The 54,438-nt window shown below is 71.6% G+C and carries 59 protein-coding genes and 4 tRNA genes (2 of these 63 running past the window's edge); 35 read left to right on the forward strand and 28 right to left on the reverse strand.

What is annotated here, in order from left to right; all coding sequences use genetic code 11:
• On the forward strand, positions 1-53 hold the end of the coding sequence (locus tag KAG51_RS05610) for a thymidine kinase (protein ID WP_290581495.1). 601 nt of this gene lie to the left of the window's left edge; only the last 53 of its 654 coding nucleotides appear in the window; the start codon falls outside the window, past its left edge; its stop codon occupies positions 51-53.
• Positions 54-56: 3 nt separating this feature from the next.
• On the opposite strand, the gene sepH is transcribed toward KAG51_RS05610, so the two are convergent.
• The 3 genes from sepH to KAG51_RS05625 all read right to left on the reverse strand — a co-directional run bounded on the left by sepH (position 57) and on the right by KAG51_RS05625 (position 5,864).
• Positions 57-1,106 carry a septation protein SepH gene (sepH, locus tag KAG51_RS05615; RefSeq protein WP_290581497.1) on the reverse strand — a complete coding sequence of 350 codons (1,050 nt, stop codon included), beginning with the start codon at positions 1,104-1,106 and terminating at the stop codon, positions 57-59.
• A gap of 138 nt (positions 1,107-1,244) precedes the next feature.
• Positions 1,245-4,643, reverse strand: coding sequence for a bifunctional proline dehydrogenase/L-glutamate gamma-semialdehyde dehydrogenase (locus KAG51_RS05620; protein ID WP_290581499.1), 3,399 nt, complete (start codon positions 4,641-4,643; stop codon positions 1,245-1,247).
• A gap of 12 nt (positions 4,644-4,655) precedes the next feature.
• On the reverse strand, positions 4,656-5,864 hold the full coding sequence (locus tag KAG51_RS05625) for an MFS transporter (RefSeq protein WP_290581501.1): 1,209 nt from the start codon (positions 5,862-5,864) through the stop codon (positions 4,656-4,658).
• A gap of 67 nt (positions 5,865-5,931) precedes the next feature.
• On the opposite strand from KAG51_RS05625, the gene KAG51_RS05630 reads away from it, so the two are divergent.
• The 3 genes from KAG51_RS05630 to KAG51_RS05640 all read left to right on the forward strand — a co-directional run bounded on the left by KAG51_RS05630 (position 5,932) and on the right by KAG51_RS05640 (position 8,244).
• Positions 5,932-6,975 carry a ferrochelatase gene (locus KAG51_RS05630; protein WP_290581503.1) on the forward strand — a complete coding sequence of 348 codons (1,044 nt, stop codon included), beginning with the start codon at positions 5,932-5,934 and terminating at the stop codon, positions 6,973-6,975.
• Between the two features lie 23 nt (positions 6,976-6,998).
• Positions 6,999-7,805, forward strand: a complete 807-nt coding sequence (locus KAG51_RS05635; protein WP_290581505.1) for an inositol monophosphatase family protein — start codon at positions 6,999-7,001, stop codon at positions 7,803-7,805.
• A 139-nt stretch (positions 7,806-7,944) separates the two neighbouring features.
• Positions 7,945-8,244, forward strand: coding sequence for a DUF4193 domain-containing protein (locus KAG51_RS05640; protein WP_290581507.1), 300 nt, complete (start codon positions 7,945-7,947; stop codon positions 8,242-8,244).
• Positions 8,245-8,316: 72 nt separating this feature from the next.
• Here the strand turns inward: KAG51_RS05640 and KAG51_RS05645 are convergent, their stop codons facing one another.
• The gene (locus tag KAG51_RS05645) at positions 8,317-8,754 is read right to left on the reverse strand and encodes a DUF4235 domain-containing protein (protein ID WP_290581510.1); all 438 of its coding nucleotides are present in this window, start codon (positions 8,752-8,754) and stop codon (positions 8,317-8,319) included.
• 2 nt (positions 8,755-8,756) lie between these two features.
• Positions 8,757-9,242: a DUF3093 domain-containing protein gene (locus KAG51_RS05650; protein ID WP_290581512.1), complete on the reverse strand. Its 486-nt coding sequence runs from the start codon at positions 9,240-9,242 to the stop codon at positions 8,757-8,759.
• 22 nt (positions 9,243-9,264) lie between these two features.
• Between KAG51_RS05650 and dut the strand changes: the two genes are divergently transcribed.
• The 5 genes from dut to KAG51_RS05675 are packed head-to-tail and all read left to right on the forward strand — an operon-like array spanning position 9,265 to position 11,992.
• Complete coding sequence (gene dut / locus KAG51_RS05655; RefSeq protein ID WP_290581514.1) at positions 9,265-9,726, forward strand: dUTP diphosphatase; 462 nt, start codon at positions 9,265-9,267, stop codon at positions 9,724-9,726.
• On the forward strand, positions 9,726-10,445 hold the full coding sequence (locus KAG51_RS05660; protein ID WP_290581516.1) for a DUF3710 domain-containing protein: 720 nt from the start codon (positions 9,726-9,728) through the stop codon (positions 10,443-10,445). Before dut ends, KAG51_RS05660 begins: the two co-directional genes overlap by 1 nt.
• Positions 10,446-10,454: 9 nt before the next feature.
• Positions 10,455-10,808 carry a DNA-binding protein gene (locus KAG51_RS05665; RefSeq protein ID WP_290581518.1) on the forward strand — a complete coding sequence of 118 codons (354 nt, stop codon included), beginning with the start codon at positions 10,455-10,457 and terminating at the stop codon, positions 10,806-10,808.
• Positions 10,801-11,487: a DUF3159 domain-containing protein gene (locus KAG51_RS05670; RefSeq protein WP_290581520.1), complete on the forward strand. Its 687-nt coding sequence runs from the start codon at positions 10,801-10,803 to the stop codon at positions 11,485-11,487. Before KAG51_RS05665 ends, KAG51_RS05670 begins: the two co-directional genes overlap by 8 nt.
• A gap of 28 nt (positions 11,488-11,515) precedes the next feature.
• On the forward strand, positions 11,516-11,992 hold the full coding sequence (locus KAG51_RS05675) for a general stress protein (RefSeq protein WP_290581522.1): 477 nt from the start codon (positions 11,516-11,518) through the stop codon (positions 11,990-11,992).
• A gap of 31 nt (positions 11,993-12,023) precedes the next feature.
• On the opposite strand, the gene KAG51_RS05680 is transcribed toward KAG51_RS05675, so the two are convergent.
• The 5 genes from KAG51_RS05680 to KAG51_RS05700 form a co-directional block, all read right to left on the reverse strand.
• Positions 12,024-12,686, reverse strand: a complete 663-nt coding sequence (locus tag KAG51_RS05680) for a TrkA family potassium uptake protein (RefSeq protein ID WP_290581524.1) — start codon at positions 12,684-12,686, stop codon at positions 12,024-12,026.
• Complete coding sequence (locus tag KAG51_RS05685) at positions 12,686-13,360, reverse strand: TrkA family potassium uptake protein (RefSeq protein WP_290581526.1); 675 nt, start codon at positions 13,358-13,360, stop codon at positions 12,686-12,688. The genes KAG51_RS05680 and KAG51_RS05685 overlap by 1 nt, the downstream gene beginning before the upstream one ends.
• A gap of 189 nt (positions 13,361-13,549) precedes the next feature.
• Complete coding sequence (locus tag KAG51_RS05690; RefSeq protein ID WP_290581528.1) at positions 13,550-14,140, reverse strand: hypothetical protein; 591 nt, start codon at positions 14,138-14,140, stop codon at positions 13,550-13,552.
• 18 nt (positions 14,141-14,158) lie between these two features.
• A complete protein-coding gene (locus KAG51_RS05695) occupies positions 14,159-15,538 on the reverse strand; it encodes an HRDC domain-containing protein (protein ID WP_363316144.1) in 1,380 nt (459 codons plus the stop codon).
• Positions 15,535-16,134, reverse strand: coding sequence for a DUF3000 domain-containing protein (locus KAG51_RS05700; protein WP_290581531.1), 600 nt, complete (start codon positions 16,132-16,134; stop codon positions 15,535-15,537). The genes KAG51_RS05695 and KAG51_RS05700 overlap by 4 nt, the downstream gene beginning before the upstream one ends.
• A gap of 175 nt (positions 16,135-16,309) precedes the next feature.
• Here KAG51_RS05700 and hemE point away from each other — a divergent pair, with 175 nt between their 5' ends.
• From hemE to hemQ, 3 genes are read left to right on the forward strand one after another with little or no spacing between them, the layout of a single operon-like run.
• The gene (hemE, locus tag KAG51_RS05705; protein WP_290581533.1) at positions 16,310-17,347 is read left to right on the forward strand and encodes a uroporphyrinogen decarboxylase; all 1,038 of its coding nucleotides are present in this window, start codon (positions 16,310-16,312) and stop codon (positions 17,345-17,347) included.
• Positions 17,347-18,678 carry a protoporphyrinogen oxidase gene (gene hemG, locus KAG51_RS05710; RefSeq protein WP_290581544.1) on the forward strand — a complete coding sequence of 444 codons (1,332 nt, stop codon included), beginning with the start codon at positions 17,347-17,349 and terminating at the stop codon, positions 18,676-18,678. The genes hemE and hemG overlap by 1 nt, the downstream gene beginning before the upstream one ends.
• A 4-nt stretch (positions 18,679-18,682) precedes the next feature.
• Positions 18,683-19,402, forward strand: a complete 720-nt coding sequence (gene hemQ, locus KAG51_RS05715) for a hydrogen peroxide-dependent heme synthase (RefSeq protein WP_290581546.1) — start codon at positions 18,683-18,685, stop codon at positions 19,400-19,402.
• Positions 19,403-19,439: 37 nt separating this feature from the next.
• Here hemQ and msrB read toward each other — a convergent pair whose 3' ends face one another.
• Genes msrB through KAG51_RS05730 form a run of 3 tightly spaced genes read right to left on the reverse strand, consistent with a single transcriptional unit; the run spans position 19,440 to position 21,126 of the window.
• Positions 19,440-19,868: a peptide-methionine (R)-S-oxide reductase MsrB gene (gene msrB, locus KAG51_RS05720; RefSeq protein WP_290581548.1), complete on the reverse strand. Its 429-nt coding sequence runs from the start codon at positions 19,866-19,868 to the stop codon at positions 19,440-19,442.
• A gap of 1 nt (position 19,869) precedes the next feature.
• A complete protein-coding gene (locus tag KAG51_RS05725; RefSeq protein ID WP_290581550.1) occupies positions 19,870-20,364 on the reverse strand; it encodes a hypothetical protein in 495 nt (164 codons plus the stop codon).
• Positions 20,365-20,373: 9 nt separating this feature from the next.
• A complete protein-coding gene (locus KAG51_RS05730; RefSeq protein ID WP_290581552.1) occupies positions 20,374-21,126 on the reverse strand; it encodes a dihydrofolate reductase family protein in 753 nt (250 codons plus the stop codon).
• Positions 21,127-21,135: 9 nt separating this feature from the next.
• Here KAG51_RS05730 and KAG51_RS05735 point away from each other — a divergent pair, with 9 nt between their 5' ends.
• Entirely contained in the window at positions 21,136-21,984 is an 849-nt protein-coding gene (locus KAG51_RS05735) for a PPK2 family polyphosphate kinase (RefSeq protein WP_290581554.1), read from the forward strand.
• A 42-nt stretch (positions 21,985-22,026) separates the two neighbouring features.
• Here the strand turns inward: KAG51_RS05735 and KAG51_RS05740 are convergent, their stop codons facing one another.
• The 4 genes from KAG51_RS05740 to KAG51_RS05755 all read right to left on the reverse strand — a co-directional run bounded on the left by KAG51_RS05740 (position 22,027) and on the right by KAG51_RS05755 (position 25,675).
• Positions 22,027-22,791 (reverse strand): CbiX/SirB N-terminal domain-containing protein, encoded by a 765-nt coding sequence (locus KAG51_RS05740; RefSeq protein ID WP_290581556.1) that lies wholly within the window; start codon positions 22,789-22,791, stop codon positions 22,027-22,029.
• Complete coding sequence (locus KAG51_RS05745; protein ID WP_290581558.1) at positions 22,788-23,006, reverse strand: hypothetical protein; 219 nt, start codon at positions 23,004-23,006, stop codon at positions 22,788-22,790. The genes KAG51_RS05740 and KAG51_RS05745 overlap by 4 nt, the downstream gene beginning before the upstream one ends.
• 52 nt (positions 23,007-23,058) lie before the next feature.
• A complete protein-coding gene (locus KAG51_RS05750) occupies positions 23,059-24,738 on the reverse strand; it encodes a nitrite/sulfite reductase (protein WP_290581560.1) in 1,680 nt (559 codons plus the stop codon).
• A 310-nt stretch (positions 24,739-25,048) separates the two neighbouring features.
• The gene (locus KAG51_RS05755) at positions 25,049-25,675 is read right to left on the reverse strand and encodes a hypothetical protein (RefSeq protein WP_290581562.1); all 627 of its coding nucleotides are present in this window, start codon (positions 25,673-25,675) and stop codon (positions 25,049-25,051) included.
• Positions 25,676-25,822: 147 nt separating this feature from the next.
• Here KAG51_RS05755 and KAG51_RS05760 point away from each other — a divergent pair, with 147 nt between their 5' ends.
• A complete protein-coding gene (locus tag KAG51_RS05760; RefSeq protein ID WP_290581564.1) occupies positions 25,823-26,767 on the forward strand; it encodes a YihY/virulence factor BrkB family protein in 945 nt (314 codons plus the stop codon).
• 3 nt (positions 26,768-26,770) lie between these two features.
• On the opposite strand, the gene KAG51_RS05765 is transcribed toward KAG51_RS05760, so the two are convergent.
• The 5 genes from KAG51_RS05765 to KAG51_RS05785 all read right to left on the reverse strand — a co-directional run bounded on the left by KAG51_RS05765 (position 26,771) and on the right by KAG51_RS05785 (position 27,935).
• Positions 26,771-27,238, reverse strand: a complete 468-nt coding sequence (locus KAG51_RS05765; RefSeq protein ID WP_290581566.1) for a YbaK/EbsC family protein — start codon at positions 27,236-27,238, stop codon at positions 26,771-26,773.
• 9 nt (positions 27,239-27,247) lie between these two features.
• Positions 27,248-27,610 carry a YchJ family metal-binding protein gene (locus KAG51_RS05770; RefSeq protein WP_290581568.1) on the reverse strand — a complete coding sequence of 121 codons (363 nt, stop codon included), beginning with the start codon at positions 27,608-27,610 and terminating at the stop codon, positions 27,248-27,250.
• A gap of 61 nt (positions 27,611-27,671) precedes the next feature.
• Positions 27,672-27,743 (reverse strand) — tRNA-Val (locus KAG51_RS05775).
• Positions 27,744-27,766: 23 nt separating this feature from the next.
• A tRNA-Cys gene (locus tag KAG51_RS05780) sits at positions 27,767-27,837 on the reverse strand.
• Between the two features lie 26 nt (positions 27,838-27,863).
• Positions 27,864-27,935, reverse strand: a tRNA-Gly gene (locus KAG51_RS05785).
• A gap of 81 nt (positions 27,936-28,016) precedes the next feature.
• Between KAG51_RS05785 and KAG51_RS05790 the strand changes: the two genes are divergently transcribed.
• Both KAG51_RS05790 and KAG51_RS05795 read left to right on the forward strand, forming a co-directional pair.
• Positions 28,017-28,865 carry an aminotransferase class IV gene (locus KAG51_RS05790; protein ID WP_290581570.1) on the forward strand — a complete coding sequence of 283 codons (849 nt, stop codon included), beginning with the start codon at positions 28,017-28,019 and terminating at the stop codon, positions 28,863-28,865.
• A gap of 79 nt (positions 28,866-28,944) precedes the next feature.
• Positions 28,945-29,016: transfer RNA gene (locus KAG51_RS05795), tRNA-Val, on the forward strand.
• 55 nt (positions 29,017-29,071) lie between these two features.
• Here KAG51_RS05795 and KAG51_RS05800 read toward each other — a convergent pair.
• Positions 29,072-29,575, reverse strand: coding sequence for a hypothetical protein (locus tag KAG51_RS05800; RefSeq protein WP_290581572.1), 504 nt, complete (start codon positions 29,573-29,575; stop codon positions 29,072-29,074).
• 79 nt (positions 29,576-29,654) lie between these two features.
• On the opposite strand from KAG51_RS05800, the gene KAG51_RS05805 reads away from it, so the two are divergent.
• Positions 29,655-30,029, forward strand: coding sequence for a hypothetical protein (locus KAG51_RS05805; RefSeq protein ID WP_290581574.1), 375 nt, complete (start codon positions 29,655-29,657; stop codon positions 30,027-30,029).
• Positions 30,030-30,186: 157 nt separating this feature from the next.
• On the opposite strand, the gene KAG51_RS05810 is transcribed toward KAG51_RS05805, so the two are convergent.
• Genes KAG51_RS05810 through KAG51_RS05820 form a run of 3 tightly spaced genes read right to left on the reverse strand, consistent with a single transcriptional unit; the run spans position 30,187 to position 32,830 of the window.
• Positions 30,187-30,822, reverse strand: a complete 636-nt coding sequence (locus KAG51_RS05810; protein WP_290581576.1) for an acetoacetate decarboxylase family protein — start codon at positions 30,820-30,822, stop codon at positions 30,187-30,189.
• The gene (locus KAG51_RS05815; protein WP_290581578.1) at positions 30,813-32,234 is read right to left on the reverse strand and encodes an NAD(P)/FAD-dependent oxidoreductase; all 1,422 of its coding nucleotides are present in this window, start codon (positions 32,232-32,234) and stop codon (positions 30,813-30,815) included. The genes KAG51_RS05810 and KAG51_RS05815 overlap by 10 nt, the downstream gene beginning before the upstream one ends.
• The gene (locus KAG51_RS05820; protein ID WP_290581580.1) at positions 32,231-32,830 is read right to left on the reverse strand and encodes a TetR/AcrR family transcriptional regulator; all 600 of its coding nucleotides are present in this window, start codon (positions 32,828-32,830) and stop codon (positions 32,231-32,233) included. Before KAG51_RS05820 ends, KAG51_RS05815 begins: the two co-directional genes overlap by 4 nt.
• A 59-nt stretch (positions 32,831-32,889) precedes the next feature.
• On the opposite strand from KAG51_RS05820, the gene KAG51_RS05825 reads away from it, so the two are divergent.
• The 18 genes from KAG51_RS05825 (at position 32,890) to KAG51_RS05910 (ending at position 52,386) form a co-directional block, all read left to right on the forward strand.
• Entirely contained in the window at positions 32,890-34,611 is a 1,722-nt protein-coding gene (locus KAG51_RS05825) for an FAD-dependent oxidoreductase (RefSeq protein ID WP_290581582.1), read from the forward strand.
• Positions 34,612-34,758: 147 nt separating this feature from the next.
• Positions 34,759-36,732 (forward strand): threonine--tRNA ligase, encoded by a 1,974-nt coding sequence (thrS, locus tag KAG51_RS05830; protein WP_290581584.1) that lies wholly within the window; start codon positions 34,759-34,761, stop codon positions 36,730-36,732.
• An 84-nt stretch (positions 36,733-36,816) separates the two neighbouring features.
• Positions 36,817-37,362 (forward strand): HIT domain-containing protein, encoded by a 546-nt coding sequence (locus tag KAG51_RS05835; RefSeq protein ID WP_290581586.1) that lies wholly within the window; start codon positions 36,817-36,819, stop codon positions 37,360-37,362.
• 33 nt (positions 37,363-37,395) lie between these two features.
• On the forward strand, positions 37,396-38,031 hold the full coding sequence (gene pgsA, locus KAG51_RS05840) for a phosphatidylinositol phosphate synthase (RefSeq protein WP_290581588.1): 636 nt from the start codon (positions 37,396-37,398) through the stop codon (positions 38,029-38,031).
• Between the two features lie 112 nt (positions 38,032-38,143).
• The gene (locus KAG51_RS05845) at positions 38,144-39,181 is read left to right on the forward strand and encodes a diiron oxygenase (protein ID WP_290581590.1); all 1,038 of its coding nucleotides are present in this window, start codon (positions 38,144-38,146) and stop codon (positions 39,179-39,181) included.
• A gap of 1 nt (position 39,182) precedes the next feature.
• Positions 39,183-40,832: an FAD-dependent oxidoreductase gene (locus KAG51_RS05850; RefSeq protein ID WP_290581592.1), complete on the forward strand. Its 1,650-nt coding sequence runs from the start codon at positions 39,183-39,185 to the stop codon at positions 40,830-40,832.
• A 9-nt stretch (positions 40,833-40,841) separates the two neighbouring features.
• Positions 40,842-41,753 carry a pyridoxal 5'-phosphate synthase lyase subunit PdxS gene (pdxS, locus tag KAG51_RS05855; RefSeq protein WP_290581593.1) on the forward strand — a complete coding sequence of 304 codons (912 nt, stop codon included), beginning with the start codon at positions 40,842-40,844 and terminating at the stop codon, positions 41,751-41,753.
• 157 nt (positions 41,754-41,910) lie between these two features.
• A complete protein-coding gene (pdxT, locus tag KAG51_RS05860; protein ID WP_290581595.1) occupies positions 41,911-42,507 on the forward strand; it encodes a pyridoxal 5'-phosphate synthase glutaminase subunit PdxT in 597 nt (198 codons plus the stop codon).
• Positions 42,508-42,526: 19 nt separating this feature from the next.
• Entirely contained in the window at positions 42,527-43,291 is a 765-nt protein-coding gene (locus KAG51_RS05865) for a YebC/PmpR family DNA-binding transcriptional regulator (protein ID WP_290581597.1), read from the forward strand.
• Positions 43,292-43,343: 52 nt separating this feature from the next.
• On the forward strand, positions 43,344-43,874 hold the full coding sequence (gene ruvC / locus KAG51_RS05870) for a crossover junction endodeoxyribonuclease RuvC (protein WP_290581599.1): 531 nt from the start codon (positions 43,344-43,346) through the stop codon (positions 43,872-43,874).
• Positions 43,871-44,464 carry a Holliday junction branch migration protein RuvA gene (gene ruvA / locus KAG51_RS05875; RefSeq protein WP_290581601.1) on the forward strand — a complete coding sequence of 198 codons (594 nt, stop codon included), beginning with the start codon at positions 43,871-43,873 and terminating at the stop codon, positions 44,462-44,464. The genes ruvC and ruvA overlap by 4 nt, the downstream gene beginning before the upstream one ends.
• A 10-nt stretch (positions 44,465-44,474) precedes the next feature.
• Complete coding sequence (gene ruvB / locus KAG51_RS05880; RefSeq protein ID WP_290581603.1) at positions 44,475-45,554, forward strand: Holliday junction branch migration DNA helicase RuvB; 1,080 nt, start codon at positions 44,475-44,477, stop codon at positions 45,552-45,554.
• Between the two features lie 133 nt (positions 45,555-45,687).
• Positions 45,688-45,984 (forward strand): preprotein translocase subunit YajC, encoded by a 297-nt coding sequence (gene yajC, locus KAG51_RS05885; protein ID WP_290581605.1) that lies wholly within the window; start codon positions 45,688-45,690, stop codon positions 45,982-45,984.
• On the forward strand, positions 45,984-47,609 hold the full coding sequence (secD, locus tag KAG51_RS05890) for a protein translocase subunit SecD (protein ID WP_290581607.1): 1,626 nt from the start codon (positions 45,984-45,986) through the stop codon (positions 47,607-47,609). The genes yajC and secD overlap by 1 nt, the downstream gene beginning before the upstream one ends.
• Positions 47,609-48,700, forward strand: a complete 1,092-nt coding sequence (gene secF / locus KAG51_RS05895) for a protein translocase subunit SecF (protein ID WP_290581609.1) — start codon at positions 47,609-47,611, stop codon at positions 48,698-48,700. Before secD ends, secF begins: the two co-directional genes overlap by 1 nt.
• Before the next feature lie 63 nt (positions 48,701-48,763).
• Entirely contained in the window at positions 48,764-49,330 is a 567-nt protein-coding gene (locus tag KAG51_RS05900; protein ID WP_290581611.1) for a hypothetical protein, read from the forward strand.
• A gap of 5 nt (positions 49,331-49,335) precedes the next feature.
• On the forward strand, positions 49,336-49,866 hold the full coding sequence (locus tag KAG51_RS05905; RefSeq protein WP_290581656.1) for an adenine phosphoribosyltransferase: 531 nt from the start codon (positions 49,336-49,338) through the stop codon (positions 49,864-49,866).
• A 282-nt stretch (positions 49,867-50,148) separates the two neighbouring features.
• Positions 50,149-52,386 (forward strand): bifunctional (p)ppGpp synthetase/guanosine-3',5'-bis(diphosphate) 3'-pyrophosphohydrolase, encoded by a 2,238-nt coding sequence (locus KAG51_RS05910; RefSeq protein WP_290581658.1) that lies wholly within the window; start codon positions 50,149-50,151, stop codon positions 52,384-52,386.
• Between the two features lie 54 nt (positions 52,387-52,440).
• Here the strand turns inward: KAG51_RS05910 and KAG51_RS05915 are convergent, their stop codons facing one another.
• Both KAG51_RS05915 and KAG51_RS05920 read right to left on the reverse strand, forming a co-directional pair.
• Positions 52,441-53,373, reverse strand: a complete 933-nt coding sequence (locus tag KAG51_RS05915; protein WP_290581613.1) for a hypothetical protein — start codon at positions 53,371-53,373, stop codon at positions 52,441-52,443.
• Positions 53,374-53,514: 141 nt separating this feature from the next.
• Positions 53,515-54,438, reverse strand: partial view of a DUF349 domain-containing protein gene (locus KAG51_RS05920; RefSeq protein ID WP_290581615.1) — the 3' portion only. It continues 315 nt past the right edge of the window; only the last 924 of its 1,239 coding nucleotides appear in the window; its start codon lies off the right edge, out of view; it ends in the stop codon at positions 53,515-53,517.

A 54,438-nucleotide genomic window follows, 5' to 3' on the forward strand; every position in this document is an offset into this window, starting at 1 on the left:
CGGCCGTCGCGCAGGCCGCCGCGATGTCGCCCGACGTGCTGCCGTTCGACTGACGCTCAGGCGTCGCGGCCGCCGAACATGATCTCGTCCCAGCTCGGGACGCGGCGTCGCTCGTGCTTGCGCCGGTCCTCGGACCTGACCGGCTCGCTCTGCGGCTCCGGCGCCCGCTCGGACGCCGGCTCAGGCGTGTCCTGGTCCTCCGTGCTCGCGGCCTGTGGCGCGGCGGACTCGGCCTCGCGCTGGGCCTCCTCGGCGTGCTCGTCCTCCAGGTCACTGAAGTCGAGCTGCTCGGTCGGGTGGTCGGCGCCCGGCGACGCGGGCCCGGACTGCGCCATCTGCTCCAGGGCTCGGCGGTCGCGCGCCTCCTTCAGCGACGCGACGGACGCGCTCGCGGCGTAGTCCTCGGCGACGACCTGGGCGGCCGTCACGAGGGGCTCCTCCCCGGAGCGCACCGCGTCGGCCAGGGCCATGTCGGAGGACTCGTCGGGGTGCGCGACGTCGCCGACCAGCCCGTGGGCGGCGTCGTCGGCGGGCAGCACGTACCGGCTCTTGACGTCGAAGACGAAGTGCGCGGCCGGCTCGCCGACCGGCGTGACCAGGACCGCCCACCGACCGTCCTCACGTCGCCAGGCGTCCCAGGCGGCATCGTCCGGCACGAATCCCGTCGTGGCCAGGCACCCGTCGACAAGCTCGCCGAGCGCGACGGGTGCACCGCCGACGTGCTTGCGACGCAGCGGGGTGGCGCGGGCCTGCTCGGCCATGTAGGCGCGCTCGGCGAGCACCGGCGTCGCGAAGCCCTCGATCTGGGCGACGGGGACCCCTGCCGCGTCGGCGACCTCGGACACGGTCTCACCGCGCCGGATCCTGGTCTGGATCTCGCGCGGACTCAGTGCGCTCTGCATCCGGGGTTCGTTCGCCATGGTGGTCTCCCTGGGCCTGATGGTCTCGCGGCCGGCCTGGCCCGACAGGCGGCGTTGCTCGGCGAGGGCGACCAGACGGTGCAGCCGGTCGTCGACCGGCACGCGGAACTCCTCGCCGGTGGCCGGGTCACGAGCGACGAGTGAGGTGCCGTCGTCGCTCGCGCGATCCGGTCCGAGCTCACGCATGTCGCCTCCTTGCTGTCCGGCCATTGTCGCCCCGCGTGGGCCAGATTCCGGGATGACTCGCCGGGCTTGAGGGCCGCCCGGGGCCCGGCACCCCCGCCGGGCTTGATGGCCGCCCGGGGCCCGGCACCCCCGCCGGGGTCACCGGCGCGGACCGCGGGGCAGCAGACCGTCGAGGGCGGGCACGGGATTGCCGAACCGGTGGTGCGTGATCGAGATCGACTGCTCGTGCAGGAACGTCAGCAGCTCGACGCGCCCGGACTGGGTCACCGGACCCTCCACGAACGCGACGTCCGGATCGCCCTCGACGGCGCGGGCCGCCTCGACGCGGGAGGAGCTGACGAGCCGCACCCGCTCGGGCCGGGTGCGGTCGAGCCGCTCCAACCACGCGTCGTGGTCCTCCACGTGGATCTCGGCCCCCGTGACGCTCATGCGCACGTCGGTGCTGACGACGAGCGGTGCGCCGGCGCGGACGGCCGCGAGCACCAGGCGCAGCACGTCGCGCCGGGAGCCCTCGACGCGCGCCACGACCGGCACGGGCCGGTATCGCAGCAGGTTGCGTTCGGCAGACAGGCGCGAGACGTCCTTGGTCAGGCCGAACTCGCGGCGCCACGCCAGCTCGTCGGAGCGGGCAGCGACGTCGAGCCAGGCGAGGTCCTCCGACGCGAGGTCGGTGAAGCCGTGCACCTGCAGCAGCTGCAGGACGTCGGCCGAGAGCTCGACGTCCGGCACCCGGCGGACCGGGCGGGGGGACCATCCGCCCAGACGCACGAGGTAGTTCGGTCCACCGGCCTTGGTGGTCGGACCGACGGTGGAGCGCTTCCAGCCACCGAAGGGCTGGCGCTGCACGATGGCGCCGGTCGTGCCGCGATTGACGTAGAGGTTGCCGGCCTCGACCGCGTCGACCCACGTCGCGATCTCGTCGGGGTCGAGCGAGTGGAGACCGGCGGTCAGGCCGTAGTCGGTGGCGTTCTGCCACGCGATCGCGGTCGCCAGATCGGGAGCGTGCATCAGGCCGAGCACCGGACCGAAGTACTCGGTGCGATGGAACTCGCTGCCGGGCGCCACGCCGTCGCGCACGCCGGGCGACCACAGCCGGCCCGTGTCGTCGAGCTGACGCGGCTCGGCGAGCCAGGTCTCGCCCTCGCCGAGCTGGGTGAGCCCGGCCTGCAGCTTCTCACCCGGCGGCTCGACCAGGGGGCCCATCTCGGCGGAGGGATCGGTGGGATGGGCGACGTGCAGCGAGCTGACGGCGTCGATCAGCTGGCGGCGGAAGCGGTCGGACTCTCCGACCGAGCCGACGAGGATCGCCAGGCTGGCGGCCGAGCACTTCTGGCCGGCGTGGCCGAACGCGCTCTGCACCAGGTCGGCGACCGCGAGGTCGAGGTCGGCGCTCGGGGTGACCACGAGCGCGTTCTTGCCGCTCGTCTCCGCGTGGAGCTGGAGCTCCGGGCGCCACGAGCGGAACAGTCGCGCGGTCTCCCAGCCTCCCGTGAGGATCACGCGGTCGACGTCGGAGTGCGCGACGAGCGCCTTGCTCAGCGGGCCCTCCGGGATCGCGACGAGACGCAGGACGTCACGGGGGACCCCGGCCTGCCACAGGGCCTCGACCACGACGGCGGAGGTGCGCGGGGTCTGCGGCGCAGGCTTGACGATGACGGCGCTGCCGGCCGCCAGGGACGCCAGCATCGACCCCGCCGGGATGGCCACGGGGAAGTTCCAGGGCGGAGCCACGACCGTGAGCGACGACGGTTCGAAACGGGCGCCGTCGACGGCCTCGAGCCGCACGAGCGCCTCGGCGTAGTAGTGCGCGAAGTCGATCGCCTCGCTGACCTCGACATCGGCCTGGGCGACGGTCTTGCCGGCCTCGGCGGCCATGACGGCCACCAGGTCGCCGCGGCGGTGGGCCAGCGCGTGCCCGGCCTGGTGCAGCAGCCAGCTGCGGACCTGGACGTCGCGCGCCTGCCACGTGCGCGCTGCCGCCCGGGTCTGGCGCACCAGCGTCTCGAGCCCGGCCGGGCCGTGGATGCGGGCCTCCTCGAGCGTTCCCACGCCCATCGTCGTGTACACGCTGCGCTCGAGCTGCTCCAGGGCCCACGCGCGGTTGCCCGCGACGGCCGGGTCGGTGTCAGGCGTGTTGGCGAACGTCGCGACGTCGGTCGAGAAGGTCTCGGTGCGCCGGTCCTGGACCCGATGCCTCGACGGGACCTCGCGCGGCATCAGGTCGACCGAGGCGAGGAACCGTTCGGCCTCGCGGGTGAAGGTCGCGGCGTCGTCCAGGCGGAACACCGAGGAGAGGAAGTTGTCGCTGCTCGCGTTCTCCTCGAGGCGCCGGACCAGGTACGCGATCGCGACGTCGAACTCGTCGGGGTGCACGACCGGCGTGTAGAGCAGGACGTTGCCGACGGTCTTGCGGACGGCTCGGACCGGACCGGCGTCCATGCCGAGCAGCATCTCGACGTCGATCGCCTCGGTGATGCCGCGCTGCTCGGCCAGCAGCCAGGCCCAGGCGATGTCGAACAGGTTCTGCCCGGCGACGCCGACGCGGATCGCGTCGACCCGATCGGGGTGCAGGGCGGTGTCGAGCAGCCGCTTGTAGGACGCGTCGGTCTCGACCTTCGACCCCCAGGTGGCCAGGGGCCAGCCGTGCAGCTCGGCGTCGACCCGCTCCATCGCGAGATTGGCCCCCTTGACGACCCGGACCTTGACGGCCGCTCCACCGCGCAGTCGACGCTCGTACGCCCAGCGGTGCAGTCGCTCGTACGCCTCGTGCGCGTCGGGCAGGTACGCCTGCAGCACGATGCCGGCGGTGAGGTCGGGGAAGGCGTCCAGGGCACGCGTGAAGACCGCGATCGTCAGGTCGAGGTCGCGGTACTCCTCCATGTCGAGGTTGACGAACTTGGGCTCGTCGGCCTGGGCGGCGGCCGCGTAGATCGGCTGGAGGTGGCCGACGACGCGCTCGACGGTGGCGTCGAAGCCCCACAGGGACAGGCGGCTCGCCACGGAGGAGACCTTGACCGAGACGTAGTCGACATCGGGACGGCCGAGCAGCGTGACGACGGCGTCGCGTCGACGTTCGGCCTCGGCCTCACCCAGCACGGCCTCGCCCAGCAGGTTCAGGTTGAGCCGGTTGCCGCCCTTGGTCAGGCGGCCGATCGTGGTGCCGAGCGGTTCGGGTCGGGCATCGACCACGAGGTGCCCGACGAGCCGGCGCAGCACCGTGGTGGCGGTGCGGACGACGAACCCGGGGGCCACCCGCGACACACGGGCGCCCCACCGCAGGGCCGACCTCTGGTGCCAGGGGAGGAAGGCCGGGGCGCGGCGGGCGAGCCGGCGCAGGTTGGCGGCGGCGACCTGGGCGTCCTCCGGGCGGATGACCCGGTCGACGAAGTCGATCGTGAACTGGAGTCCGTCGGCGTCGGAGAGCAGCTCGGCCAGGCGTCGGGCCGAGGGATCGACGCGGGCGCGGCGGGGCGTGGAGTCGACCCAGGAGCGCGCCAGGGCTACGGCGCGCGCGGGCAGGTGCTGAGCGTCGGTCATGGCGACCCCAGCCTAGTGCCGGAGGGCGTCGCTTCGCTCCGGCAGGCGGAAGCTGAGCGCCACGCCGGTCGCGACGACCCCGGCGACGAGGGGCACCAGGAAGCCGGCGGAGGCGTTCCAGGCGTGGTCGACGACCCATCCGGACAGGGCTGCGCCGGGGGCGACACCGACCGAGAGGCCCAGCGTGGTCCAGGACAGGGCCTCGGTCAGCCGCGCTGCCGGGACGTTCTCGCGCACCAGGTGCACGGCCGCGACGAGCGTCGGGGAGATCGCGGCGCCCCCCACGAACAGGCACACCGCGACCCACTCCAGCCGAGGCAGCAGGGTCAGGGGCACGAACGAGAGCGTCAGGGCGACCAAGGCCGCGCGCAGGCGCCGGACGACGTCCGGCGGTGCCGGGGTCAGACCGAGCACGACGCCGGCGCCGAGGCTGCCCGCCGCCCAGATCGCGAGCATGACACCGGCCAGGCCGGGGCGTCCCTGCTCCTGCGTCAGGGCCACCACGACGACCTCGGCGGCGCCGAAGATGACGCCGATCCCGATGCTCGCGACCACGACGGGCACGAGGACCCGTCGGTCCAGCGGCACCCGTGGACCAGCCGCACGGCGGACCACGGGCGGCGCCGTGGCGTGCTGCAGGGCGAGCACCAGGCTGCCGAACGTGCCGGCGACCCCTGCGAGCGCGATCCCGGCGAACTCGTGGACCTGGAGCGTGACCCACGTGGCCAGCACCGGGCCCACGATGAAGACGACCTCGTCGAGCACGGCCTCCAGGGCGAAGGCCGTGTTGAGCTCGCGGGGGTCGGTCGTGGACGGGTCGCCCAGCAGGTGCGACCACCGTGCGCGGACCATGTTGCCCGTCTGAGGCGTGGCGGCACCGGCGAGGACCGCCGCCAGGTGGGGCAGCGGCGGCGCGAGGTCGCCGGAGATCGCGGCCACGAGCAGAATCACGCCCGTGCCGAATCCGAGGGCCCACAGCGTCAGGACCCGCGCCTGGCCCCAGGTGTCGATGAGCCGCCCCTGCAGCGGCGCGGTCGCCGCTGCCGCCAGGACGTAGGCCGCCGACACCGTGCCGGCGAACGCGTAGGAGTCCGTGCGGCCGGCAACGACCACGACGATCGACAGGCCGAGCATCGACAAGGGAAGCCGCGAGACCAGCCCGGTCGCGCTGAACGCAAAAGCGCCCGGGCGTGAGAGCACGACGCGGTACGGCGAAGCCACGGTCGTCCTCCTGTCGATCGGGGGCCACTCTAGAGCGATGCAGGGTGGGGGGTGACACGATGGGGTCATGGGTGACACCGCACCGTTCGACGCGATCCTGCTGGTCTCGTTCGGAGGCCCCGAGCATGCCGACGAGGTCGTGCCGTTCCTCGAGAACGTGACCCGCGGGAAGCAGATCCCGCGCGAGCGGCTCGTCGAGGTGGGGGAGCACTACTTCGGCTTCGGCGGCAGGTCCCCGATCAACGACGCCAACCGCGCCCTGCTGGCCGGCATCGAGGCCGATCTGGGGGCGCACGGCATCGACCTCCCGGTCTACTGGGGCAACCGCAACTGGGACCCGTACCTGCGGGAGACGCTCGAGCAGATGGTCGCCGACGGGCACCGCGAGATCGCGTGCTTCGTCACCAGCGCCTACTCGTCCTACTCCGGCTGCCGTCAGTACCGCGAGGACCTGTTCGAGGCGTCCGAAGGGCTCGACGTGCGTCTGCACCGCCTGCGCCACTACTTCAACCACCCGGGCTTCGTCGGCCCGATCACCGATGCGGTCCGGGCCTGCCTCGACGCGGCACCCGCCGACACGCGGCTGGTCTTCGTGACCCACTCGATCCCGACGTCGATGAACGAGGCTTCCGGCGGCCCCGGCGCGTTCGCGTACGAGCGGCAGCACCGCGAGGTCGCGCGGCTCGTGAGCGAGGCGGTCGGCCACGCCGACCACGACCTCGTCTACTGCTCCCGATCCGGACCGCCACAGGTGCCGTGGCTCGAGCCCGACGTCAACGACCACCTCGAGGAGCTGGCGGGACGGGGCGTGTCGTCGGTCGCGGTCGTCCCGATCGGCTTCATCTCCGACCACATGGAGGTCGTGTACGACCTCGACACCGAGGCCTCGGCCACCGCGGAGCGTCTCGGGCTGACCTACGTCCGTGTCGACACCCCCGACACCGCGCCGGCCTTCATCCAGATGGTGCGCGAGCTCGTGCTCGAGCGGGCCGCCGCGCTGCGCGAGGAGTCGCCCGAGCGCGTCACGGTGGGCGATCTGCCGCCGTGGGCCGACCACTGCGCCGCGACCTGCTGCCTGAATCCCCGCTCCACCCGCACGGCGCTCGTGTGAGCCCCACGACCCCGGGGCCGGGCGTGAGCACCGCGACGGCGGAGTCGCAGCTGCTGCTGGACCTCGCGACCTCGGTGGGCCGAGAGGCCGCGGCGCTCGTGCGTCGCCTCAGGCCCGAGGGCCGCGTGCCCGTCGCCGACACCAAGACCAGTGCGACCGACCCCGTCACGGCGATCGACCGGGCGAGCGAGGAGCTCATCCGGGCCCGGGTGGCCGCAGCGCGGCCCGGCGACGGCTTCCTCGGCGAGGAAGGCGACACCGTCGTGGGCACGAGCGGTGTCGAGTGGGTCGTCGACCCGATCGACGGCACCGTCAACTTCATGTACGGCGTCCCGGCCTATGCCGTCTCGATCGCCGCGCGTCGGGGTGACCAGGTCCTGGCCGGCTTCGTCGTCAACGTGGCCGACGGCCGGGAGTGGGGAGCCACCCTGGGCGGGGGAGCGTTCCGCCTGGACGGGACACCGCGCCGCATCGCCGCGCCCGCGCCACCACCGGTCGCGCACCTGCTCGTCGCGACGGGCTTCGGGTACGAGCCCGAGGTCCGGGCGGCCCAGGGGGAGTCCGTCGCTCGGTTGCTGCCCCAGGTCCGCGACGTCCGTCGCGTCGGTGCGGCCGCCCTCGACCTGTGTGCCCTGGCCGAGGGCACCGTCGACGCCTACGTCGAGCAGGGTCTGCACCCGTGGGACCTGGCGGCAGGGGGTCTCGTGGCGACCGAGGCGGGGGTGCTGCTGGCCGGCCTGGACGGCCCTCCGGACCGCCGCCTCGTGATGGGCGCCCACCCTGACGTCGCGGCGGAATATTTCGCGCTCGTGCGCGCTTGTGGGTTCTGACGCGGCGCCGACAGCGGCGCTGGGGCCGGTGTGCAACAATCACCCGGCCGGACGCTCGACCCGCACCCGAGGTCGGGGTCTGTGACGTCGCTTGACCGCCCACACACCCGGGTACGCCTGACGCTGGAGGAACACACGCATGGCCACCGACTACGACGCTCCCCGCAAGACCGAGGAGGAGCAGTCCGAGGACTCCATCGAGGAGCTCAAGGCCCGCCGCCACGAGAAGAACTCCGGCAAGGTCGACGAGGACGAGGTCGAGGCGGCCGAGTCCTTCGAGCTGCCCGGTGCCGACCTCTCCCACGAGGAGCTCGCGGTCCAGGTCGTGCCGAAGCAGCTCGACGAGTTCACCTGCAGCTCGTGCTTCCTGGTGCACCACCGCAGCCAGCTCGCCGAGGAGAAGAACGGCCAGTTCATCTGCCGCGACTGCGCCTACTGAGTCCAGGTCTGGTCCGCGGGTCGGGCCCGACGGTCTGAGACGACCCGCGGCCGGCCTCGCCCCCTGGTCCGCCTAGCGCTTGCGGCTCTTCTTGTTCTTCTTCCTGGTGCTCGCGGCGTGCTCGGCCTTGGCCTCGGCGACCTCGTCGGCCATGCGGTCGCCCATGATGCCCTTCATGCCCGGCGGAAGCTGGCCCGTCGACCGGACCCAGTACTGAGCGGTCTGGCGACGCACCGCGACCTTGACGACCTGGACGAGGGCGCCGCCGACGATGGCCCACCCGATCGCCTCGCGGAGCTCGACCTCGGGATTGTCCGACGAGGTCGGGGGCTTGCGACCGGTGACGGCCCGCCACGCGCCGGCCGCCACGACCGGAGCCGCCGCGGAGGCCGCGAGGGTCGTGGAGCGGTCCATCAGCTTCCAGGCCGTCTTGGACCTGCGTCCCTGCTTCGGGGTGGGGGACGCCACCACCGGCGTCGCGTCCTTCGTGCGCTGACGTCGCTTGGCCACGGTCAGACTCCCTTCTGCGGTGCACCGCCGGCGGAGGTGCGGCGACCAGTCTGCCGCAGGTCCTCGATCGCGGCAGCCAGGTGATCGGGCCGACGACTTCCGAGCAGCCAGTACGGGTGGGGGTCGGCGGGGTCCTGGATCGTGACCCGCACGCCGGTGTCGATCCAGGGCCGGGTCGCGAGCCACGCGCGGACGTCGGCGCGCGGGCCCATGACCTCGCGGTACGCCGTGCGGTCGAGGATCTCGACCTCGCCCAGGAACTCCGGGGAGATGTGCGCGCGTCCGGCGTGCAGCTCGGCGTCGACCGCGACCTGCAACGCGCCGTAGGCGGCCACGAAGCCGTAGCCGACCGCCGCGGCCGCGGCCGCCGCGACGGCTGCGATGACCGGGGTGGTCGCGACGAAGACGAGCCAGCCGCACGTGAGACCGAATCCCGTGGCGCCGATCCACCAGGCGACGGGAGCGGTCAGGCGTTCGCGGTGCGTCACGGCGCCAGTCTAGGGTCGGCCCATGGTCTCCATCCCCCTGACCCGCCTCGATCCGGACGTCCCGGTGCCCTCCTACGCACGCCCGGGTGACGCCGGTGCCGACCTGGTCAGCACCGTCGAGGTCACGATCGCCCCGGGTGAGCGCGAGCTCGTGCCCACCGGCATCGCCCTCGCCCTGCCGGAGGGCCACGCGGCCTTCGTCCACCCGAGGTCCGGTCTGGCCTGGCGCCACGGTGTCTCGATCGTCAACACCCCCGGCACGATCGACGCCGGGTACCGTGGAGAGATCAAGGTCGTCCTGGTCAACCTCGACCCGCGCGAACCCTTCACGGTCCGCCGCGGCGACCGCATCGCCCAGCTCGTCGTGCAGCGGGTCGAGACCGCCCGTTTCGTCGAGGTCGACGCGCTCGACGAGACCGAGCGCGGGGTGGGCGGCTACGGGTCGACCGGGGGACACGAAAGCCTGCACCGGAAGGACGTCTGATGGGGATCTTCTCACCGCGCCGACGCACCGAGCGCGACGCCAGGGCCGAGGCCGAGGCTGACCAGGCCCGTGCTGAACGCGCCGTGGCAGCCGAGCAGGCTCAGGTGGACTCCGAGACCGCGGGGGGACCGTGGGACGTCGCCGACCAGCCCGAGCTGGGCCGGCGCCTCGACTTCGGGGCCCTGCGCTTCAGCGTCCCCGAGGGTTACGTCGTGCAGCGCCCCGCCAACGACGACGACGGACTGGTTCCGGTCGTGCTGCTGCGTGGTCCGGAGGGTGCTCTGCGCCTTCGGGTGTTCGCCGCGCCGCGCGACGGCGGCCTGTGGGACGAGCTGCGGGCCGACGTGGTGCGCGAGGTGCAGGAGCGCAAGGGCACGGCCGAGGAGGTCGACGGACCGTTCGGCACTGAGGTCCGGTGTGTCCTGCCGGTCACGACTCCCGACGGCGCCCCGGCCGTCCAGCCGAGCCGGGTCATCGGGGTCGACGGCCCCCGATGGACCGTCCGTGGCACGTTTCTCGGCCCCGTGGCCAAGGACCCCCGTGACGACGGCGACCTGATGGGCGTCTTCCGCGGTGCCGTCGTGGTGCGTGGACCCGAGGCGCGACGGCCGGGTGAGGTGCTGCCCCTGACCCTCCCGGCTGGTGCCCGCGAGCCCGCGGAAACGGACCAGTCCGGCAGCACGGGCGCGACGTCGGACGCCGACACGGACGCGTCGTAGGATCGAGACATGCCCGGAATCCTCAGCCGCGCGTTCGACCGGTTCACGACCGAGCAGCGCGATGCCGCCGACCTGCGTGACGACGCGGAGCGGTCGGGGTGCTGTCACATCGCCGACACCGTCGAGCGTGAGCGGGTCGCGATCCACGGCGTCGTGCGCAGCGTGACGCAGCGGTCGGTCGACGGCATCTCGACCCTCGAGGCCGAGCTGTACGACGGGTCCGACAGCGTCACCCTGGTGTGGCTGGGCCGCCGGCGCATCACCGGGATCTCGACGGGTCGCTCGCTGACCGCCAGGGGGCGGCTCGGCACCCGCGGCGGGCGGAAGGTCATCCACAACCCCGCGTACGAGCTCGATGCCTGAGCCCACCGTCGAGACCGTCGAGGAGCTCGTCCGCCGTCAGCTGGCGGCCGCCTTCGGGGGACTGCGAGGCGTCGTCGAGAGCGCAGTGCCCAGTCTGGCGTTCCTCGTCGCCTACCTGGTCACCGACGAGCTGCGACGCTCGATCGTCATCGCCGTCGCGGTGGCCCTCGTGCTGCTGGTGATCCGTCTCGTGCAGCGCAGCACCCCGCAGTTCGTCATCAACGCCCTGATCGTGATCGGCATCGGGGCGCTGTTCGCCTCGCGCTCAGGGGAAGCGCGTGACGTCTTCCTGCCCGGCATCCTCTACAACGGCGCTTACGCCGTCGTGCTGATCGGCACGATCCTGGTCGGGTGGCCCGTGGTCGGGTTCCTGGTCGGCAGCCTGAGCGGCGACGTCACCTCCTGGCACCGCGACAGTGCCCTGGTCGCGCTCTGCTCCCGGCTGACCTGGCTCCTGGCCGCGCCCTGCGTGCTGCGCGTCCTGGTGCAGTACCCGCTGTACGCCGCCGACGAGGTCGGGCTGCTGGGCACCGCGAAGATCGTGATGGGCTGGCCGCTGCAGGTCGCGGCGCTGCTCGCGATGGCGGCCCTGCTGAGCCGCAACTCCACGCCGGCGTCGGCGCTGACGCGACCAGCCCTCGGGACCGACGACGACGGCGTACCGCGCGATCCCGCCTGATCGCGGCACCCGGGCTAGGCTCGGCAGCGTGTCTCCCATCTTCTCCCTCGAGTTCCCGCAGAGCCTGGCGACGTTCGACGACTACGACGCCGCCCAGAAGGCGGTCGACGCCCTGTCGGACGCCGAGTTCCCCGTGCAGAACCTGCTCATCGTCGGCACCGACCTCAAGCAGGTCGAGCGCGTCACGGGCCGGCTCACGACCGGGCGCGTCGCCCTGGCCGGTGGCCTCTCGGGTCTGTGGCTCGGCGTCCTCGTCGGTCTGCTGATCGGGCTGTTCGCCTCCGAGACCCACCTCGCCCAGATCCTCGCCACGAGCGCCCTGGTGGGCGCGGGGTTCGGCGCCGTCTGGGGGCTGCTGGGCTACGCGGCGACGCGCGGTCGCCGCGACTTCAGCAGTGTCCGCACGGTCGTCGCCACGCGGTACGAGGTCCTGGTCGAGCACCGGCACCTCGCGCGGGCCAAGGAGCTCCTCGGTCCCGTGGGTCAGCCGGACCCCTTCGCCTGACCGGTTCGCCGGTCCGCGTGACGGGCGCGGGTCACCCCTTCGGGGCGAGCAGGGCCGCCAGCTCGGCCTCGGCGTCGGTCTGGGTCACGAAGAGCAGCTGGTCGCCGGCCTCGAGCGCGCGGTCGCGGTCCGGGCTGAGGATCGACGTGTCGCGCAGGATCGCGACCAGCAGCACGTCACTGGGCCACGGCACGTCGGCCACTCGCGTGCCGACGAGCGGCGAGTCCTCCGGCATCGTCAGCTCCACCAGGTTGGTGTTGCTCTGGCGGAACGTGAACAGGCGCACGAGGTCGCCGATCGCCACGGCCTCCTCCACGAGCGCGGCCATGAGCCGCGGGGTCGACACCGCGACGTCGACCCCCCACGACTCGCCGAACAGCCACTCGTTGGACGGGTGGTTGACCCGTCCCACGGTGCGCGGCACCGCGAACTCGGTCTTGGCGAGCAGGGAGATGACCAGGTTCGCCTTGTCGTCGCCGGTGGCCGAGATCACGACGTCGCACGTCTCGAGCCGTGCCTCCTCGAGCGAGGAGAGCTCGCACGCGTCGGCCAGCAGCCACTGAGCGCCGGGCACAGCCTCGGACCGGATCGACGCCGGGGACTTGTCGATCAGCAGGACGTGGTGACCGTTCTCGACGAGCTCGGTGGCCACCGAACGTCCCACGGCTCCTGCTCCAGCGATCGCGACGCGCATCAGTGGGCCTCCGTCCCTGCGTCGGGTCCGGACGTCAGCACCGCGTGCGCCGCCTCGGCGCGGTCGTCGCGCATGAAGACGCTCAGGTAGTCGCCCTCCTGGATCGCCATCGCCGCCGTCGGGACGACGCCGCTGCCGAGCCGGGTCACGTACGCGACCCGCACGTCGGCGGCCTCCTCGAGCTCGGAGATCGACCGCCCGACCCACCCGAACGGGGCGTAGACGCTGTCGAGCCGCAGCTCTCCGGACGGATCGCGCCACTGGGGCTCCGAACCGGCGGGCAGGAGCCGGCGCAGGACCTGGTCGGCCGCCCACGGAACGGTGGCGACGGTGGGGATGCCGAGCCGTTCGTAGACCTCGGCGCGGCCGGCGTCGTAGATCCGGGCGACGACGTTCGTGACGCCGAACAGCTCGCGCGCGACCCGCGCGGAGATGATGTTGGAGTTGTCGCCGCTGGAGACCGCGGCGAAGGCATCGGCCCGTTCGATCCCGGCCTGGCGCAGCACGTCGCGGTCGAAGCCCATGCCGGTCACGGTGAGCCCCCCGTACGTGGGTCCGAGCCTGCGGAACGCCTCGGCGTTGGAGTCGATCACGGCGGTCGTGTGGCCGCGTTCCTCGAGGCTGCGTGCGAGCGACGAGCCGACGCGTCCGCACCCCATGATGACGATGTGCACGAGGCGACGCTACACCGGCGGCGGGGCCGTCGCCGCGGTGCTGAGAGGTCGGACCGCCACGAGAGGGTGCGCCGGGCTGGGAGCGCCTCACGGCGCGTGGCCGCTCGTAGCGGCTGATGTTGAGACCCGGGGCTACCTCAGCCCGGCGCCCGCTCAGTCTAACGGCCGGCCCAACCCGTCACGAAGCCGTCAGGACAGCTGGCCCGCGCGCTCGACGGCCGCGGCGTGACGCAGCTGGCGGGCCAGGTCGAACAGCCTCGCCGCGCTCAACGGGTCACCGTTCTCGAGCTGGCCGCGGCCCACGGCGGCCACGTGGGCGAAGGCGGCAGCCCGGTCGAGCGTGACGTCGAAGTCCGAGCGCACGACTCCCCGCAGGACGGCATCGACGAGCCGGACGACGTCGTCGGGCGTGGGCGGCTCGACGACGCCCGCGAGCGCGTTCTGGACCGGGGCGTGGCTGACGCCGGCGGCGTACTCGCGCGCGGCCTGGTCGGGCTGGCGATGCACCCACGTGTGGATCAGGTAGAGGCGCCACAGGCATCCGGCGATCGTGTCGACGGGGCACGCCGCCCAGAGATCGGCGAGCGTGCCGAGCCCCTCGGTGTCGACCAGGTGCACGACCCGCTCGACCAGGGCCTCGTCGGCCGCGCTGTCGGTGCCGCGGACCAGCAGGTGCGCGATGCGGTGCCCGGCGGCCGTGGCCTCCGCGTGATCGGGGGTGCCGACGACGTCGCGGAACGCCGTGGGTCCGGGCAGGGCCGGCCGGTGGAAGTCACCCATGCCGATCGACGATACGCGTCAGGCGGTGAGCGCCTCGCTGAGCGGGGCGGCGATGAGCTCGACCTGCCAGGGACGGGCACCCTTCGCGGCCAGCGCCGCACCCACCGTGGCGGTCGAGAGCTCGGCCGGAGGCTCCCACGCGAGCTCGCGCACCAGTCCGGGGGAGATCAGGTTCTCCGCGGGAAGGTCGTGCCGGTCGGCCAGCGTCGTCACGACCTCGCGGCATCGGCCGAGACGGTCGGCGGCGTCGGGGTGCTTCTCGGCCCAGGCGCGGGGCGGTGGCGGGCCGTCGCCCCGGACGCTCGAGCGCGGCAGGTCGTCCTCGGGGAGGGCGAGTGCGGTGTCGATCGCGCGTTGCCAGTCGTTGAGGTGGCGCCGAGCCCCGCGTCCGCGCATCGTGCGCAGGCTCTTGAGGTCGTCGACGTCGGTGGGCGCCGCGGTGGCCATCTCGACGATGGCGGCGTCCGGGAGGACCCGTCCGGGGGTCGTGTCACGGCGTTGCGCGATCTCGTCGCGCGTCTGCCACAGCTCACGCACGAGCGCGAGGTTGCGACGTCCGCGAAGGCGGTGCATGCCGGACGTCCGGCGCCACCGGTCGGTCTTGGGCGCCGGCCCCGTGAACGTCAGCAGCGCAGCGAACTCCTGCCGGGCCCACGCGAGCTTGCCGGCCTTCTCGAGCTCGGCCTCCAGCAGGTCACGCAGCTCGACGAGCACCTCGACGTCGAGGGCTGCGTAGAGCAGCCAGGGGTCCGGGAGCGGTCGGGTCGACCAGTCGGCGGCCGAGTGCTCCTTGGCGAGGCTGTGGCCGAGGAACTGCTCGACCAGTGTCGCCAGGCCCACCCGGGGCAGGTTCAGCAGGCGGCCGGCGAGCTCGGTGTCGAACAGGGCCCGTGGGCGCATGCCGGCCTCGGTCAGGCAGGGGAGGTCTTGCGTCGCGGCGTGCAGGATCCACTCGCTGTCGCCGATCGCCGCGTCGAGCGCCGACAGGTCGTCGAACGGCACGGGGTCGACCAGGTGCGTGCCGGAGCCGACCCGACGCAGCTGCACGAGGTAGGCGCGCTGGGAGTACCGGTAGCCGGAGGCGCGTTCGGCGTCGATCGCGACCGGACCCGTGCCTGCGGCGATCGCGCGACACGTCGCGGCGTAGGCCTCCTCGGTGTCGACGACCGCCGGCAACGGGTCGCGCAGCGTCAGCGGCGGCAGACCGGCTTCCGGCTCGGGTGCGTCGGCGCCGGACGACGGCTCGTCGTTCGAGGGCTCGTTCTTCCGGGGCGCGTCCTTCGCGGGTGCGGGAGGGCCCGGCTCGGTGCCGGAGGAGTCGGCAGCTGGCGCCCGGGCCGGCTGCTTCTGGGGGTCGGGCGCCCGCGGCACGAGGAACTCCGGCTCGAAGGAGCTCACGGGCGGCCGCCGAGACTCGTGCCGAGGTGCCCGCGTCGCGGCAGGTAGGCCACGTCCGGGGCGAGCGGTGGGAGCCCGGCCACGGCGGCCAGGAGGTCGCTCCACGCGCCGAGGTGGTCGCCGACGCCCGTGAGCGGGGTCCAGGAGGCCCGGACCTCGACCTGTGACTGCGGTGCGTCCTCGACCATCGAGCCGAATCCCTCGGTGTGCACGACGGTGACGCTGCCCCCGATCGCGGTGGACTCCGCACCACGAGCCGCCAGAGCGTCCTCGAGCCAGCTCCACCCGACGGCCGGCAGGACGGGATCGGCCGCCATGTCGCCCTCGATGTCGGCGCGGGCGAACGTGACGCAGCGGAACGTGCCGTTCCAGGCGTCATGACCGGCCGGGTCGTGCAGCAGGATGAACCGGCCGCCCGCGAGCTCGTGGTCGGCCACGACGATCTCGCCGCTCAGGGCGTGTGCGAACGGGGCGATCCGGGTGGGGGCGGGCATCTGCTCGACCACGACCTCAGGCCGCACGGCGGCTGCCCTGAGCTGGTCGACGGCGGCGGTGAACTGGCTCGGCGTCCCGCCGAGCTCGTTGTGCGCACCCACATCGCGATGGTAGGGCGCGCGGTGGGTCAGCACCGGTCGACACTCCGCACCACACGGTGCGGGATCGCCTGGCGGCATGGGGCCGGATCGCCTGGCGGCACGGTGCGGGATCGCCTGGCGGCACGGTGCGGGATCGCGTGGGGCGCCGCGGGGAGCCGCCTGAGAGACTGGGCGGGTGACGACACCGCTCTCGGAAAGTCCCTTCCTGCGTGCCTGCCGCGGCGAGGCGCCCGCCCACGTACCGGTCTGGTTCATGCGCCAGGCCGGCCGGTCGCTGCCGGAGTACCGCAAGCTTCGCGAGGGCGTCGCGATGCTCGACTCGTGCTTCACGACCGAGCTCGTCGTGGAGATCACGATGCAGCCCGTGCGACGCCACGGGGTGGACGCGGCGATCTTCTTCTCGGACATCGTCGTGCCGCTCAAGGCGATCGGGGTCGACCTCGACATCGTTCCCGGGGTCGGGCCGGTCATCGCCGAGCCGATCCGTTCACGCGCGCAGCTCGCGCAGCTCCGCGACCTCGAGCCCGACGACGTCGCTCCGGTCCTGGCGGCCGTCACGGCCCTCGTCGGCGAGCTCGGCTCGACTCCGCTGATCGGATTCGCCGGTGCCCCGTTCACGCTGGCCTCCTACCTCGTCGAGGGGCGACCCTCGCGCGACTACCGCCACACCAAGGCCCTGATGCACAGCGATCCCGAGCTCTGGCACGACCTGATGGGGCGCATCGCCGCCATCGCCGGGCAGTTCCTGCGCCTGCAGGTGCAGGCCGGTGCCTCGGCGGTGCAGGTGTTCGACTCCTGGGCGGGGGCGCTCAGCCTCGCCGACTACCGCACGTTCTCGCAGCCGCACTCGACGGCCGTGCTGGACGCCGTGGCCGATCTCGACGTGCCGCGCATCCACTTCGGCGTCGGCACGGGTGAGCTCCTCGGCGCGATGGGCGAGGCCGGCGCCGACGTCGTCGGAGTCGACTGGCGCATCCCGCTCGACGACGCGGTGCGACGCATCGGTCCGGAGCGCGCGGTCCAGGGCAACCTCGACCCCACGGTGCTGTTCGCGCCGACCGCCGTCGTCGAGCGCGAGGCGCGCCGCGTGCTCGACGAGGGCCGCGCGGCCCGCGGGCACGTCTTCAACCTGGGCCACGGCGTGCTGCCCGAGACCGACCCGGACGCGCTCACCCGGCTCGTCGACGTCGTGCACGCCTACGAGCTCGACTGATGCGGGTCGCGGTCGTCGGGGCCGGCATCGCGGGCCTGACGGCGGCCTGGGAGCTGGGCCGCCGCGGGCACGAGGTCGTCGTGCTGGACGGTGCCGACCACATCGGCGGCAAGCTCCTCTCGGGACACGTCGGTGGCGTGCAGCTCGACCTCGGCGCCGAGTCGGTGCTGGCTCGCCGTCCGGAGGCGGTGGGCCTGATCGAGGCGGTCGGTCTGGCCGATCAGCTGCAGCATCCCGTCACCACGCGTGCCGGGGTGTGGACCCGCGGCGCCATCCGGCCGCTGCCGCCGACCGTGCTGGGCGTGCCGTCGGACCTCGAGGCCCTGGCGGCGAGCGGCATCGTCGACGACGTGCGGGCCGAGTCCGTGCCCGTGCCGGACCAGGACGTGTCGGTGGGCGAGTTCGTCACGGCGCGGGCCGGCCGTGAGGTGCTCCAGCGTCTGGTGGAGCCCCTGCTCGGCGGGGTCTACGCGGGCCACGCCGACGCCCTCTCGCTGCGGGCCGCCGCACCCCAGCTGCTCGCCCTCGGCGACGACCCCGTCACCGCTGCGGTGGCGGCACGGGCGGCCGCCTCCGACGCCCCCGTCGCGCCGGTCTTCGCCGGTCTCGTCGGGGGAGTCGGCACCCTGCCCCAGGCCGTTGCCGACCGCTCCGGCGCGGAGGTCCGCACCGGCAGCACCGTGCGCCTCGTGGAGCGGTCCGGCGACGGCTGGCGCCTGCTGACCGGTCCGGTCGGTGACGTGGAGGAGGTGCGCGCCGACGCGGTCGTCGTCGCGACGCCCGCCCCGGCCACGGCACGGCTCTTGGCCGAGGTGGCCCCCGACGCCGCCTTCGCCCTCGCGGGCCTGGACTACGCGAGCGTCGCGCTCGTCACGATCGTGCTGGCGGAGCACTTCGAGCTGGCCGGCTCGGGATTCCTCGTGCCGCCGGTCGACGACCGGTTCGTGAAGGCCGCCACCTTCAGCTCCACCAAGTGGGCGTGGGTCGCTGACTCCGGCCGCACGGTCCTGCGCGCCTCGGTGGGGCGTGCGGGGGAGTCCCGTGCCCTGCAGCTGGGCGACGGCGAGCTCGTCGACCGGGTCCTGGCCAACCTGGCCGAGGCGGTCGGACGGCTGCCGCGACCCGCCGACACGCACGTGCAGCGCTGGGGCGGTGCCCTTCCGCAGTACGAGGTCGGCCACCTGGACCGGGTCGCCACCGTGCGGTCCTCGGTCGCGAGCGCCCGAGGACTCGAGGTCTGCGGCGCGGCCTACGACGGCGTCGGCATCGCGGCCGTCGTGGCCGGTGCCCAGGCCGCTGTCACGAGGCTGTTGGACGAGTTGGGAGACTGACCCCATGACCGAGCGGACTGAACGCGTGGCCAACCAGGGCAAGCTGGCCAAGGAGATCAACGACACGATCCGGTACACGATGTGGTCGGTGTTCCGGCTCGACCGCGTCCTGGGCGATGCCGACCGTGCCGCCGAGGCCGCCGAGGTCGACGACCTCGTGGCACGGCTGGCCGATCAAGACGTGGTCGTCCGCGGGAGCTACGACGTCAGCGGCATCCGCGCCGACGCCGACCTCATGGTGTGGTGGCACGCCCCGACCGCTGACGCGCTCCAGGCCGCCTACAACGCGTTCCGGCGCACCGCGCTCGGCAGCCGCATGGCGCCGGTGTGGTCGCAGACGGCGCTGCACCGCCCGGCCGAGTTCAACCGGTCTCACGTCCCGGCCTTCATGGCCGACGAGCAGGTGCGCGACTGGGTCTGTGTCTACCCGTTCGTGCGCTCGTACGAGTGGTACCTGCTGCCGGAGGACGAGCGCCGCGACATGCTCAAGGAGCACGGCATGCAGGCGCGGCCGTACCCGGACGTCCGCGCCAACACCGTGGCGTCCTTCGCTCTCGGCGACTACGAGTGGATCCTGGCCTTCGAGGCCGACGAGCTCCACCGGATCGTCGACCTCATGCGTGAGCTGCGGGCCAGCCGGGCCCGCCGGCACGTGCGCGAGGAGATCCCGTTCTACACCGGCCGCCAGCACACGTGGAGCGAGCTGACCGAGCTCTGGCCCTGAGCCGCCGGGCGGACCGTCGCTCGCCGGCGGGTGCGGGTCAGGCGTCGTCGGGACGCAGCTGCAGGGCGATGCCGTTGATGCAGTAGCGCTGGTCGGTCGGGGTGTCGAAGCCCTCGCCCTCGAAGACGTGGCCGAGGTGCGAACCACAGGTCGCGCAGCGCACCTCGGTGCGGGTGCGGAACATCGACCTGTCCTCGACGTACTCGACGCTGTCGCCGGCCAGCGGGCTGTAGAAGGCCGGCCAGCCGCAGTGCGCGTCGAACTTGGTCTCGCTGCGGAACAGCTCGGCGCCGCACGCGCGACACGCGTAGACGCCGACCGTGGGATCAGTCTCGTACGAACTGCTGCCGGGGCGCTCGGTGCCGGCCTGGCGGAGCACGTGGTACTCCGCCGCGCTCAGCTCGGAGCGCCACTCCTCGTCGGTCTTGGCGACGTCGTACGTGTGGTCGGTGTCCTGCTTGCTCATGTCAGCGTGCCTGTCCGTCGAAGGGAACGTGCTCGATCAGGTGGAGGGTGGGGACGTCGAGCGCGCGCTTGGCGCGCGCGGACCAGTCGAGCCCGAAGAACTCCTTCACGAAGTGGGGCTCGGTGAGGATGATCGCCTCGTCGGCCGAGTGCTCGCGCACGACGCGGACCAGCTCGTCGACCGGATCGTCGTCGGTCAGGAGCGGGACGACCACCTGGTCACGGGAGCGCAGCAGGGCGGCGCTCGCGTCGAGCTCCTCGGCGCCCTGGCGGCGGACCTCGTCGGCCGCGTCGAGCACGAGCTCCGGAGCCACGGCCGGCGCGATCTCACCGGTGCCGAGCGAGCTGAGCGACGACGCGAGGGCCGCCGAGGAGCTCTCGACCGGGAGGATCAGGTGGTAGGTGACGGTGTCGTCCAACGCCTCGTGCAGCGCGACCAGCTGGTCGGCGTCGAGGTCGTTGAGCGCCCGTTCCACGAGGACGGCCACGGTGTACATGTGGCCAGCCTACGACCGTGATCCCAGTTCTGTCGGGTCGCGCAGCCAGCGCGTCAGCAGCACCTCGCCCGCGACCACGACGTGCGCCAGACGCAAGCCGCGATCCACGGCAGGGGCGCCGCTCGTCAAGCGCGGTCCGGCACCGCCCGCGAGCTGGGGAGCGACCGTGAGGCAGACCTCGTCGACGAGGTCCGCGGCGACCAGCGCGCCCGCCAGGTGGGGGCCGCCCTCGCACAGCACGCGGTGCCAGCCTCGCGCGGCGAACGCGGCGAGCACGACAGGCCAGTCGATCTGCTCGTCGCCTGCCGCGACCAGCTCGACGTCGAGCCCAGTGTGGGACGCGGCGCGGGTCGTGGTGACGACGACCGTGCCGCCCGTCAGGAGGGACGCCGGGACGTCGAGGCGGGAGGACACGACCGCGAGCGCGGGGACGAGATCCAGGCCCGCGGCCCGACGCCGCTCGGTGTCGACCGAGGCGCTCGTGATCGGCCCGTATCCCTCGTCGCGGGCCGTGCCGGCGCCCACGAGCACGACGTCGCAGGCGTTGCGCATCGCTGCGTACGCGTCGTGGTCGGCCTCGCCCCCGAGTCCGCCCGAGACGCCGTCGGCGCCCGTCACGGAGCCGTCGACGGTGCTCACGAAGTTCAGGCGCACCCAGGGACGTGGTGCTCCGGCCCGGTCGGTGCCGACCGGATGGGCGTAGAGGGTCGCGAGCTCGTCGGCGCCAGGACGCTCGGGGCGGATCGTGGTCACGGTGGTCATACTGCCCTCATGGCGACCGAGCTGCGCGACATCCTCTCCCACACGGGCCCGCTCGACCTGGCAGGCCTGGATCCGCGCTCGAGGCCGGGCTTCGACGGCGACAAGGGAGACGGCAAGGCGGCGCTGGCCGCGATGGGCCCGGAGCTCGCCGAGCTCCAGGAGAAGCTGTACGCCGGAGGCCGCGCGGACTCGACCCCGCGCAAGGTCCTGCTGGTCCTGCAGGGCATGGACACCTCGGGCAAGGGCGGCACGATCCGCGCGGTGGCCGGACTGGTCGATCCCCAGGGACTCGCGCTGGCCTCGTTCGGGAAGCCGACCGAGGCCGAGCTCGCCCACGACTTCCTGTGGCGGGTCGACGCCCGTCTGCCTGCCGCAGGCCAGATCGGGGTGTTCGACCGCTCGCACTACGAGGACGTCCTGATCGGTCGGGTCCGGTCGCTCGCACCGCCGGCGGAGATCGAGCGACGCTACCGGGCGATCGTCGATTTCGAGCAGCGATTCGTCGACGGCGGCGGCGTCCTGCTCAAGTGCCTGCTGCACATCGATCGCGACGTCCAGGCCGACCGCCTCCGGGCGCGCCTGGAGGATCCGACGAAGTTCTGGAAGTACGACCCCGCCGACCTGGACGAACGCGCGCTGTGGGACGACTACCGGGCCGCGTACGAGCTGGCGGTCGAGCGCACCGCGAGCCCGGTGGCCCCGTGGTACGTCGTGCCGTCGGGACGCAAGTGGTACCGCAACTGGGCCGTCGCGACGCTGCTGCTCGAGACCCTGCGCTCGCTCGAGCTCGACTGGCCCCGCGCCGACTTCGACCCGGCCGCCGAGCTGGCTCGACTGGACGGCGAGTCCGAGGAGTGAGCGGGGCGGTGCGTCCCGGGGTCCAGGCTGTGCGTCAGGAGCTCAGGCGCCCGTGAACAGGTGGTCGAACGACACCAGTCCGACCGCACCGACGGCGTACCGCGCCAGGATGATCGAGGCGATCTCCTGGTCGACCCCGAGCGGCTCGGCCACGGCGACCGCCCCGGCCTCGTAGGACAGCTCCCGGACACGGTCGGGGAGCACCCCCGGAGCCAGGAACAGCATCCCGACGGCGATGTGCCGGCGACCGTCGGCGCGGTGGGCCCGCACCGCCTCGCCCGCCGCCGGCGGCACGCTCGACGCGAACGCCGCGATCGTCGGCAGGCGGTGGTGGGCACCCCAGGCGCGCGCCGCCCGGGCGATCGCCGCGTTCGCGACCGCATCGGTGGAGCCCGCTCCGGCGAGCACGAGGGCGTCGAGCTCGCGCACACGACGGTCCTTGAGCGCCTCACGCAGACGCGCGTCGAGCACCCGGAACAGGGCGCCCTCGATGCCGAGCACCTCGGTCGTCTGGATCCGCAGGTCGTCGTGCCGTTTCGCGGCGGCCGCCACGACGGCGGGGACGTCGTACTTCGCGTGGTACGCCTCGGTCAGCAGCAACGGCACGACGACGATCTCGGAGTGACCCTCGGCCACGAGTCGGTCGACGACGCTGTCGAGATCGGGAGCACTGTGGTCGAGGAAGGCGGGAGCCACGCGGAGGTCAGGACGCAGGCACGCGACCAGCTCCGTCAGGGCGGTGATGGTGCGGGCCGACCGCGGGTCGCGGCTGCCGTGCGCCAGGGCAATGAGTGCAGGTGCGCTCATGGTGTCCTCCTTTCGTCGTGCTCGGCCCCGAGCGGTGACGCGGTGCGGGGCTGGGCGTGGGTCGTGATGGTGGTGGGGTCGAGCTGGCCGATGAACGAGAGCTTGAAGGCGCGCAGGCAGCTGCGGCACTCCCAGGCCCCATGCGTCTCGCCGTGCGGACGCAGGTCCTCGTCGGCGCAGTAGGGACAGTGGAACGGCACCGCGCGACCGGTCATCGCTCTGCACCTCTCATGCGATCGGTCATCGCTGTGCACGTCTCGCGATCGGTCATCGCAGGGCCTCCTCGTCGGCCCGAGCGACCCAGCCGGCGAACGACTCGCCCTCGGTGCGCTCGGCGAGGTAGCCCCGGGTCAGGCGCTCGACGTAGTCGGGCAGCTGGGCCCCGGTGACCTTGTGGGCGCGGATCTTGCGGCCGAAGCCCGCCTGCAGGCCGAGCGCCCCGCCCAGGTGCACCTGGAAGCCCTCGACCTGCTCACCGTTCTCGTCGAGGACGAGCTGGCCCTTCAGGCCGATGTCGGCGGTCTGGATCCGGGCGCACGAGTTGGGGCAGCCGTTGATGTTGACCGTGATCGGAGTGTCGAGGTCGGGGACGCGCTGCTCCAGCTCGTCCACCAGGTCGATGCCGCGCTGCTTGGTCTCGACGATCGCGAGCTTGCAGTACTCGATGCCGGTGCACGCCATCGTGTTCTGGCGCCATGCGGACGGCCGCGCCTGGAGACCGATCTCGGCGAGCGCGGCGACGAGCGACTCGACCTGGTCCTCCTCGACGTCGAGCACGACGAGCTTCTGCATCGGCGTCGTGGCGACCCGCTGCGAGCCGTGCGCCTCGACGATGTCGGCGACCTGGCTCAGCAGGGTCCCGGAGATCCGACCGACCGCCGACGCGACGCCGACGTAGTAGCGACCGTCGTTCTGGCGGTGGATGCCAACGTGGTCGACCGGCGTGGCGGGCACCTCGGGAGCGTCCAGGTCGATCAGCTCGCGGTCCAGGTACTCGGTCTGCAGGACGTCGCGGAACTTCTCGATGCCCCAGTCGGCCACGAGGAACTTCAGACGGGCGCGCGCTCGCAGGCGTCGGTAGCCGTAGTCGCGGAAGATGCTGACGATGCCCTCCCAGACCTGCGGCACCTCGGCGATCGGGACCCAGGCGCCGAGCCGCTGCGCGAGCATCGGGTTGGTCGACAGGCCGCCGCCGACCCAGACGTCGAAGCCCGGCCCGTGCTCGGGATGGACCGCACCGATGAAGGCGATGTCGTTGATCTGGGGGACCACGTCGTGACCGGGGTGGCCACTGATGGCCGACTTGAACTTGCGGGGGAGGTTCGAGAACGCCTGGTCGCCGATGTAGCGGCTCTCGATCGCGTCGATCGCGGGTCGGGCATCGATGATCTCGGCCTCCGAGACCCCGGCGACCGGGCTGCCGAGGATGACACGGGGGCAGTCGCCGCACGCCTCCTGCGTGGACAGGCCCACCGACTCCAGCCTCTGCCAGATGGTCGGGACGTCACGGACGTCGATCCAGTGGTACTGGACGTTCTGGCGGTCGGTCAGGTCCGCGGTGTCGCGGGCGTAGGTCGTGGAGATCTCCCCGATCGTGCGCAGCTGCTCGAGGTTGAGCTGCCCGCCGTCGATGCGGACGCGCAGCATGAAGTGCTCGGCGTCGAGCTGCTCCGGCTCGAGCGTGGCGGTCTTGCCGCCGTCGATCCCGGCCTTGCGCTGCGTGTAGAGCCCCCACCAACGAAAGCGTCCGCGCAGGTCGCCCGGGTCGATGCTGTCGAACCCGCGGTGCGCGTAGATGTTCTCGATGCGGGCGCGCACGTTGAGCGGGTTGTCGTCCTTCTTGGACTGCTCGTTGGCGTTGAGCGGCTCGCGGTAGCCCAGGGCCCACTGGCCCTCGCCGCGCTTGGGGCGGGGACGGCGAGGCGGGGTGGTGTCGGACGGAGCCATGGGTTTCCTCACGGGAGGAGCGCACGGCGGGGCCTCGAGACACGGCGGTCGCCGCGCGCCCGGACGATCAGGTGGTCAACGGGAGCGCTGGTCAGCGACACATCGAGGAGCGCGCACGACCCAGGTCGACGTGGAGACGCTCCACGAGCCAGACGGGGTGTGCGGACTTCATGCCACGAGTGTGTCGGCGGCCGGGACATCCGCCAAACCACGGTCTCGACATGTGAACACCGCATCCAGATCGTGAGACAAGGGCACCATGCATCCCACGTCTGCATGGGCAGGTGTGGGGTGCGTCACGCCCAGCGGCTCACTCCGCGGCCGGCAGCAGCGCGCTGATCGCGTACGTGCCGATGACCGCCGCGGCCGTCGACGCCGCGACCGCGACCGCGGCGACGTCCCAGGGCAGCAGCCCGGCCGTGGCCAGGCCCAGCGTGGCGGCCGGGTGGAACACGACCACCAGGGCGATCGGGCCCGTGCCTCCTGCGACCACGGCGGGCACGCCGGCCAGCGCCACCGGGGCGGTCCCGTCGATCGCGAGGGTGACCCAGGCGGCCGTCAGGCCGGCGAGAGTGGCGGCGATCGCCGCCACGGCCAACGACGGCTCACCGATCACGAGGGTGGGTCCGAGCTGGTCGGCGAGCGCGTTCGCCGCGGCGCCGATCGCGACCGCCACGACCGCCTGGACCGCCAGGACCGGGAGCAGGTTGCCCCAGGGGGACCGGCCGACGATCGCGAGCGTGAGGCCCGCGAGCGTGCCGGTCTCGCCGATCCTGCTGGCGTCGTCCTCGGCGGGCAGCGCCGCGAACCAGGTCATCAGCACGGCCACGAGGGCCACCACCGCGACCGTGAGCACCGGATCGCTGGCCCGGAGGGCGGCGAGGGCCGCGAGCACGACGATCGCGCCGTGGAGGGCTGCGGAGGTGAGAGTGCGCACGTCAGGCTCCTGTCGGGAGTGGCCAGGCGACGATCGCCGCCCGGTCGGACCTCCGGGGGAGCGTACCGAAGGTGGCCGCCCAGACCCTGCGGACGCGTCCGCTCGAGGTCCCGGGCTCCGGGGTCGCGGGCCGATACGGTGGGCCCCATGTCGGCCTTCCGCACAGGCTGGCCGGACCCCGTGAGGCAGGTGCCGCACGTCTCGGCCCATGCCTTCAGCAACTGCTTCCGCAATCGCGTCACCGGTCTGGCGGCCGAGGCGGCCTTCTTCGCGATCCTCTCGCTGCCGCCGCTGGTGTTCGGACTCGCCGGCGCGATCGGCTTCATCGCCGAGCGCTACCAGGTCGCGCAGGTCGACGTGCTCAAGGACCGGGTCATCGACCTGGCCTCGCGCGCGCTGACCGACAGCACGGTCGACGCGGTCATCACGCCGACGCTCGACGAGGTCCTGCGGGGCGGACGGTTCGACGTCGTCTCGATCGGCTTCCTGCTGGCTCTGTGGTCGGGGTCGCGGGCGCTCAACGTCTTCATCGACACCATCACGATCATGTACGGCCTCGGCGGCCACCGCGGCATCGTCAAGACCCGCGCGCTCTCGTTCGGCCTTTATGTCGTCGCCCTGGTCCTCGGCATCGTGCTCGTGCCGCTGCTGCTCGCCGGGCCCGACGTCGTCCAGGCCGTGACGCCGGACCGCGTCGACTTCCTCACCCAGCTGTACTGGCCCACCGTGCTGCTGCTCTCGGTCGGGTTCCTGTGCACGCTGTACCACCTGGCGGTCCCGATCCGGAAGACCTGGCGGTCGGGGCTCCCGGGCGCCTTCTTCACGTTGGGGATGTGGATCCTCGGGGCCTACTTCGTGCGGTGGGTCCTGGGGTTCAGCAGCGGCGGCTCGTCGATCTACGGCCCGCTGGCGGCGCCGATCGCGGTGCTGCTCCTGCTCTACGTGCTCTCGATCGCGGTGTTGATCGGCGCGGCGATCAACGCGGCGTACGACGAGATCCGGCACCCGGACGAGCAATCGATCGACGATCCCGCTGCCGTGTCGGACCCCGGCCCGGCGACGAGCGCGACGGGCTCGTCACCGGCGCTGTGACGGTCATCGCGTGACGGAGACCCAGCCGATCGCGCCGCTGATGGAGGCGAGCTCGTCCGGTGTCAGCTCGATCGCCGAGCTCGCGGTTCCGCAGGCTGGGAAGACTGTCGTGAACCGGCGCAGCGACTCGTCGAGGTGCACGACGGTTCCGGGCGGGTTGGCGAAGGGGCAGACGCCGCCGACGGGATGTCCGGTGACCCGCTCGACGTCCTCGGCGCGCACCATCTGGGCCTTGCGGCCGAAGGTGGCCTTGTAGGCCGCGTTGTCGATCCGGGCATCACCGGCCGCGACCACCAGGACGCAGGCGTCCGGGTCGTCGGAGCGCAGGGCGATGGTCTTGGCGATGCGCGCCGGCTCGACCCCGAGGGCCGCGGCCGCCAGCTCGACCGTCGCGCTGGAGACCTCCGGCACGATCACGTCCCCCTCGCGCCCGAAGGTGGCCAGATGGGCGCGGACCGACGCGAGTGACATGCGGCGATGCTAGGCCAGGCTCACGCCGTCGAGGTAGAACCAGAGGCCGTCCTCGCGCACGAACCGGCTCGTCTCGTGCTGCTTGCCCGGTCCGTTCGGCCCGCGGTAGTGGGCGACGAACTCGACGAGCGCGGTGTCGGTGCGCTCGACGTCCAGGCGCGTCCACCGGATCGTGGGGTCCAGCTCGAGGGTGGCCGGTCTGGTCGAGCGGTGCCAGGTCCGCAGCAGGTGGGCGGAGTCGCCGAGGGCGAACGCGCTGAACCGGGAGCGCATGAGCTGCTCGGGAGTCGTGGCCGCGGCGTGGTCGGCCAGCACGCGCCCGCAGCAGGCGTCGAGGGGGAGTCCGCTCGTGCACGGGCATCGTGAGCTCACGACACCTCCCTCTGAATAGACAAAACCCCCGGAATCGGCGAGGAATCCGGGGGTCTTGCTGTGGGCGATACTGGGTTTGAACCAGTGACCTCTTCCGTGTCAGGGAAGCGCGCTACCGCTGCGCCAATCGCCCGTGGGTGTTCAGTTGTGCGATCGAGGTGGGTACGGGATTTGAACCCGTGTACACGGATTTGCAGTCCGTTGCCTCGCCTCTCGGCCAACCCACCGCTGGATGGGCCGTAACCCGATTCCGAGCGGACAACGAGATTCGAACTCGCGACCCTCACCTTGGCAAGGTGATGCTCTACCACTGAGCTATGTCCGCACTGGCCTCTTGCGAGGCCGAGAAGAAACATTAGCCCACACGGCCCGCCGAGCCCAAACCGGGGTCGCGTACCGTGACGGCATGCGGGTGTGGATCGACGGACGCGTGCTGGAATCGCCGCACGAACGGGCCGTGAGCGTGCTCGACCACGGTCTCGTGGTGGGCGATGGCGTGTTCGAGACCATCAAGGTCGAGCACGGGCGTCCCTTCGCGTTGACGCCGCACCTGGACCGCCTGGGCCGTTCGGCCGTGGGCCTCGGGATCGGGGAGCCTGATCTCGACGCGATCCGGTCCGGCGTGGCGTCGACGCTCGACGGGCAGGAGCTGCCGTTCGGTCGCATCCGCATCACCGTGACCTCGGGTCCGGGGCCGCTGGGGTCACCACGGGGCGACGGCCCGCAGACCTCGGTCGTGGTCACCGAGCCGTGCGACCGGCCTCCGCCGGTGAGCCGGGTCGTCACGGTGCCGTGGCCGCGCAACGAGCGAGGTGCGCTGGCCGGGCTCAAGACGACGTCGTACGGCGAGAACGCACTGATGGTCGAGGCCGCCCGAGCGCGGGGCGCCTCCGAGGCGATCATGCCCAACACGCGCGGTGAGGTCTGCGAGGGCACGGGATCCAATCTCGTCTACGTCCTCGACGGTCGCGTCGTCACGCCGACCCTGTCGGCCGGGCCGCTCGCGGGTGTCACGCGGGGGATCCTGCTCGCGTGGGCCGACGGCGAGCTCGAGATCCACGAGGAGGACCACCCGATCGAGGTCCTCGGTGCAGCCGAGGAGGTCATGCTCGTCGGCACCACGCGCGACGTGCAGGCCGTCGAGCGGGTCGACGACCGCGAGCTCGCCGCGCCAGGCCCGCTGACCCGCCGGCTGCAGGAGATCTGGGCGCGCGGGAGCGCGCGGAGCCCGGGTCTGTGGGGCCTGGACGGGTAGCCCGCCTCGGGCGGCGGCGTGTCCCGACCCCGGATTCGTGGCGGCCCCCGAGGTTGGGCTAAGGTGACTGTCGCACAGCGGGCGATTGGCGCAGTGGTAGCGCGCTTCGTTCACACCGAAGAGGTCACTGGTTCGAACCCAGTATCGCCCACCGCTGAGGAGCCCCGGACGGCCAGCAGGCCTCCGGGGCTTCTCGCGTTCAGGCCTCAGGCCAGGCGTGCCGAGGCGTCCCGGTTGACCTCGGCGATGACCGCACTCGTGAAGGCGTCGGCGAGTGCGGCGTCGTCGCGCAGCGAGGCGGGGAAGCACGGCACCGCGATCGAGCTGCCGTCGACACTCAACCGTGCGGTCGTCTGGATCGTGAACTCGCTGCCGAGCTCGGACCGCCCGGTCGAGGTGCCGTCGAGCTCCAGGACGGCGCCGTCGATCGGGATCGACTGGACCGTGACGTCGTCGGGGGTGCCGCTCAAGGGGTCCTCCCAGGGCCCCGTGCCCGTCGCCACGACCCTGACGAGGCGTTTCGGCAGCAGCGCCGTGTAGGCCACGCTGGATCCGCCGTCGGGCAGATCGGCGCGTTCGCCGAACTCGGCGATCACGTTGCCGCCCTGGGTGGCTGCGAAGAACGGCAGCCAAACCGCGTGCGGCGGGATTCGAATGCCCTGGTTGAGCCGCCGCAGTCGATCTCTGACGCTGTCGCCCGCGATGTTCACATGCTGCCCTTCTGTCGTGCCGGAGATCCTTGAGGGTATCGGCGGGGGCTGCCCCCGGTGCTCCGTGCATCATGGGCGCATGCGTCCCCTCGTCGTCGGTGTTCTGGCCTGTCTCCCGCTGCTGTCCGCCTGCGGCGGCAACGGCGTCGAGTCGGCGCGGGCGGCGGCGACCGAGCTGGGCTGCGAGGACGTCCAGGAGGACGAGGTCGTGGGGTCCGACGAGACGCTCACCTGCACCGTCGACGGCAACAGCTACCGGATCGCCTGGTTCGCCGATCGCGAGAGCCGCGACCTCTACCGCACGGCCGCCGAGAACGTGAAGGAGTACTTCGAGGACGCCGGGGAGGACCCGCCGGGCGAGTCCGGCGTGGTCTTCGGCGACAACTGGGGCGTGGAGTGCCTCGACACCTCGTGCGACGAGGTCCTCGAGGTCCTCGGCGGCGAGCGGATCTAGCCTGACCCCCACCCCGGACGTGCGCCGACGAGGTCGTCGGGTCATGGTGGAGGGCATGAAGACGTGGCACCGCCTTCGCGGACATCAGCTCGGCGCCGCCTCCGTGCTGGGCGTGACGCACTGGACGTGCTCCTGCGGGCGGCGCTGGCTGCCCTAGCTAGCGCGTCCCGAAGAACAGGCGGAACCGCTGGACCGTGAGGGTCAGCAGTGGCTTGCGGCCTGCGAGGAAGGCGAGTGGGCCGGCGGTGTCGAAGGTCCAGAAGCCCTTCCCGGTCCCGAGGCGTGCTGATCCCGTCACGGGCGACACCAGCAGCGCCCCCGCGCGGTCCTGGGCGATCCGGAAGCCCAGCGGCAGGCGGAACGGCAGGGCCCGCCACCGCGCGAGCGTCAGCGTGCCGATGCCGCGGGCGGTGTAGGCGCGATTCGTGACCCGCTCGAACTCCGCGAGGTGCTTGGGGATCGCCCAGAGGTCGCGGCCGCCCGCCATCGACGCGGGGGAGTCGACCCAGATGTGCGTGATCGAGACCCGGGGACGCCAGCCGTCGAGCACGAGCTGGGTCGCCATGATCTCGTCGTACGTCAGTGGGCTCGGGTCGTCGTAGCGGAAGAACGCCGCGCCCACGAGCACCCGCCCGAAGATCCGGATCTGGCGTGATCGGGGATGGTGCGGCGGGGGAGCGGACCGCCGCGGGACCAGCCAGACGCCGACCTGCGCGTGACCGTGGAGGTCCCACGGCTCGGGCGGGTAGGCGAGGTTCTCGCCCGCGCTGGCTGCGGGATCGCTCAGGTCCATGCGAAGTGCTCCGGGGTCAGGTGGCGGGTCGCTCGTTCGAACGGCTTGGTCGAGCCGGGCCAGTTGGACGTGATGCGCCCCGAGGGGTGGCGGTACCAGTTGTCGCACTGCCCCCAGACCGACAGCGCGAGCCGCTCCTGCACGCGCTCGTCGAACTCGCGCTCGGCCTCCTCGGTGACCTCGACGGTCTCCCACGATCCGGCCCGCAGACGGTCCAGGACCTGGCGCATGTGCCGCGCCTGCGCCTCGAGCATGTAGATGATCGAGCCGCCACCGAGGTTGGTGTTGGGCCCGTACGAGACGAACAGGTTCGGGAAGCCCGGGACGTACATCCCGAGGTAGGCGTGGGCGCCGTCGGCCCACTGGGCCGCGAGCTTGCGCCCACCGACGCCCGTGATGTCGATCGAGTCGAGGAAGTCCTGGGCGTCGAAGCCGGTTCCGTAGACGATGACGTCGGCCTCGTGCACCCGGCCGTCGGCCGTCTCGAGGCCCGCGGGGGTCACCCGCGTGATGGCGGCCGGCTCGAGCGTGACGTCGGGGCGGTTCACGGTCGGGTAGAAGTTGTTCGAGAACAGGATGCGCTTGCAGCCCAGCGGGTAGTCCGGGGTGAGCGCCGCCCGGGTCTGGGGATCGGTGACCGACCGCTTCAGGTGCCAGTCGCACACCTTCGCGATCGCGCGACCGGTGCGCGTGCCGAGGTCCAGCCCGCGCGAGAACTGCTCGCCGAAGAACCACCAGAGGCCGCGCTCGTAGGGAATCACCTGACGCCACCAGCGGGGGATCGCGCTGTCGGGCTTGGGGAAGATGTGGTTGGCCGACCGCTGGAACAGCGTGAGGTGCTCCGCCTGCTCGGCGAGGTGGGGCGCGTACTGGATCGCGCTCGCGCCGACCCCGACCGCCGCGACCCGCTGGCCGGTCAGGTCGAGGTCGTGACGCCACTCGGCGGAGTGGAACTGCTCGCCCTGGAAGTCCTCGATGCCGGGGATGGGCGGCAGCTTGGGGCGGGAGAGCTGGCCGACGGCGCTGATCAGGATGTCGACCCGCTCGCTCGTGCCGCCCGCGAACCCGACCTCCCACTGCCGGTCGTCCTCGATCCAGTGGGCCGAGACGATCTCGTGGTCGAACCGCACGAGCGGGGTCACCCCGAACTCGTCGGCGGTGCGGCGCAGGTAGTCGAGGATCTCGGCCTGGAGCGCGTAGCGGCGGCTCCAGTCCTTGTTGACGTTGAACGAGAACGAGTACAGCGGCGAGGGAACGTCGCAGCCCGCGCCGGGGTAGGTGTTGTCGCGCCACACCCCGCCGAGCTCGGACGATCGCTCCCAGAGGCGCACGTCGTCGTGCCCGTGGCGGGTCAGCTCGACGGCCGTGGCGATGGCGCCGAAGCCCGAGCCGATGATCCCGATCGAGGTCATGAGGTCTTCTCCTTGGTGGCGAACAGCAGGACGGTCTCGGTGAGCAGCTCGAGCGCCTCGTCGCGCGTGAGCATCTCGCGCTGGAGCCACTCACGGCAGACGGACTTCACGAGGGCCGCCGTGGCGCGCAGGCGCGCCCGCAGGTGCGGGTCGTCGGGCAGTCCGATCGCATCGAGCGTGAGGCGGGCCGCGTGGTCGTCGGCCTCGTCGACCACGACCTGCAGGTCGGAGTCGCCATGCAGGTTCGCCGCGCCCGAGACGCTCACCCAGGCGTGCCCGTAGGTCTCGGCGGCCTGGAGGATCCAGTCCATCGTGAGCCGCACGCGCTCGGCCAGGGGCAGATGCGACAGGTCGGGCAGCTCCGACTCCGGCATCCGGATCGAGGACCGCATGACCTCGATGAACAGGTCTCGCTTGGACCCGAAGTAGTGGTTGATCAGTCCGCGCGCGACACCGGCGGCTGCGGCGAGCTCGGCGGTCGACACGTCGTTGAACGCGCGGGCCAGGTAGAGCGGGCGCACGGCGTCGATGATCTGGCGGCGGCGGGCGTCCGGGTCGAGTCGGCTGCGGGCGGGCGCCGGTGCGGGTGGGGTCACGAACACCAGTGTGGCGAGACTATTGGCATAGTGTCAATAGCGCGTGTAACCTGCCCCACATGGGCGAGAAGAGCGAGCAGTTCGACTACGACGTCGTGGTGGTGGGATCCGGCTTCGGCGGCAGCGTCACGGCGCTGCGCCTGACCGAGAAGGGATATCGCGTCGGGGTCATGGAGGCCGGCCGGCGCTTCGCCGACGACGAGTTCCCCGAGACCTCCTGGAAGGTGCGCCGCTACCTCTGGGCCCCGTGGGCGCGCTGTTTCGGCATCATGCGCATCACGCTGCTGAAGGACGTGCTGATCACGAGCGGCACCGGCGTCGGCGGCGGCTCGCTCGTGTACGCCAACACGCTCTACGAGCCGCTCGAGCCGTTCTACGCCGACCCGCACTGGGCCCACATCACCGACTGGCGCGACGAGCTCGCCCCGCACTACGCGCAGGCCAAGAAGATGCTGGGCGTCACGACCTACCCCGGACGCACGCCGGCCGACGACCTGGTCGAGCAGCTGGCGCGCGACTACGGCGTCGGTGAGACGTTCCACCCCACCGACGTGGGCGTCCTGTTCGGCGACGAGCCCGGCGCGAATCTCGGTGACCCGTTCTTCGGCGGCGCCGGCCCCGATCGCAACGCCTGCCTCGACTGCGGAGCCTGCATGACCGGATGCCGGCACAACGCCAAGAACACGCTCGTCAAGAACTACCTCTACCTCGCGGAGAAGAACGGCGCCGACATCCACGCGCTGACGACGGTGCACGACGTGCGTCCGCTCGAGCGGGGTGGCTACGAGGTCCGGACCCGGCGCACCGGCAGTCCGCTACGGCGCAAGACCTTCACGGCCGAGCAGGTCGTGTTCGCCGGCAACGCGCTGAGCACCCAGGATCTCCTGCACCGGCTCAAGGAGCGGTCCCTGCCCCACCTGTCGGACCGGATCGGCGCGCTGAGCCGCACGAACTCCGAGGCGGTCCTGTCGGCCCGCTCGACCGCGAAGGACGCCGACTACACCGAGGGCGTCGCCATCACCTCGTCGTTCCACCCCGATGCCGTGACCCACGTCGAGCCCGTGCGCTACGGACGCGGCTCGGGGGCGCTCAGCCTCATGAACATGGCGCTCCCGGACCGTCCGGGCCCCGGGGGGCGCCTGCGTGCCGTGCTGCGGGGCTACCGCCTGCTCGGGATGCGGGGCACGTGGCGGATGCACTCGCCGCGGCGCTGGGCCGAGCAGTCGATCGTCATCCTGGTCATGCAGTCGGTCGACAACTCGATCACGACGTTCCGCCGGCGAGGCCTGTTCGGCACGCGCCTCTCGAGCCGTCAGGGTGCTGGCGAGCCGAACCCCGACTGGATCCCCGTGGCCGACCGGGTCTCGAAGGACGTCGCCGCGGCCATCGGCGGTCATCCCGGCAGCTCGGTCGGCGAGCTCGTGGGGGTGCCGCTCACGGCGCACTTCATCGGCGGCTGCGTGATCGGCGAGAGCGCCGAGACCGGGGTCATCGACCCCTACCAGAGGGTGCACGGCTACGACGGGCTCCACGTCGCCGACGGCTCGGCGATCTCGGCCAACCTGGGCGTCAACCCGTCGCTCACGATCACGGCCCAGGCCGAGCGCGCGATGTCGTTCTGGCCCAACAAGGGCGAGGCCGACCAGCGACCTGCGCCCGGTCAGCCGTACCGTCGTCTCGACGCCGTGGCCCCCGTGGCGCCTGCGGTGCCCGCGGGTGCGCCCGCCGCGCTCCTGCTGCCCATGCCGAAGGTGCGACCGGCCGACACCGCCGACGTCTGACGCGGCTCCGGCTCCGCGCCGGCCTCGTTCGGCCCGTGGACGGTGGCGGCGACGGGACCGATTCCGCCGATCAGTGGTCACGGCTAGGGTGGCGGTCAAGAGCGCTGCCCAGCCGTGGGGGTGGCCGGATCGAGCAAGGAGTTCGGCATGTCCGTGAACGTCGTCGTCAATGGTGAGGCCCGGGTCGTCGATCCTGGGACCAAGGCCTGGCAGCTGTTCAGCGAGACGCCCGACGTCATCGCCGCCCGCATCGACGGGGAGCTGCGCGACCTGGCGACCGACCTGGTCGACGGGCAGAGCGTCGAGCCGGTCGACATCGCCTCGCCCGATGGTCTCGACATCCTGCGGCACTCCACGGCCCACGTCATGGCGCAGGCCGTGCAGGAGCTCTTCCCGCACGCGAAGCTCGGCATCGGCCCGCCGATCACCGACGGCTTCTACTACGACTTCGACGTCCCGGAGCCGTTCGTGCCCGAGGATCTCGAGAAGATCGAGACCCGGATGCGCAAGATCGTCAAGGAGGGCCAGAAGTTCTCCCGTCGCGAGATCGACGACGACGCCGCCCGCGCCGAGCTCGCCGAGGAGCCGTACAAGATCGAGCTCATCGGCCTGAAGTCCTCGGCAGGGGACGCCGCCGAGGGGGCCAGCGTCGAGGTCGGTGACGGCGGCCTCAGCATCTACGACAACCTCAAGCGCGACGGGTCCTTGGCTTGGAAGGATCTCTGCCGGGGCCCGCACCTGCCCACCACCAAGCGCATCCCGGCGTTCAAGCTCATGCGCTCGGCGGCGGCGTACTGGCGCGGCAACGAGAAGAACAAGCAGCTCCAGCGCCTGTACGGCACCGCGTGGCCCAGCAAGGAGGCGCTGGAGGAGCACCTCCACCGCATCGAGGAGGCGCAGCGCCGCGACCACCGCCGTCTCGGCACCGAGCTCGACCTCTACAGCTTCCCCGACGAGATCGGCTCGGGCCTGCCGGTCTTCCATCCCAAGGGTGGCGTCATCAAGCGCGAGATGGAGGACTACGTCCGTCGCCGCCACATCGAGGAGGGCTTCGAGTACGTCGGCACACCGCACGTCTCGCGTGAGGAGCTGTTCTACACCTCGGGTCACCTGCCCTACTACGGCGAGAACATGTTCCCCCCGCTGGACCTCGACGGGCAGCCGTACCGCCTCAAGGCGATGAACTGCCCCATGCACAACCTGATCTTCCGGTCGCGCCAGCGCTCGTACCGCGAGCTGCCGCTGCGCCTGTTCGAGTTCGGGCACGTGTACCGCAACGAGAAGTCGGGCGTGATCCACGGCCTGACCCGCGTGCGGGGCTTCGCGCAGGACGACTCGCACTCCTACGTCACCCCGGAGCAGGCGCCCGACGAGATCCGCCACCTCCTGGGGTTCGTGCTGAGCCTGCTGCGCGACTTCGGGATGGACGACTTCTACCTCGAGCTCTCGACCCGCGACGACTCCAAGCCCGACAAGTTCATCGGCTCCGACGAGGACTGGGCCACCGCGACCCAGGTGCTCGAAGACGTCTGCCTCGAGACCGGGCTCGAGCTCGTGCCCGATCCCGGCGGAGCGGCGTACTACGGGCCGAAGGTGTCGGTGCAGGCGCGCGACGCGATCGGTCGCACCTGGCAGATGTCGACGATCCAGTACGACTTCAACATGCCCTCGACCGAGCGGTTCAATCTCGAGTACGTCGCCGCCGACGGGTCACGGCAGCAGCCGGTCATGATCCACTCGGCCAAGTTCGGCTCGATCGAGCGGTTCATGGGCGTGCTCGTGGAGCACTACGCGGGCGCCTTCCCTCCGTGGCTCGCGCCGGTCCAGGCGGTCGGCATCCCGGTCGCGGAGCGGCACACCGAGCACCTGCGGGCGCTGGGGGAGCGACTCACGGCCGCCGGCATCCGCTTCGAGCTCGACGAGTCCGACGAGCGGATGCAGAAGAAGATCCGCAACGCCCAGACCCAGAAGGTGCCGTTCATGCTCCTCGCGGGCGACCACGACGTCGAGGGCGGGGCGGTCTCGTTCCGCTTCCGCAGCGGCGAGCAGGAGAACGGCGTCCCGCTCGATGAGGCCGTCGCCCGCATCGTCGCCGCGGTGGAGTCCCGTAGCCAGGTCTGACGAACTGAACCTGAGGGGTTGCGGGTGTCCCGGCACCCGCAACCCCTCAGGTTCGGCCGTCGAGCACGCACTAGGGTGGCCGACGTGACCGAGGGACCAGACCGCCTGCAACGGCTGTACACGCCGTATCGCATGTCGTACGTGCGCGGTGAGGAGTCCGAGGCCGACGCGGGTGAACTCGCGCTCGCTGAGGGCGCCGACCCGTCCTGCCCGTTCTGCCGGATCGCGGCCGGGGGCGCACAGTCCGAGCTCGTCGTCCACCGGGGCGACGCGTGCTTCGTCGTGCTCAACCTGTACCCGTACAACCCCGGTCACCTGATGGTCGTGCCGAACCGGCACGTCGCCGACTACACCGACCTGACCGCGCAGGAGACGGCGGAGGTCGCCGCGTTGAGCCAGCACGCCCTACGGGCGATCCGACGCGTGTCGCAGCCGCACGGCTTCAACCTCGGCCTCAACCTCGGGGGTGTCGCGGGCGGCTCGCTGTCGCAGCACCTCCACCAGCACGTCGTCCCGCGATGGTCGGGCGATGCCAACTTCATGACCGTGCTGGGCCAGACCAAGACGCTGCCCCAGCTGCTCGAGGACACGCGCGACCTGCTCGCGGCGGCGTGGTCCGACGACGCCTGAGCCCACCCTCGATGTCCGGGGAGGACACCGCACATGCTCGAACGCTTCCGCCAGTTCTGGACCAACGTCTGGGCGCCCTTGGCGAACCTCCTGCTCAAGTGGGGCGTCAAGCCCGATCACGTCACGATCGTCGGCACGGCCGGTGTCGTGTTCGGTGCCCTGTTCTTCTTCCCGCGCGGTGAGCTGTTCTGGGGCGTCATGTTCATCACGGCGTTCGTGTTCAGCGACATCATGGACGGCTACATGGCGCGCCAGTCCGGCCAGTCGAGCAAGTGGGGCGCGTTCCTGGACTCGACGCTCGACCGGGTCGGCGACGCGGCGATCTTCGGGGGTCTGGCGATCTACTACGTCTCGGTACACGCCGAGGCCGACCTGGGGGAGGTGCGCTGGTACTTCTACCTGAGCCTGGCGTGCCTCGTGCTGGGCAGCCTCACGTCCTACGCGCGGGCGCGGGCCGAGAGCCTCGGGATGCAGGCCAAGGGCGGCATCGCCGAGCGTGCCGACCGTCTCGTGGCGATCCTGGTCATGACCGGCTTCAACGGCCTCCTGGGCTGGGACTTCCTGACCGAGATCACGTTGTGGGCCCTGGCGCTCGCGAGCCTCGTGACGGTCTTCCAGCGCATGGCGATCGTGCACCGTCAGGCGGTGCTGGACCCCGGCCTGGACTGAGCGACGCCGGCCCGTGTGACTCATCGGCGCAGGTCAGGGGCCAGGAGTCGCCGACAGGATCTATGTGCCATTGGCGTTGACACATAGCCGCTGGCCTGCCCATACTCGGGGTATGACCGTGACTGACGCGCACGACCTCGACCAGACCCAGGAAGCTCTGCCGACCCTCGGGGGAGCCGAGTACGCCCAGACCCTGCGCCAGCTCTCCCAGGCGTCCGTCGACCGTCACTTCGACGCGTTCATCGACATCCCGTGGGACCACCCGGACTTCCAGGTCGACCCCACCGACGAGCGGTGGATCCTCCCCGACGGCATCGATCCGCTCGGCTCACACCCCTGGTACAAGGGGCTGCCGGTCGAGCGTCAGATCGAGATCGGCATGTGGCGCCAGGCCAACATCATGAAGGTCGGCCTGCAGTTCGAGAACATCCTGATCCGCGGCATCATGCAGTACGTCTTCACCCAGCCGAACGGGTCGGAGGAGTACCGCTACCTCACCCACGAGGCCACCGAGGAGTGCCACCACACGCAGATGTTCCAGCAGGGCGTCAACCGCATCGGCGTCGACGTCCCGGGCATGCCCCGGTGGATGCGCGCCGTGTCCGGACTCCTGCCGCTCGTGGCGTCCCGCTTCCCGGTCGCGTTCTTCATCGGCGTGCTGGCCGGGGAGGAGCCGATCGACCACACCCAGAAGCAGGTCCTGCGTGGCTCGAAGCAGCTGCCGCCGGTCCTGGCGCGGATCATGCAGATCCACGTCGCCGAGGAGGCGCGTCACATCTCCTTCGCGCACGCCTACGTGATGCGCAACGGCCCGCGGCTGGGCCGCGTCGAGCGGCAGATCGTCGCGCTGCTGTACCCCGTGATCATGCGGGTGCTGGGTGACGCGATCCTGATCCCGCCGAAGGAGCTCCGCACCGAGATGGGCGTGCCGAAGCACGTGCTCGACGAGCTGTACTGGAACTCGCCGCAGTCGCAGGAGTTCCTGGCCGAGCTGTTCAGCGATGTGCGCATGCTGGCCGAGGAGTCCGGCCTCATGACGCGCGCGTCGCGCCGGGTGTGGCGCCGGCTCAAGATCGACGGCCGCTCCTCGCGATACCGCAGCGAGCCGCCGGCCGCGCTGGTCGACCCGGTCGCGGTCGACGCAGCCTGACGTGCCCCACGTCGTCACGCAGCCGTGCTGCGGCGACGCCTCGTGCGTCTTCGCCTGCCCGGTCAACTGCATCCACCCCACCCCGGACGAGCCGGACTTCGCCACGGCGGAGATGGTCTACATCGACCCCGTCTCGTGCGTCGACTGCGGGGCGTGCGTGCGGGCCTGCCCCGTCGGCGCGATCAAGCCGCACACCAAGCTGGATGACGACGAGCTCGTGTTCATGGAGCTCAATGCGCTCTTCCATGCCGGTTCCGACGCGGGCAACGGCCTGGAGTCGGCCACCCGCCCGGCGCAGGCGCCCGTGCCGCCGGTCGTGCGGGTGCCGGAGGGCACGTCGCTCGACGTCGCGATCGTGGGGGCCGGCCCGGCCGCGCTGTACGCGGCCGACGAGCTCCTGAAGCAGCGCGGCGTGCGGGTCACCGTGCTCGACCGGCTGCCGACGCCGCACGGCCTGGTGCGGGCGGGCGTCGCGCCCGACCACCAGCACACCAAGGACATCGGAAGGCTGTTCGCACAGATCGAGTCGCAGCCGGGTTTCGCGTACCGCCTCGGCGTCGAGGTCGGCCGCGACGTGACCCATGACCAGCTCCTGACCAGCCATGACGCGGTGGTCTACGCCACGGGTGCGCCGGCCGACCGGCAGCTCGGGGTGCCCGGGGAGGGCCTGCCCGGCACGGCGACCGCCACCGAGGTCGTGGCCTGGTACAACGGCCACCCCGATCATGTGCAGGCGCCGCTGGACCTCCAGGCCGAGCGCGTCGTGGTGGTCGGCAACGGCAACGTCGCCCTGGACGTCGCCCGGGTGATCCTCAGCGAGCCCGACGAGCTGGCCCGCACCGACATCGCCGACCACGCGCTCGCTGCCCTGCGCCAGAGCGCGGTGCGCGAGGTCGTGCTGGTGGCGCGGCGGGGGCCCGCCCAGGCCGCCTTCACGGTGCCGGAGATGGTCGGCCTGCTGCACCACCGCGACATCGACGTCGTGGTCGAGCAGCGTGAGCTGCTGGGGGGCGACGACCAGAAGTCGGCCCTGCTGCGCGACGGTTCGGTCCCGGTGGTCGACCCGGCGCGCCGGCGCGTCGTGCTGCGGTTCCTGGCAGCACCGGAAGCCGTCATCGGCGACGACGTGGTCGAGGGCCTGCAAGTCGTGCACACCTCGCTCGAGACGCGAGCCGACGGCGCGGTCGTCGCCGTGCCCATGCAGGAGCGCGAGGTCATCGCCACCTCGTGCGTGCTGCGCTCGGTGGGCTATCGCTCGACCCCCGTCCCCGGCGTCCCGTTCGACCCTGCACTCCACCGGATCCCGAACATCGACGGGCGGGTGCTGGCCGAGCCGGGTGGCGAGCTGTTGCCGCGCACGTACGTCGTGGGATGGGCCAAGCGCGGGCCCACGGGGTTCATCGGCACCAACAAGTCGTGCTCGCTCGAGACCGTCAACGCGCTGCTCACCGACGTCGCGACGGGTCGTGTGGTGCCGGCCGGCCGGCCCCGACCGGTCCTGCACGACGGGGCCGCGCTCGACCGGGCTGACTGGCTGCTGCTCGACGCGCACGAGCGTCGAGCCGGGCGTGAGCAGGGCCGTCCCCGGCGCAAGGTCGTCGACCGTCTCGCGATGGCGGACGTCGTCAGGACCGCCAAGGCGGCTCGGTAGACTGATCCGGTGAGCACCGAACAGACCCCCAGCACCCCCAGCGAGGTCGGCACCTCTCGCGTGAAGCGCGGCATGGCCGAGATGCTGAAGGGCGGCGTCATCATGGACGTCGTCGACGCGACGCAGGCGAAGATCGCCGAGGACGCCGGCGCCGTGGCCGTCATGGCGCTCGAGCGGGTCCCGGCCGACATCCGCGCCCAGGGTGGCGTGGCGCGGGCCAGCGATCCCGACCTGATCGACGGCATCATCGACGCCGTCTCGATCCCGGTCATGGCCAAGGCGCGCATCGGCCACTTCGCGGAGGCCCAGATCCTGCAGAGCCTCGGCGTCGACTACATCGACGAGTCCGAGGTCCTGACGCCGGCCGACTACGCCAACCACATCGACAAGTGGGCGTTCAACGTCCCGTTCGTCTGCGGCGCGACCAACCTCGGCGAGGCGCTGCGCCGCATCACCGAGGGTGCGGCCTTCATCCGCTCCAAGGGCGAGGCCGGCACGGGCGACGTCTCCAACGCCGTGACCCACATCCGCAAGATCACGGGCGAGATCCGTCGTCTCCAGGGCCTGCGCGACGACGAGCTCTACGTCGCCGCCAAGGAGCTGCAGGCGCCGTTCGACCTGGTCAAGGAGATCGCCGCGACCGGCAAGCTCCCCGTCACGCTCTTCACGGCCGGCGGCATCGCGACCCCCGCCGACGCCGCGCTGGTCATGCAGCTCGGGTCCGAAGGCGTCTTCGTCGGCTCCGGCATCTTCAAGTCCGGCAACCCGTCCGAGCGCGCCGAGGCGATCGTCAAGGCCACGACGTTCTACGACGACCCCGACGTGGTCGCCAAGGTCTCGCGCGGACTCGGCGACGCGATGGTCGGCATCAACGTCTCCGACATCCCCGAGCCGCACCGCCTCGAGACCCGCGGCTGGTAAGCGGCAACGACTTCGTCGCTCCGCGGCTCGTTCCTCGCCGCTTTCTCGGTGCTCGCTGGCGCTCGCACCGAGCCGCTTGTCTCGCTGCGCTCGACCGGTGGTCGCGGAGCGGCTGGTCGGGTCTGCCACGCCCGCTGGCGGTCACTAGGGTGATCCGGTGACTTCTCGGCCGACGATCGGTGTCTTCGCCCTGCAGGGCGACGTGCGCGAGCACGTCGCCGCGCTCGAACGGCTGGGCGCCACGGCCATCACGGTCCGGCGGCCCAGCGAGCTCGCGCAGTGCGACGGCCTGGTGCTCCCGGGAGGGGAGTCGACCACGATGTTCAAGCTCGCGCGGACCTTCGAGCTCTTCGAGCCGATCGTCGACCGCATCCGCAGCGGCATGCCCACGTTCGGCACGTGCGCGGGGATGATCATGCTGGCCGACCGGGTCAAGGACGGCACGCGGGACCAGGAGACCTTCGGGGGGCTTGACGTGACGGTGCGGCGCAACGCGTTCGGGCGCCAGGTCGACTCCTTCGAGGGCGACCTGAGCCTCGCGGGGCTCGCCGATCCGGTCCATGCGGTGTTCATCCGGGCCCCGTGGATCGAGCAGGCGGGGGAGTCGGTCGAGGTGCTGGCCTCGGTCGAGGTGGCCGGCGCGGATAGGATCGTCGCGGTTCGACAGGGCCACCTGCTCGCCACCGCCTTCCACCCGGAGGTCGGTGACGACGACCGGGTGCACGGTCTCTTCGTCGATCTCGTCACGCAGTAGAGAACAGAGGGGACGCGCCATGTCAGGGCACTCCAAGTGGGCCACCACGAAGCACAAGAAGGCGGTCGTCGACGCCAAGCGCGGCAAGATGTTCGCCAAGCTCATCAAGAACATCGAGGTCGCGGCCCGCACCGGCGGCCCCGACCCCGACGGCAACCCCACGCTCTACGACGCGATCCAGAAGGCCAAGAAGTCCTCGGTCCCGAACGACAACATCGACCGCGCGGTCAAGCGCGGTGGCGGCATCGGCGACGAGGCGGTCGACTACACCACGATCATGTACGAGGGGTACGGCCCCAACGGGATCGCGATGCTCGTCGAGTGCCTCACCGACAACAAGAACCGGGCCGCGATGGAGGTCCGCACGGCCATGACGCGCAACGGCGGCACGATGGCCGACCCGGGATCGGTCTCCTACCTGTTCCACCGCAAGGGCGTCATCATCGTCCCGGCCGAGCAGGAGGGCGGACCGACCAACGAGGACGACATCCTCCTGGCGGTCCTCGACGCCGGCGCCGACGAGGTCAACGACCTCGGTGAGGCGTTCGAGGTCGTCTGCGAGCCCACCGACCTGGTCGCCGTCCGCACCGCGCTGCAGGAGGCGGGACTCGACTACGACTCGGCCGACGCCTCGTTCGTGCCCTCGGTGCAGGTCGAGGTCGACGTCGACGGCGCCACCAAGGTGCTCCGGCTGATCGACGCGCTGGAGGACTGCGACGACGTGCAGAACGTCTTCGCCAACTTCGACGCGACCGACGAGGTCATGGAGCAGGCCCAGGCCTGACACGGGCGTGTCGTGCCGCAGTGCGTCGGTGCCGCCGCCTAGGCTGTCGAACATGAGTTCGGTCGGACTGCGGGTCATGGGCATCGATCCCGGCCTCACGCGCTGTGGTGTCGGAGTCGTGGAGGGGTCGGTCGGTCGTCCGATGGACCTCGTCCACGTGGGTGTCGTCCGGACGCCGGCCGACCTCGACGTCGCACGGCGCCTGCTGCTGCTGGCCGAGGGGATCGAGGCCGCCATCGCCGAGCACCGGCCCGAGGCGGTCGCGATCGAGCGGGTCTTCGCCCAGCACAACGTCCGCACCGTCATGGGCACGGCCCAGGCCAGCGGCGTCGCGATGGCGGTTGCGGCCCGGCACGGACTCGGCGTCCACCTGCACACCCCGAGCGAGGTCAAGGCCGCCGTCACGGGCAGCGGCCGCTCCGACAAGGCGCAGGTCGGGCAGATGGTCACGCGCATCCTGCGGCTCACCGAGACCCCCAAGCCCGCCGACGCCGCCGACGCGCTCGCGATCGCGATCTGCCACGTGTGGCGCGGGGGAGCGCAGCAGCGGCTGGCCGACGCCCTGGCGAGGGCGGGCCGATGATCGCGTCTCTGCGCGGCACGGTCGTCGCGATCCAGCTCGACGGAGCCGTCCTCGACGTCAGCGGTGTCGGGTACTTCGTCCGCAGCACCCCCGGCACGCTCGCGACGCTGCGGCTCGGCCAGGAGGCCACGGTCAGCACCACGCTCGTCGTCCGCGAGGACTCCATGACGCTCTACGGCTTCGGCAGCACCGAGGAGCGCGACATGTTCGAGCTCGTGCAGACCGCCAGCGGCATCGGCCCCAAGGTCGCGCTCGCGATGCTGTCGGTGCTCGACCCCGACCGGCTGCGCTCGGCCATCGCCCAGTCCGATCTCGCCGTCCTCACGTCCGTGCCCGGCATCGGTCGGAAGGGCGCCGAGCGCATCGTGGTCGAGCTCAAGGATCGCGTCGGCCTGGCCACCACCGCCAGCGCCACGGGGGCACCCGCCTGGCGTGAGCAGGTCCACGAGGCGCTGCTCGGCCTCGGCTGGAGCGCGCGCGACGCCGAGTCGGCCGTCGACACCGTGGCCTCCGAGCTCGCCGACGGCGCCGAGCCCGACGTCGCCACCGCGCTGCGTGACGCCCTCCGCTCACTCGCGCGGTCGCGATGAGGGGGCGCCGATGAGGGACGACGAGCCGGTGGAGACCGGAGAGGTCGGCATCGTCGCGCCCGCCGCCGGCACCGACGACCGGGCCTACGAGGCGGCGCTGCGCCCGCGCAGCCTCGAGGAGGTCGTGGGCCAGGACCGCGTGCGGGAGCAGCTCGCGCTCGTGCTCGAGGCGGCCACCGCGCGCGGCTCGGTGCCCGACCACGTGCTGCTCTCCGGCCCGCCGGGGCTCGGCAAGACCACGCTGGCGATGATCATCGCCCACCACCTGGCGGCGCCGCTGCGCATCACGAGCGGCCCGGCCATCCAGCACGCCGGCGACCTCGCGGCGATCCTCTCGGGCGTCAACGAGGGCGACGTCGTGTTCATCGACGAGATCCACCGCATGTCCCGCCCGGCCGAGGAGCTCCTCTACATGGCGATGGAGGACTTCCGCGTCGACGTCGTCGTCGGCAAGGGGCCCGGTGCCACGGCGATCCCTCTGGAGATCCCGCCGTTCACCGTCGTGGGGGCCACGACGCGGGCCGGGCTGCTGCCGGGTCCGCTGCGCGACCGGTTCGGCTTCACGGCCCAGCTCGACTACTACGAAGCGTCCGATCTCGACCGCATCGTGACCCGTTCGGCCGGCCTGCTCGCCCTCGACCTCACGCGGGAGGGGGCCAGCGAGATCGCCGGACGGTCCCGGGGCACCCCGCGGATCGCCAACCGGCTCCTGCGCCGGGTGCGCGACTACGCGCAGGTGCGCACCGGCGGCGTGCTCGACCTCGACGCTGCGCGCGCGGCGCTGGCGCTCTACGAGGTCGACGACCTCGGGCTCGACCGCCTCGACGTGGGAGTGCTGCGTGCTCTGTGCGCCAGCTTCGGCGGAGGACCCGTCGGGGTCTCCACGCTGGCCGTCGCGGTCGGCGAGGAACGTGAGACGGTCGAGGAGATCGCCGAGCCCTACCTCGTGCGCCTGGGGTTCCTGGCCCGCACCCCACGTGGACGTGTCGCCACCCCGGCGGCCTGGCGCCACCTCGGGCTCACCCCGCCGGCCAGCGCCGACCCGCAGCTGCCGCTGCTCGACGACGACGCAGTCAGCGACGATTTCTGATTTCTCGCTGAATCCCGGTCGCGTGGCGGCGAGCACGGCGCCACGGCGTCTACACTTCCCGATGGCCCACAGGCCGATCGGCGCGGCGCCCGGCGCCGGCCGATGTCCTCACCCCTCGTCTGGAGCTTCTCGCGTGTCCGAACTGGCCGGCTTCATCCCGCTGCTGCTGATCGTCGTCGTCTTCTGGCTGTTCATCATCCGGCCGCAGCGACGTCGCCAGCAGGAGTACTCGACGCTCCAGGGCCGGCTCGAACCCGGCCTGCAGGTCATGACCACGAGCGGCATCTTCGCCGAGATCGTCTCGATCGACGACTCCGACGCGGTGCTCAGCATCGCGCCCGGCGTCGAGATCCGTGTGCACCGCCAGGCGATCGGCCAGGTCGTGACCCCTGAGCCCGTCGCCGATCCCGAGACCCCGGAAGGTCTCTGATGGCCGCCCCCGCGCGAGGGCGCCAGGTGCGTCGCCCGGGACGCACGCTGCTGCTGTTCCTCGCCGGGGTCGTGGCGATGTTCGCGCTCGTCGGATTCATCGACCTCGAGGACGGCGGTGGCCACGGCACGTGGCAGCCGCGGCTTGGCCTGGACCTGCAGGGAGGCACCCGCATCACCCTGCAGGCCGAGTCGAGCGGTGGAGACGTCACGGCCGCCAACCTCAGCCAGGCCCGCGACATCATCGATCAGCGCGTCAACGCCACGGGAGTCTCGGAGGCCGAGGTCACGACGCAGGGCGGCAACCAGATCGTCATCGAGATCCCCGGCCAGGAACGCGGCGACATCGTCGACCAGGTGGGCCGCACCGCGCAGCTGCAGTTCCGGCTCGTGTGGCAGCAGCAGGTCGCCTCGACCGGCCAGGCGCTCGACGATGCCGCGGCCCAGCAGGCGCAGGCCACCGTCGACGCCGCCGACTGGTCGGCCCTGAGCCTCGACCAGCTCATCGCCGGCGAGACCCAGACGCCCGCCGCCCTGCCGGCGGAGTACCAGGACGCCGTCGCGGCGCTGCAGCAGCAGGCCCAGGCCTTCGTGTGCAGCCCGGGCGAGCTGTCGGTCGTCGACACCCCCGACGAGCCCATCGTCACGTGCGACCCGAAGACCGGTGAGGTCATGGTGCTGAGCCCGGCCGTCATCGGCGGGTCCCACGTCAAGGACGCGAACGCCGCGATCCCGCAGAACACGGCGCAGTGGGTCGTCGACATCGAGCTCGACGGCGAGGGCAGCGACACGTTCGACACCGTCACCGAGGCGCTGACCCCGGCACAGGGGCGATTCGCGGTCGTGCTCGACGGCGAGGTCATCACCGCACCGACGTCGAACGCGCACATCACCAACGGGAAGGCGCAGATCAGCGGCAGCTTCACGCAGGAGACCGCCGTCGATCTCGCGAACCAGCTCAAGTACGGCGCCCTGCCGCTGACCTTCGTCGTCAACGGCGTCTCCGTGGAGGGTCCGACGCTCGCCGGCAGCCAGCTGCAGGCGGGTCTGATCGCCGGCGCGATCGGCATGGCACTCGTGCTGGTCTACGGACTCTTCTACTACCGCGGACTCGGCCTCGTGGTGGTCGCGTCACTCGGCGTCGCCGCCGCCATCACGTACGGCCTGGTGCTCCTGCTGGGACAGGCGATGGGCTTCACGCTCACGCTCCCCGGCATCGCCGGCCTGATCGTCGCGATCGGCATCACGGCCGACTCCTTCATCGTGCTGTTCGAGCGCATCCGTGACGAGGTGCGCGACGGCAAGTCGCTGCGGCTTGCGGTCGAGGCCGGCTGGGAGCGCGCGCGGTCGACGATCCTCGCCGCCGACGCGGTCTCCTTCCTGGCCGCGTTCATCCTGTTCATCTTCGCGATCGGCGTCGTGCGCGGATTCGCCTTCGCCCTCGGCCTGACGACCCTGGTCGACATCCTCGTGGTGTTCTTCTTCACCAAGCCGCTCATGTCGGTGCTCGCCCGGACGAAGTTCTTCGGCCAGGGCCACCAGCTGTCGGGACTCGACGCCGCGCACCTGGGCATCGAGGGTCGCAAGGTCACGGAGTTCGCCACGGCGAAGGGAGGCCGGTCCTGATGGGACGTCTCAGCAGCTTCGGTCAGCACCTCTACACCGGCCGGGTCTCGTTCGACTTCGTCGGACGGCGCCTGCTCTGGTACGCGATCAGTGCCGTGCTGGTCCTGGGCTCGGCCGCCGGGCTCGGGGTCAACGGGCTCGAGCGCGGCATCGACTTCAAGGGCGGTGTCGAGTTCACGGCTCAGGTGAGCGACGCGAGCTCCGCGTCGGTCGACCGGTTGCGTGAAGCCGTCATCGACACCGGGCTCGACGCCGCGTCCTCGCCGGTCGTCAACACCTCGGGCGACAGCGCGATCCGGGTGCAGACCAGCGCGTTGACGCAGGACGAGACCTCGCAGGTCGCCGACGCCCTGGCCTCGGCCGGGGCGACCGAGGTGAGCCAGAATCTCGTCGGCCCGTCCTGGGGCGCCGAGGTCGCGAAGAAGGCCGCCACCGGCCTGGTCGTGTTCCTCGTGATCGTGGTGCTCTTCATCTGGGCCTACTTCCGCGAGTGGCGGATGTCGGTCGCGGCGATGGTCGCGCTGGCCCACGACCTCGTCATCACGGTGGGGATCTACGCCTGGTCGGGGTTCGAGGTGACCCCGGCGACCGTCACGGGTCTGCTCACGATCCTGGGCTACTCGCTCTACGACACCGTCGTCGTGTTCGACAAGGTGCGCGAGAACACCCGCGGCATCACGGCGTCGACCAGCCGGCTCTACGCCGAGCAGGCGAACCTCGCCGTCAACCAGACCCTGGTGCGCTCGATCAACACCTCGATCACGGCGCTGCTGCCCGTCGGGGCCCTGCTGATCGTCGGAGTCGGCGTGCTGGGCAGCGGCCCGCTCAAGGACCTGGCACTGGCGTTGTTCGTTGGCATGGCCGTCGGCACCTACTCCTCGATCTTCATCGCGACGCCGATCGCGGTCCAGCTCAAGGAGCGCGATCCGGCCATCCGCGAGCACACGGCCAAGGTGCTCAAGCGCCGCGCGAAGGAGCTCGAGACCCCGGACGCGGTCGCGCCGGCCACGGCTCGTCCCGTCGCGACCTCGGCCGCCGCCGGGCGCCGGCAACCGCAACGCTCGAGCCGGCAGCAGCGCCGCGGCCGGTGATCGCGGGTTCCGTCCCGCGCTGACCCGCGTCCCAGTACCGTGTCCGTGACCCAAGGAGTTCTCATGTCGTCCACTGCCAAGACCGCCTCGTCCGCACCGGCCTGGCGCCGTCCCCAGGTGCTCGCCATCGCCGGTGTGCTCGTGCTGGCGCTGGCTGCCGGCGGGTGGTTCTTCTTCCTGCGTGACGGCAGCGGGGCCTACTGCGACGACCTGCAGGCGTGGCAGGACAAGAGCGAGGAGACCCTGGCGCCGGACGCCGACGTCGCGACGTCCGCCGAGTTCCTCGCCGGCAGCGTCACGCGGCGCCTCGACGGTGCCGAGCAGTTCTCGAAGGAGGGCCCGGACGACGTCCGGGCCGACTGGAAGCTGTTCCACGAGCGCCTGGAGGACGTCGTTGACGTCTTCCAGAAGATCGGCTACGACCTGACCGATCCGGACTCCGTCCAGAAGTTCGCGACTGACGTCCAGTCCGGAGCGCTCTCCTCGATCGACCCGTCCCTGCAGGCCGAGGCCACCGAGGTCCAGAGCAAGCTCGCCGACGCGGAGTCGACCGCCGCGGTCAACGCCATCACGGCCGACGCCAAGGACCGGTGCGACATCGACCTCCAGCTGTCGACCCGGGCCCAGTGACGTCCGTGGGCCAGGGCCCGGCTCAGCTCGAAGCACTGATCGACGCCACGGTGCCGACCGTGGCGGACTGGCCCGAGCCGGGCGTGCTGTTCCGCGACATCTCGCCGTTGCTCGCCGACCCGGCGGCCTTCGACACCGTGGTGCAGGCCATGGCGGCTGCGGGTGGCGAGGTCGACGTCGTGCTCGGCGTCGAGGCGCGCGGATTCCTGTTCGGTGTGGCGGTCGCCCAGCGCCTCGGCGTGGGATTCGTCCCCGTCCGCAAGGCCGGGAAGCTGCCGGGCGTCACCGAGAGCGTGTCCTACGACCTGGAGTACGGCAGCGCCACGATCGAGGTCCCGGCCGGTGCCGTCACGGCCGGGCAGCGGGTCGCGATCGTCGACGACGTCCTGGCCACGGGCGGCACGCTCGCGGCCGCCGTGAAGCTGGCGAGGCGATGCGGCGCCGAGGTCATCAGTACGGTGGTGCTGATCGAGATCGCGGCACTCGAGGGGCGGCACGCCATCGACGCCCCGTGTGCCGCACTCCGCTCCTACTGACCGGGAGGTCACATGAACTCGTCCCAGATGCGCGTCGTCGCGCTGATGCTCGTCGCGGTGCTGGTCCTGGGCGTGGCGGCGTCCCTCCTGTCGGGCCTGGTCTGACCCGAGCCGTAGACTGGAGGTCAGGAGGTCGTCGTGGCGGATCGTGGTGAGGTTGCCGAGGCGCCGGGCCACGTCCCGAGCCCGGACGGCCCTGCCGAGCCGGCACCGCGGGGCAGCGAAAGCACGGCGGCCCCCGGGCCCGACACCGCGCCGACCTCGGCGCGGGTCCGTTCGCGGCTGTCGCGCATCGGCGGCAAGACCCAGACCGGTCAGGCGGTGCTCGAGCCGCTCCTGAAGATCCATCGGGTCACCCACCCCAAGGGCGACGTCGCCTCGATCCAGAAGGCCTACGTCGTCGCCGAGCGCATGCACGCTGGCCAGGCCCGCAAGAGCGGCGATCCCTACATCACGCACCCGCTGGCCGTCGCCACGATCCTGGCCGAGCTCGGCATGACCGCGCCCACGCTCTGCGCCGCGCTGCTGCACGACACGGTCGAGGACACCTCCTACACGCTCGAGGAGCTCCGCACCGACTTCGGTGACGAGGTCGTGCACCTCGTCGACGGCGTCACCAAGCTCGACAAGGTCAAGTACGGGGCCACGGCGCAGTCGGAGACGATCCGCAAGATGGTCGTGGCGATGAGCCGCGACATCCGCGTGCTCGTCATCAAGCTCGCCGACCGTCTGCACAACATGCGCACCCTGCGGTACCTGCGTCAGGACAAGCAGGAGCGCATCGCCACCGAGACGCTGGAGATCTTCGCGCCGTTGGCACACCGCCTCGGCATGAACACCATCAAGTGGGAGCTCGAGGACCTCGCGTTCGCCACGCTGCACCCCAAGGTCTACGACGAGATCGTGCGCCTGGTCGCCGATCGTGCGCCGTCGCGGTCCACGTTCCTCGAGCGGGTCATCAGCGACGTCGAGTCCGACCTGAAGCACACCAAGATCAAGGCCACCACGACGGGCCGGCCCAAGCACTACTACTCGATCTACCAGAAGATGCTCGTGCGCGGTCGCGAGTTCTCCGACATCTTCGACCTCGTCGGCGTGCGCATCCTGGTCGACTCCGTCGCCGACTGCTACGCCGTGCTGGGCGTGCTGCACGCCCGCTGGAACCCGGTCCCGGGGCGCTTCAAGGACTACATCAGCGTCCCGAAGTTCAACATGTACCAGTCCCTGCACACGACGGTCATCGGCCCGCAGGGCAAGGCTGTCGAGCTGCAGATCCGCACCCATGCGATGCACCGCCGGGCCGAGTACGGCGTCGCGGCGCACTGGAAGTACAAGGAAGACGCCACCGCCAAGGCCAAGGGTGCGCCGACACCCACCGGCGCCCCGATCAGCACCGAGATGGCGTGGCTGCGCGAGCTGCTCGACTGGCAGTCCGAGACCGAGGACTCGATCGACTTCCTCGACCAGCTCCGGTACGAGATGGGCCAGACCGGCGTCTACGCGTACACGCCGCGTGGTGACCTGATCCAACTGCCCGACGGCTCCACCCCGGTCGACTTCGCGTACTCGGTGCACACCGAGGTCGGACATGCGTGCATCGGTGCTCGGGTCAACGGGCGTCTGGTCTCGCTGGAGTCCAAGCTCGAGACCGGCGACGTCGTCGAGATCTTCACCTCCAAGTCACCCGACGCCGGGCCGAGTCGCGACTGGCTCGACTTCGCCGTCAGCCCGCGGGCGCGCAACAAGATCCGGCAGTGGTTCACCAAGGAGCGGCGCGAGGAGGCCGTCGAGCACGGCAAGGACCTCATCGCGCGGCAGATGCGCAAGGAGAGCCTGCCGCTGGTCCGGCTGTTCCGCCAGCGCACGCTGGAGGCCGTTGCTGCCGACCTGAACCTGGCCGACATCACCGCGCTCTACGCGGCCGTGGGCGAGAACAACGTCAGCGCCCAGAGCGTCGTCGACCGGGTGCTGGCGCTGTCCGGCGGTCGCGAGGGCGCCGAGGAGGACCTCGCGGAGGCCACGGTCCCGACCGTGAGCCGTCGCGCCGCGCGGTCGCGTGAGGGTTCCGACGCCGGCGTCGTGGTCGAGGGTCTCGAGGGCAGTGCGCTCGTCAAGCTCGCGCGGTGCTGCACCCCTGTGCCGGGCGACGAGATCGAGGGTTTCGTCACCCGCACCTCCGGGGTGTCGGTGCACCGTCGCAGCTGCGTCAACCTGGTGCAGCTCCGGGGCGACGAGCCGGAGCGACTCGTGCCGGTGCGCTGGGCCCCGAGCGCCACGAGCACGTTCCTGGTCGCCCTGCAGGTGGAGGCGCTCGACCGCCCGGGCCTGCTGTCGGACATCACGCGGGTCATGTCCGAGCAGCACGTCAACATCCTGTCCGCGGCCCTGTCCACCGGCACCGACCGCGTGGCCAAGAGCAAGTTCACCTTCGAGATGGGCGACGCCAAGCACCTCGGCCACGTCCTCAAGGCCGTCCGCACGATCGAGGGCGTCTTCGACGTCTACCGCCTCACCCAGTAGTCATTTCCCCTCGCGAGAGACTTTGTTGGTGGCGAGGAGAGACTTTGTTGGTGGTCACGAGCGAGTTTGTGGCGCGCGTGTGCCCCACCAACGGGGGATCGGGGTGAAGCCGATGAGATCACCCACCTGCCGCTCGAACGCATTGTCGGGTCCGAACAGCGTCTCGTAGCGGGCCACCACGAAGCGCCAGCCGAGCTGGTCGCTCAACGGGTTGCGACGCGTGAGGTCGTGGGCGGTGTCGAGGCTGCCCGTGTGGTGCTGCCGTCCGTCGAACTCCACGGCGACCAGCTTCTCGACGTACCCATGGTCGAGTCGCCACGCCACGCCGTCGCGGTCGATCACGACCACCTGCAGCTCGGGCATCGGGAATCCTGCGTCGTGCATCCGGAGCCGTGTCCAGGACTCACCTGGCGACTCGGCGCGCCCGTCGACGAGCACGACGAGCGCACGCGCCTGACGGATGCCCGGATACCCCGTCAACCGGTGGACGTGATCGCTCAGGTCGGCGAGGTCGACCAGTCCCGCCCGCACCATCTGGTCGGCCGAGGCCAGGGCGTGGGGACGGTACTGGCGACGCAGGAGGTCGCTCGCCGTGCGGACCGCAGTGGTGGTGAGGGTGCCGTGCTCGTCCGTGACGTCGCGCCCGGACAGCTTGGCCTGCCGGCACTGAACTCCTGGCACGGTGATGCGCGTGGTGCCGTGCGGCACCAGGAAGGTCGGGGTGAAGTCGTGGCGACGTCCCGGTGGGAAGACGTCGACTCCCATCGCCCATGCGGCCGTCTCCCCGCACGCGACCCCGGCCGCTGGTCGCACCTTGTCGACGGCCGCGACGCGCAGCTCGCGCGAGTCCGGGACCCGCGTGTCGACGAACACGCCGCGAAGGACCCGCCGCAGGACGCCGTCGCGCACCAGGTGGTGCGCGTCGTAGCGCGACATCACGTCATCGGTCGAGCAGAACACCAGGCCATCGGCCACGAGATCATTCACGCCCCCATGCAAGACCGGTTCAGGTCAGCGTGGGGATCGCCATCCACAGGCTTGCTGCACGAACTCGCTCGTCGCCACCAACAAACTCTCTCGTGACCACCAACAAACTCTCTCGCGAGCGGAACCTCGGAGGGGAGTGGATCAGGAGAAGTCGGCCTGGGCCTTCTGGGCCATGTCGAGGAACGCCCGGTTGGACTCGAGCTTGGCGGTGAGGTCCTTGACCTTGCGCTGGTCGCCGGCGGCCTCCGCCGCGGCGAGGGACTCCTCGGTCTCGGTGATGGCGCGCTGGAGCTTGCCGATCATGTCGTCGGCGCGGGCCGACTTCTCCGGATCGGTCCGCTGCCACTGGCGCTCGCCGGCGGCCCGGACGGCCTCCTCGACCTTGCGCAGGCGGCCCTCCAGCTCCGAGATGCGGGCGCGCGGGACCTTGCCTGCGGCCTCCCAGCGATCGGCGATGTCGTTGAGCGCCTTGCGGGCGGCATCGGCGTCGGAGACCGGCAGCAGGGCCTCGGCCTCGACCAGGATCTGCTCCTTGACCACGGCGTTGCCCTCGAACTCCTTGTCGAGTGCCGCATTCGCCGCGTCGCGGGCCTCGAAGAAGGCGTCCTGGGCCGCGCGGAAGCGCTTCCAGAGCTTGTCCTCGACGTTGCGCGGCGCGGAGCCCGCCGCCTTCCACCGCGACATCAGGTCGCGGTACGCGGCCGCGGTGGCGCCGAAGTCGGTCGACCCCGACAGCGCCTCGGCCTCGACGATGAGCTTCTCCTTGATCTTCTTCGCCGCGGCACGCTGGGTGTCCTGCTCGGCGAAGAAGGCCTTGCGGGCCCGCATGAACGAAGTGCGCGAACCGCTGAAGCGCTTCCAGAGCGCGTCGTCAGCGGACCGGCTCAGACGCGGCAGCGCCTTCCACTCGTCGAGCAGAGCGCTCAGCCGGTCGGCCCCCTTGCGGTACTCCGTGCCGGCGGCGATCTTCTCGGCCTCGGCCACGATCTCGGTCTTGCGCTGCTCGGCCACCGCCTGCTCGGCCTCGCGCGCGGCCTTCTTGGCCTCACGGGCCTGCTCGATCTG

Origin of the sequence: Aeromicrobium sp., from assembly GCF_023146395.1 — a bacterium.
GTDB lineage: Bacteria > Actinomycetota > Actinomycetes > Propionibacteriales > Nocardioidaceae > Aeromicrobium.

Bases quoted from the DNA above. Each gene is read 5' to 3' on its own strand.
- KAG51_RS05900 (WP_290581611.1), top strand. From the start codon at position 48,764: ATGTCGTCCACTGCCAAGACCGCCTCGTCCGCACCGGCCTGGCGCCGT.
- KAG51_RS05750 (WP_290581560.1), bottom strand. From the start codon at position 24,738: ATGGCTCCGTCCGACACCACCCCGCCTCGCCGTCCCCGCCCCAAGCGC.
- secD (WP_290581607.1), top strand. From the start codon at position 45,984: ATGGCCGCCCCCGCGCGAGGGCGCCAGGTGCGTCGCCCGGGACGCACG.
- KAG51_RS05790 (WP_290581570.1), top strand. From the start codon at position 28,017: ATGCGGGTGTGGATCGACGGACGCGTGCTGGAATCGCCGCACGAACGG.
- KAG51_RS05630 (WP_290581503.1), top strand. From the start codon at position 5,932: ATGGGTGACACCGCACCGTTCGACGCGATCCTGCTGGTCTCGTTCGGA.
- KAG51_RS05845 (WP_290581590.1), top strand. From the start codon at position 38,144: ATGACCGTGACTGACGCGCACGACCTCGACCAGACCCAGGAAGCTCTG.
- thrS (WP_290581584.1), top strand. From the start codon at position 34,759: ATGTCCGTGAACGTCGTCGTCAATGGTGAGGCCCGGGTCGTCGATCCT.
- KAG51_RS05745 (WP_290581558.1), bottom strand. From the start codon at position 23,006: ATGACCGGTCGCGCGGTGCCGTTCCACTGTCCCTACTGCGCCGACGAG.
- ruvA (WP_290581601.1), top strand. From the start codon at position 43,871: ATGATCGCGTCTCTGCGCGGCACGGTCGTCGCGATCCAGCTCGACGGA.
- secF (WP_290581609.1), top strand. From the start codon at position 47,609: ATGGGACGTCTCAGCAGCTTCGGTCAGCACCTCTACACCGGCCGGGTC.
- KAG51_RS05640 (WP_290581507.1), top strand. From the start codon at position 7,945: ATGGCCACCGACTACGACGCTCCCCGCAAGACCGAGGAGGAGCAGTCC.
- KAG51_RS05690 (WP_290581528.1), bottom strand. From the start codon at position 14,140: ATGGGTGACTTCCACCGGCCGGCCCTGCCCGGACCCACGGCGTTCCGC.
- KAG51_RS05680 (WP_290581524.1), bottom strand. From the start codon at position 12,686: ATGCGCGTCGCGATCGCTGGAGCAGGAGCCGTGGGACGTTCGGTGGCC.
- dut (WP_290581514.1), top strand. From the start codon at position 9,265: ATGGTCTCCATCCCCCTGACCCGCCTCGATCCGGACGTCCCGGTGCCC.
- KAG51_RS05825 (WP_290581582.1), top strand. From the start codon at position 32,890: ATGGGCGAGAAGAGCGAGCAGTTCGACTACGACGTCGTGGTGGTGGGA.
- KAG51_RS05665 (WP_290581518.1), top strand. From the start codon at position 10,455: ATGCCCGGAATCCTCAGCCGCGCGTTCGACCGGTTCACGACCGAGCAG.
- hemG (WP_290581544.1), top strand. From the start codon at position 17,347: ATGCGGGTCGCGGTCGTCGGGGCCGGCATCGCGGGCCTGACGGCGGCC.
- KAG51_RS05620 (WP_290581499.1), bottom strand. From the start codon at position 4,643: ATGACCGACGCTCAGCACCTGCCCGCGCGCGCCGTAGCCCTGGCGCGC.
- KAG51_RS05765 (WP_290581566.1), bottom strand. From the start codon at position 27,238: ATGTCACTCGCGTCGGTCCGCGCCCATCTGGCCACCTTCGGGCGCGAG.
- KAG51_RS05865 (WP_290581597.1), top strand. From the start codon at position 42,527: ATGTCAGGGCACTCCAAGTGGGCCACCACGAAGCACAAGAAGGCGGTC.
- KAG51_RS05805 (WP_290581574.1), top strand. From the start codon at position 29,655: ATGCGTCCCCTCGTCGTCGGTGTTCTGGCCTGTCTCCCGCTGCTGTCC.
- KAG51_RS05810 (WP_290581576.1), bottom strand. From the start codon at position 30,822: ATGGACCTGAGCGATCCCGCAGCCAGCGCGGGCGAGAACCTCGCCTAC.
- pgsA (WP_290581588.1), top strand. From the start codon at position 37,396: ATGCTCGAACGCTTCCGCCAGTTCTGGACCAACGTCTGGGCGCCCTTG.
- KAG51_RS05660 (WP_290581516.1), top strand. From the start codon at position 9,726: ATGGGGATCTTCTCACCGCGCCGACGCACCGAGCGCGACGCCAGGGCC.
- KAG51_RS05735 (WP_290581554.1), top strand. From the start codon at position 21,136: ATGGCGACCGAGCTGCGCGACATCCTCTCCCACACGGGCCCGCTCGAC.
- KAG51_RS05730 (WP_290581552.1), bottom strand. From the start codon at position 21,126: ATGACCACCGTGACCACGATCCGCCCCGAGCGTCCTGGCGCCGACGAG.
- KAG51_RS05670 (WP_290581520.1), top strand. From the start codon at position 10,801: ATGCCTGAGCCCACCGTCGAGACCGTCGAGGAGCTCGTCCGCCGTCAG.
- ruvB (WP_290581603.1), top strand. From the start codon at position 44,475: ATGAGGGACGACGAGCCGGTGGAGACCGGAGAGGTCGGCATCGTCGCG.
- msrB (WP_290581548.1), bottom strand. From the start codon at position 19,868: ATGAGCAAGCAGGACACCGACCACACGTACGACGTCGCCAAGACCGAC.
- hemQ (WP_290581546.1), top strand. From the start codon at position 18,683: ATGACCGAGCGGACTGAACGCGTGGCCAACCAGGGCAAGCTGGCCAAG.
- KAG51_RS05740 (WP_290581556.1), bottom strand. From the start codon at position 22,791: ATGAGCGCACCTGCACTCATTGCCCTGGCGCACGGCAGCCGCGACCCG.
- KAG51_RS05760 (WP_290581564.1), top strand. From the start codon at position 25,823: ATGTCGGCCTTCCGCACAGGCTGGCCGGACCCCGTGAGGCAGGTGCCG.
- ruvC (WP_290581599.1), top strand. From the start codon at position 43,344: ATGAGTTCGGTCGGACTGCGGGTCATGGGCATCGATCCCGGCCTCACG.
- KAG51_RS05725 (WP_290581550.1), bottom strand. From the start codon at position 20,364: ATGTACACCGTGGCCGTCCTCGTGGAACGGGCGCTCAACGACCTCGAC.
- sepH (WP_290581497.1), bottom strand. From the start codon at position 1,106: ATGCGTGAGCTCGGACCGGATCGCGCGAGCGACGACGGCACCTCACTC.
- KAG51_RS05815 (WP_290581578.1), bottom strand. From the start codon at position 32,234: ATGACCTCGATCGGGATCATCGGCTCGGGCTTCGGCGCCATCGCCACG.